Origin of the sequence: Tumebacillus lipolyticus, assembly GCF_042682745.1 — a bacterium.
GTDB lineage: Bacteria > Bacillota > Bacilli > Tumebacillales > Tumebacillaceae > Tumebacillus_A > Tumebacillus_A lipolyticus.
Window position 1 is genome coordinate 228,865 of record NZ_JBHUIO010000008.1, and the last position, 57,671, is coordinate 286,535.

Annotated in this window: 38 protein-coding genes, 12 tRNA genes and 1 CRISPR repeat array (1 of these 51 running past the window's edge); of the genes, 11 read left to right on the top strand and 39 right to left on the bottom strand. The window is 52.8% G+C overall.

Annotated features, from left to right (window positions below):
- Nucleotides 1–98: 98 nt before the first annotated feature.
- Nucleotides 99–428, bottom strand: coding sequence for a hypothetical protein (locus tag ACFSOY_RS13605; protein ID WP_386047491.1), 330 nt, complete (start codon nucleotides 426–428; stop codon nucleotides 99–101).
- Nucleotides 429–578: 150 nt separating this feature from the next.
- Between ACFSOY_RS13605 and ACFSOY_RS13610 the strand changes: the two genes are divergently transcribed.
- On the top strand, nucleotides 579–1,307 hold the full coding sequence (locus ACFSOY_RS13610) for a M48 family metallopeptidase (protein WP_386047493.1): 729 nt from the start codon (nucleotides 579–581) through the stop codon (nucleotides 1,305–1,307).
- A 33-nt stretch (nucleotides 1,308–1,340) separates the two neighbouring features.
- Here ACFSOY_RS13610 and ACFSOY_RS21260 read toward each other — a convergent pair whose 3' ends face one another.
- From ACFSOY_RS21260 to ACFSOY_RS13680, 15 genes are all read right to left on the bottom strand, one after another.
- Nucleotides 1,341–1,613 (bottom strand): DUF7669 domain-containing protein, encoded by a 273-nt coding sequence (locus ACFSOY_RS21260; protein ID WP_465336521.1) that lies wholly within the window; start codon nucleotides 1,611–1,613, stop codon nucleotides 1,341–1,343.
- 36 nt (nucleotides 1,614–1,649) lie between these two features.
- Complete coding sequence (locus ACFSOY_RS13615) at nucleotides 1,650–4,583, bottom strand: type I restriction endonuclease subunit R (protein WP_386047495.1); 2,934 nt, start codon at nucleotides 4,581–4,583, stop codon at nucleotides 1,650–1,652.
- Nucleotides 4,580–5,911, bottom strand: coding sequence for a restriction endonuclease subunit S (locus ACFSOY_RS13620; protein WP_386047497.1), 1,332 nt, complete (start codon nucleotides 5,909–5,911; stop codon nucleotides 4,580–4,582). Before ACFSOY_RS13620 ends, ACFSOY_RS13615 begins: the two co-directional genes overlap by 4 nt.
- Nucleotides 5,904–7,385 (bottom strand): class I SAM-dependent DNA methyltransferase, encoded by a 1,482-nt coding sequence (locus ACFSOY_RS13625; RefSeq protein ID WP_386047499.1) that lies wholly within the window; start codon nucleotides 7,383–7,385, stop codon nucleotides 5,904–5,906. The genes ACFSOY_RS13620 and ACFSOY_RS13625 overlap by 8 nt, the downstream gene beginning before the upstream one ends.
- Before the next feature lie 269 nt (nucleotides 7,386–7,654).
- Nucleotides 7,655–7,990, bottom strand: coding sequence for a hypothetical protein (locus tag ACFSOY_RS13630; RefSeq protein ID WP_386047500.1), 336 nt, complete (start codon nucleotides 7,988–7,990; stop codon nucleotides 7,655–7,657).
- A 33-nt stretch (nucleotides 7,991–8,023) separates the two neighbouring features.
- On the bottom strand, nucleotides 8,024–8,776 hold the full coding sequence (locus ACFSOY_RS13635) for a DUF6236 family protein (RefSeq protein ID WP_386047502.1): 753 nt from the start codon (nucleotides 8,774–8,776) through the stop codon (nucleotides 8,024–8,026).
- A 192-nt stretch (nucleotides 8,777–8,968) separates the two neighbouring features.
- Nucleotides 8,969–9,057: transfer RNA gene (locus tag ACFSOY_RS13640), tRNA-Ser, on the bottom strand.
- Between the two features lie 19 nt (nucleotides 9,058–9,076).
- A tRNA-Leu gene (locus ACFSOY_RS13645) sits at nucleotides 9,077–9,161 on the bottom strand.
- A gap of 32 nt (nucleotides 9,162–9,193) precedes the next feature.
- Nucleotides 9,194–9,268 (bottom strand) — tRNA-Gly (locus ACFSOY_RS13650).
- A gap of 82 nt (nucleotides 9,269–9,350) precedes the next feature.
- Nucleotides 9,351–9,426: transfer RNA gene (locus tag ACFSOY_RS13655), tRNA-Lys, on the bottom strand.
- A gap of 498 nt (nucleotides 9,427–9,924) precedes the next feature.
- A complete protein-coding gene (locus ACFSOY_RS13660) occupies nucleotides 9,925–10,584 on the bottom strand; it encodes a CoA transferase subunit B (RefSeq protein WP_386047504.1) in 660 nt (219 codons plus the stop codon).
- 30 nt (nucleotides 10,585–10,614) lie between these two features.
- A complete protein-coding gene (locus ACFSOY_RS13665) occupies nucleotides 10,615–11,307 on the bottom strand; it encodes a CoA transferase subunit A (RefSeq protein ID WP_386047645.1) in 693 nt (230 codons plus the stop codon).
- A 172-nt stretch (nucleotides 11,308–11,479) separates the two neighbouring features.
- Nucleotides 11,480–11,707 (bottom strand): spore germination protein GerPC, encoded by a 228-nt coding sequence (gene gerPC, locus ACFSOY_RS13670; RefSeq protein ID WP_386047647.1) that lies wholly within the window; start codon nucleotides 11,705–11,707, stop codon nucleotides 11,480–11,482.
- Nucleotides 11,708–11,848: 141 nt separating this feature from the next.
- Entirely contained in the window at nucleotides 11,849–12,073 is a 225-nt protein-coding gene (locus ACFSOY_RS13675) for a hypothetical protein (protein ID WP_386047506.1), read from the bottom strand.
- Nucleotides 12,074–12,079: 6 nt separating this feature from the next.
- Nucleotides 12,080–12,325, bottom strand: a complete 246-nt coding sequence (locus ACFSOY_RS13680) for a spore germination protein (protein WP_386047507.1) — start codon at nucleotides 12,323–12,325, stop codon at nucleotides 12,080–12,082.
- A gap of 87 nt (nucleotides 12,326–12,412) precedes the next feature.
- Between ACFSOY_RS13680 and ACFSOY_RS13685 the strand changes: the two genes are divergently transcribed.
- Nucleotides 12,413–12,910, top strand: a complete 498-nt coding sequence (locus ACFSOY_RS13685) for an Hsp20/alpha crystallin family protein (protein ID WP_386047509.1) — start codon at nucleotides 12,413–12,415, stop codon at nucleotides 12,908–12,910.
- Nucleotides 12,911–12,945: 35 nt separating this feature from the next.
- Here ACFSOY_RS13685 and ACFSOY_RS13690 read toward each other — a convergent pair whose 3' ends face one another.
- The 12 genes from ACFSOY_RS13690 to ACFSOY_RS13745 form a co-directional block, all read right to left on the bottom strand.
- Nucleotides 12,946–13,170, bottom strand: coding sequence for a hypothetical protein (locus tag ACFSOY_RS13690; RefSeq protein WP_386047511.1), 225 nt, complete (start codon nucleotides 13,168–13,170; stop codon nucleotides 12,946–12,948).
- A gap of 112 nt (nucleotides 13,171–13,282) precedes the next feature.
- A tRNA-Ile gene (locus ACFSOY_RS13695) sits at nucleotides 13,283–13,359 on the bottom strand.
- Nucleotides 13,360–13,367: 8 nt separating this feature from the next.
- Nucleotides 13,368–13,443, bottom strand: a tRNA-Phe gene (locus ACFSOY_RS13700).
- Nucleotides 13,444–13,462: 19 nt separating this feature from the next.
- Nucleotides 13,463–13,539: transfer RNA gene (locus tag ACFSOY_RS13705), tRNA-Glu, on the bottom strand.
- Nucleotides 13,540–13,544: 5 nt separating this feature from the next.
- A tRNA-Thr gene (locus ACFSOY_RS13710) sits at nucleotides 13,545–13,620 on the bottom strand.
- A 2-nt stretch (nucleotides 13,621–13,622) separates the two neighbouring features.
- Nucleotides 13,623–13,698, bottom strand: a tRNA-Ala gene (locus tag ACFSOY_RS13715).
- Nucleotides 13,699–13,704: 6 nt separating this feature from the next.
- Nucleotides 13,705–13,789: transfer RNA gene (locus ACFSOY_RS13720), tRNA-Leu, on the bottom strand.
- A 34-nt stretch (nucleotides 13,790–13,823) separates the two neighbouring features.
- Nucleotides 13,824–13,898: transfer RNA gene (locus tag ACFSOY_RS13725), tRNA-Gly, on the bottom strand.
- 39 nt (nucleotides 13,899–13,937) lie between these two features.
- Nucleotides 13,938–14,013, bottom strand: a tRNA-Lys gene (locus ACFSOY_RS13730).
- Between the two features lie 78 nt (nucleotides 14,014–14,091).
- The gene (locus tag ACFSOY_RS13735; protein WP_386047513.1) at nucleotides 14,092–14,913 is read right to left on the bottom strand and encodes an aminotransferase class IV; all 822 of its coding nucleotides are present in this window, start codon (nucleotides 14,911–14,913) and stop codon (nucleotides 14,092–14,094) included.
- The gene (pabA, locus tag ACFSOY_RS13740) at nucleotides 14,898–15,485 is read right to left on the bottom strand and encodes an aminodeoxychorismate/anthranilate synthase component II (RefSeq protein ID WP_386047514.1); all 588 of its coding nucleotides are present in this window, start codon (nucleotides 15,483–15,485) and stop codon (nucleotides 14,898–14,900) included. Before pabA ends, ACFSOY_RS13735 begins: the two co-directional genes overlap by 16 nt.
- Entirely contained in the window at nucleotides 15,482–16,891 is a 1,410-nt protein-coding gene (locus ACFSOY_RS13745) for an anthranilate synthase component I family protein (RefSeq protein ID WP_417852007.1), read from the bottom strand. The genes pabA and ACFSOY_RS13745 overlap by 4 nt, the downstream gene beginning before the upstream one ends.
- A 185-nt stretch (nucleotides 16,892–17,076) precedes the next feature.
- On the opposite strand from ACFSOY_RS13745, the gene ACFSOY_RS13750 reads away from it, so the two are divergent.
- A complete protein-coding gene (locus tag ACFSOY_RS13750) occupies nucleotides 17,077–18,465 on the top strand; it encodes an RsmF rRNA methyltransferase first C-terminal domain-containing protein (RefSeq protein ID WP_386047517.1) in 1,389 nt (462 codons plus the stop codon).
- A 126-nt stretch (nucleotides 18,466–18,591) separates the two neighbouring features.
- Here ACFSOY_RS13750 and ACFSOY_RS13755 read toward each other — a convergent pair whose 3' ends face one another.
- Nucleotides 18,592–21,099 carry a U32 family peptidase gene (locus ACFSOY_RS13755; RefSeq protein ID WP_386047518.1) on the bottom strand — a complete coding sequence of 836 codons (2,508 nt, stop codon included), beginning with the start codon at nucleotides 21,097–21,099 and terminating at the stop codon, nucleotides 18,592–18,594.
- A gap of 385 nt (nucleotides 21,100–21,484) precedes the next feature.
- Between ACFSOY_RS13755 and serS the strand changes: the two genes are divergently transcribed.
- Nucleotides 21,485–22,762, top strand: a complete 1,278-nt coding sequence (serS, locus tag ACFSOY_RS13760) for a serine--tRNA ligase (RefSeq protein WP_386047520.1) — start codon at nucleotides 21,485–21,487, stop codon at nucleotides 22,760–22,762.
- A gap of 206 nt (nucleotides 22,763–22,968) precedes the next feature.
- Here the strand turns inward: serS and ACFSOY_RS13765 are convergent, their stop codons facing one another.
- On the bottom strand, nucleotides 22,969–23,802 hold the full coding sequence (locus ACFSOY_RS13765) for a GDSL-type esterase/lipase family protein (protein ID WP_386047522.1): 834 nt from the start codon (nucleotides 23,800–23,802) through the stop codon (nucleotides 22,969–22,971).
- An 84-nt stretch (nucleotides 23,803–23,886) separates the two neighbouring features.
- Between ACFSOY_RS13765 and ACFSOY_RS13770 the strand changes: the two genes are divergently transcribed.
- On the top strand, nucleotides 23,887–24,816 hold the full coding sequence (locus tag ACFSOY_RS13770; RefSeq protein WP_386047523.1) for an ABC transporter ATP-binding protein: 930 nt from the start codon (nucleotides 23,887–23,889) through the stop codon (nucleotides 24,814–24,816).
- Nucleotides 24,800–25,801 carry an ABC transporter permease gene (locus ACFSOY_RS13775; RefSeq protein WP_386047525.1) on the top strand — a complete coding sequence of 334 codons (1,002 nt, stop codon included), beginning with the start codon at nucleotides 24,800–24,802 and terminating at the stop codon, nucleotides 25,799–25,801. The genes ACFSOY_RS13770 and ACFSOY_RS13775 overlap by 17 nt, the downstream gene beginning before the upstream one ends.
- Nucleotides 25,802–25,891: 90 nt before the next feature.
- Here ACFSOY_RS13775 and ACFSOY_RS13780 read toward each other — a convergent pair whose 3' ends face one another.
- Nucleotides 25,892–39,610 (bottom strand): amino acid adenylation domain-containing protein, encoded by a 13,719-nt coding sequence (locus ACFSOY_RS13780; protein ID WP_386047527.1) that lies wholly within the window; start codon nucleotides 39,608–39,610, stop codon nucleotides 25,892–25,894.
- Nucleotides 39,611–39,803: 193 nt separating this feature from the next.
- Nucleotides 39,804–40,640 carry an HAD-IIB family hydrolase gene (locus tag ACFSOY_RS13785; protein WP_386047528.1) on the bottom strand — a complete coding sequence of 279 codons (837 nt, stop codon included), beginning with the start codon at nucleotides 40,638–40,640 and terminating at the stop codon, nucleotides 39,804–39,806.
- A gap of 264 nt (nucleotides 40,641–40,904) precedes the next feature.
- Here ACFSOY_RS13785 and pckA point away from each other — a divergent pair, with 264 nt between their 5' ends.
- Nucleotides 40,905–42,488 (top strand): phosphoenolpyruvate carboxykinase (ATP), encoded by a 1,584-nt coding sequence (pckA, locus tag ACFSOY_RS13790; RefSeq protein ID WP_386047530.1) that lies wholly within the window; start codon nucleotides 40,905–40,907, stop codon nucleotides 42,486–42,488.
- 108 nt (nucleotides 42,489–42,596) lie between these two features.
- Here pckA and ACFSOY_RS13795 read toward each other — a convergent pair whose 3' ends face one another.
- From ACFSOY_RS13795 to ACFSOY_RS13805, 3 genes are all read right to left on the bottom strand, one after another.
- On the bottom strand, nucleotides 42,597–43,277 hold the full coding sequence (locus ACFSOY_RS13795) for an HAD family hydrolase (RefSeq protein WP_386047532.1): 681 nt from the start codon (nucleotides 43,275–43,277) through the stop codon (nucleotides 42,597–42,599).
- Between the two features lie 10 nt (nucleotides 43,278–43,287).
- Nucleotides 43,288–43,917 (bottom strand): O-methyltransferase, encoded by a 630-nt coding sequence (locus tag ACFSOY_RS13800; RefSeq protein WP_386047534.1) that lies wholly within the window; start codon nucleotides 43,915–43,917, stop codon nucleotides 43,288–43,290.
- A gap of 135 nt (nucleotides 43,918–44,052) precedes the next feature.
- Nucleotides 44,053–45,234: a glycosyltransferase family 2 protein gene (locus tag ACFSOY_RS13805; protein WP_386047535.1), complete on the bottom strand. Its 1,182-nt coding sequence runs from the start codon at nucleotides 45,232–45,234 to the stop codon at nucleotides 44,053–44,055.
- Nucleotides 45,235–45,365: 131 nt separating this feature from the next.
- Between ACFSOY_RS13805 and ACFSOY_RS13810 the strand changes: the two genes are divergently transcribed.
- On the top strand, nucleotides 45,366–45,626 hold the full coding sequence (locus ACFSOY_RS13810; protein WP_386047536.1) for a hypothetical protein: 261 nt from the start codon (nucleotides 45,366–45,368) through the stop codon (nucleotides 45,624–45,626).
- Between the two features lie 79 nt (nucleotides 45,627–45,705).
- On the opposite strand, the gene ACFSOY_RS13815 is transcribed toward ACFSOY_RS13810, so the two are convergent.
- The 3 genes from ACFSOY_RS13815 to ACFSOY_RS13825 form a co-directional block, all read right to left on the bottom strand.
- Nucleotides 45,706–46,989, bottom strand: coding sequence for a tetratricopeptide repeat protein (locus ACFSOY_RS13815; RefSeq protein ID WP_386047537.1), 1,284 nt, complete (start codon nucleotides 46,987–46,989; stop codon nucleotides 45,706–45,708).
- A gap of 220 nt (nucleotides 46,990–47,209) precedes the next feature.
- Nucleotides 47,210–47,338 carry a hypothetical protein gene (locus ACFSOY_RS13820; protein WP_386047539.1) on the bottom strand — a complete coding sequence of 43 codons (129 nt, stop codon included), beginning with the start codon at nucleotides 47,336–47,338 and terminating at the stop codon, nucleotides 47,210–47,212.
- Nucleotides 47,338–48,525 carry a hypothetical protein gene (locus ACFSOY_RS13825; RefSeq protein WP_386047541.1) on the bottom strand — a complete coding sequence of 396 codons (1,188 nt, stop codon included), beginning with the start codon at nucleotides 48,523–48,525 and terminating at the stop codon, nucleotides 47,338–47,340. The genes ACFSOY_RS13820 and ACFSOY_RS13825 overlap by 1 nt, the downstream gene beginning before the upstream one ends.
- Before the next feature lie 451 nt (nucleotides 48,526–48,976).
- Between ACFSOY_RS13825 and ACFSOY_RS13830 the strand changes: the two genes are divergently transcribed.
- The 3 genes from ACFSOY_RS13830 to ACFSOY_RS13840 all read left to right on the top strand — a co-directional run bounded on the left by ACFSOY_RS13830 (nucleotide 48,977) and on the right by ACFSOY_RS13840 (nucleotide 55,127).
- The gene (locus ACFSOY_RS13830) at nucleotides 48,977–49,597 is read left to right on the top strand and encodes a zinc metalloprotease (protein ID WP_386047543.1); all 621 of its coding nucleotides are present in this window, start codon (nucleotides 48,977–48,979) and stop codon (nucleotides 49,595–49,597) included.
- Between the two features lie 16 nt (nucleotides 49,598–49,613).
- A complete protein-coding gene (locus ACFSOY_RS13835) occupies nucleotides 49,614–50,222 on the top strand; it encodes a hypothetical protein (RefSeq protein WP_386047544.1) in 609 nt (202 codons plus the stop codon).
- Nucleotides 50,223–50,945: 723 nt separating this feature from the next.
- The gene (locus tag ACFSOY_RS13840) at nucleotides 50,946–55,127 is read left to right on the top strand and encodes a P-loop NTPase (protein ID WP_386047546.1); all 4,182 of its coding nucleotides are present in this window, start codon (nucleotides 50,946–50,948) and stop codon (nucleotides 55,125–55,127) included.
- A gap of 183 nt (nucleotides 55,128–55,310) precedes the next feature.
- Here ACFSOY_RS13840 and ACFSOY_RS13845 read toward each other — a convergent pair whose 3' ends face one another.
- The gene (locus tag ACFSOY_RS13845; RefSeq protein ID WP_386047548.1) at nucleotides 55,311–55,712 is read right to left on the bottom strand and encodes a hypothetical protein; all 402 of its coding nucleotides are present in this window, start codon (nucleotides 55,710–55,712) and stop codon (nucleotides 55,311–55,313) included.
- Between the two features lie 497 nt (nucleotides 55,713–56,209).
- Nucleotides 56,210–57,671: a CRISPR direct-repeat array (repeat unit 37 nt; unit sequence GTTTCAATCCTCATCCAGTCTTTAGACTGGATGCTAG); it runs 2,413 nt beyond the window's last position.

The following is a 57,671-nucleotide window of genomic DNA, read 5'->3' on the forward strand; positions in this document are numbered from 1 at the left end:
ATCCCCCGGTATTCGAAGTGGTGCACAGAAAGCAAACGCCACCCCTCGTCCACCACCGTTCCACTCCACACGCACTCCCGCAAGGCTCCAATCCATCGCTAGTCCCAAGGCATCATTTCATCTGTTGCTTTCTTCGCTCCTAATCCTGTATCGGTATTGGAAAAATCCAGAGGAACTTCTACCTTGAGTCCCCGAAACATGTCGTGCCCTACTGGAAGGAATTTTTCGACTTCCTTGACGAGACTAGTCGCACTGTATCGTCGTAGATAGTCGATCATGTGAAGGAAACCATCGTACTGAAATTCTTTAGCCATTTGATCTAAAACCTGATAATAGCGCCAAACAGCTGGCTTTAAAGTGTGCTCAAGATACTCATCGATTACTTCCTGGAGTTTCGAACTTTCGGAGACAGCCGGACCGGACAACAACAATTGTTCCTCTCGGAAAGAAATCTTACTGCCTTTCCACGGGATTGACCTTTTTCTTCTGGTGGAGAAAAACACTCAAAAGACCTGTAAAACTGATTCGACGGTTGGTATACTTAGTTTTGTGTATTACTTTGAAAGGGGCTGCCTGACATGCCGACGATAAAATACGGCACCACATCAATTGACTACCGCATCCGATACAGTCCTTCGAAGAAAGAAGTTACAATCTCGATCGACTGGATTACAGGCGTTTCTGTTGTTGTACCTGAAAACATCGATCAAGAACGCATCCAATCCGCTTTACAACGTAAAGCACCCTGGATTCTACGAAAACTCGTCGAATTGCGGGAGATAAAGTCGTTATCTACCCATCATGAGTTTATTAGCGGAGAAAAGTTTCCTTACTTGGGGAGACAATATCGTCTAAAGGTAATTGCAGCGGAGGATATTTCCGACGTATCTTTGGCATTCCAGAATGGTCGATTCATTGCGTCCGTTCCGAGATTATCAACTCCCGCTTGGCGTCAGGAGCGTTTGAGAGTTGCTTTTCGCGATTGGTACATTACTCACGGTTATAACAAAGTTCAGCAACGTATTAAACGATTTGCTCCACGCTTGGGTGTGAATCCTTCCAAAATCGTCATCAAGGAACAACAGGCGCGTTGGGGAAGCTGTACAAAAAATGGAACCATCAATATCAACTGGCGAATATTAATGGCTCCGATGCGAATTGTAGATTATGTGATTGTTCATGAACTGGGACATATGATTCACCCTGACCATTCTTCCGACTTTTGGACAGTCGTGGCATCAATTATGCCTGACTACGATCAACGGAAAGACTGGCTCAGAGTACATGGAGCGACGCTCGAATTGTAAGTCTACGTTCTATACCCTATTAAGAAGTCGATATCAATCTGTTTGTTTGACATTGAGTATTTTGTATACGCAACGATCAACCCTCTCATAGTCATTGTAAACTACACCGTGATGATTAGGAGAATTCACACAACAACGAGATGTGATATGAGTCCGTATTGTCGATTCTTTGTAATGGGTGCTTTTCTTCGCCAAATGCTTGATGACTTCCGGTATTGTAAAAAGGTTTCTTCCTTTTGCTGCCACGATGGATTGTACCGCGGTCAGTATTGCATCTCGATAGGTCGACTTTGGATCCAATGGCACTCACCCTTTCTACAAGTTCAAGACACCAAGGAGAAATCATGCTTTAAAATGTACCTTTGCTAAATTCATGACTTGTTGTGTGATCACTTCTAAACGATCGTTTGGACACTTTATTGCGCGCAGAATTCCCTTGACACGGCTCCGCATTTCACGTTGAACGTCCTCTTTTGTCGTCCAATCCCGAATCTTCTGTAGTCCTGAAACATCTTCCACGATGATTTGTGTGAGGTCTGTTAATTGCTCGTCCTTGTGGCTTTCGTTCGACAGTTTAGCTCGTAACAGGTCGAAGAAGGGGCGTTGCTCACGGGTAATTCCAGGCGTCGATTGGTCTGAATTGTACCCTTGAACATCCGCTCGAATTAACTCCTGTAGGTGTAAAACCAGTTGGACTGTTTCCAGTCGATGCTCTTTCCATTCCGAAATCAACTTTTCTAACTTTTCTTTGAGGGACATGTAATGAACAGGGTTTTCGTCCAATCTGATACGGATTTCGTGACGGATTGCATGTTCCATCTCTGACGCTTTCGCTTCGTCCGAAGACATTCCTTCAACATACTGACTGAATTTACTAGATAGGATGTCGATCGGATCGTGCAAAACGTCGATTGCATTGGCTCGAACATGTTCCTCAATCAATTCCTTTACCTTTGCCCCACACTCTGAAATATCCAATGCCTCGTCACGGAATCTCTGTTTTGCAGCTAGACGAACTTTTCCTAAAAACTTCAAATCGTCACGGTACGGATTTGCTAATGGACTAGGTAGCACCAAGTCCATGCTTTCTGTGAAACGTTTGAAAGCAAGGTCAAATTCTGTCCGAATGTCCTCCGGTTCTAATACTTTGATACAAGACTCCAGATTGTCACTGTTTACATGGTCAAAGAAACGCATCGCTGATCGATGACGACTTTGCAACCGTGGAAGTTCTGACTCGACGGGCATCATGACACCTCGAACATCTTTCTCGTGGAACACGTCTAACGCCTGTTTCAGAAACAATGAGACTCCGTAATAGTCAACGATCAAACCGTATGTTTTGCCGTCGCAAGTACGATTGCATCTTGCAATTGCCTGAAGCAGATTGTGTTCACGTAGCGGTCGATCCAAGTACATCACTTGCTCGATCGGAGCGTCAAATCCGGTCAATAGCATGTCACAGACGATGATAAACTTCAAATTATCATCACGATTCTTGAATCGCTCGATGTAGTTCTTTTGCTGATGTTCCGGCAAATGAAACTTCCTTAATTCTTCCGCGTCATTGTTGTTCCCCGAAATGATCACAACAGACTCTGGAGCATTCAACTTGTCTAACATCTTCTTGTACAAAATGGCCGTCTCACGATTAACCGCTACGATTTGAGCCTTAAAGCCATTTGGTGCTATATGCTTTTCGTAATGGTCAATGATGTCCATGCATATCGCTTCGATGCGCTTGGGGGCAGCCGTGATCGCTTCTGATGTCGCGTACTTCTGCTTGATTCGTTCACGATCTTCTTCTTCGTAATTGGCAAACATTCGATCGAAGATAGCATCCAGTGAACGTCCTTCGATTTGTAGATCAGGCATACGGCTCTCGTACAGAATTGGGACGGTCGCTCCGTCATCAACCGCTTGCTGAATCGTGTACGTGTCAATGTACGTTCCAAACGTACGTGTGGTGCTTTTGTCTTTCTTATCTATAGGAGTACCTGTAAAGCCAAGATAGCAAGCGTTGGGTAATGCTGTGCGCATGTTTGCCGCCAGACCTTTGTACTGTGTACGGTGACTTTCATCTACCAAGACAAAGATGTTATGATCCGTGCTTAGCACTTTGTCATCTTCCGAATCGGCCTCTTGGAACTTCTGAACGGTCGTCATGATGGTATTACCCGAACCTAGACGCAGGAGACGCCGCAGATCGGCAACCGTTTCAGCCCGGTTAGGATTCGGGAATCCGCAGCGTCTGAACGTAGCGGAAATCTGCAGATCCAGATCCTTGCGGTCAGTTACAACAACAATCGTAGGATTTCCCAACTCGGCCTGTCTTCGAAGTTTGACCGCCAAATAAAGCATTGTCAACGATTTCCCGCTTCCTTGGGTATGCCAAACAACACCGCCACGTTCTTCTGACAATTCAGCATTTATTACTCGATTGATCGCTTTGTTGACAGCACGAAACTGTTGGTAACGTGCCAACTTTTTGATTGTCCGCCCACCCTCAGGTTCATAGACGATGAAGTTCTGAATCAAATCCAGCAGTTGACGTTTAGTCAACATCCCTGCGATCAGAATGTCTTGAGGGTTCACTTCGTCACCTATATCCGAATCAGTCATAGGATACGGATCTTTCCATTCGCCGTAATGACGTAACTTCGCCCCGATGGTCGCATACTTCGATTGCTGTCCGCACGTACTGATTAGGATTTCGTTGTAGTAGAACAGACGATCTGCATCTGTTTGATATCGCTCCAACTGTTTGACACCTTGAGCGATTGGATTGGTGATGAACGGGCTTTTACACTCGATGACAACAAGCGGTAGTCCATTCACAAAGACGATCACATCAGGAATGATGCTGTCGGTCACTCCACTGACTTTGAATTGGTTGACGACAAGAAACTCGTTGTTGTCCACATTGTCAAAGTCAATCAAGCGGACGGTTTGATTTTTTTTGCCATGCCCTAAGTCTTGTTCAACAGAAATGTAATGGACAATTTCATGATGGATTGCTTCATTTGCTTCCATTAAACTGGAGGCTTCGATGTGAGTAATGTCACGGATGACTTTCCGTAGATTGTCATCGGAAATCCACGGGTTGATACTCTTAATAGCAACACTGAGACGTTGCTGTAAAACAACGTCTCGTAGCGTCCGACGTTCACCTTCGAAGTATGAACCGTGGATGTATGTGTAACCGTGTTTTTTCAGTTGGTCGATGATGCGATTTTCAACGAGCTGTTTTTCGTTCCAAACCTGCGTGGTCGTCATAGGGTCACCTCGGACGGTTCATCAACGTTGACACGGACTTTTCCCGTGAGAAGAACTTGCATTAAGGACTGTTTGGTTGTCTTCAATCCTTTAAGAGTTTTCCGCTCTATGTTCATCTTTGTGTCCAGTGTTGAGAAAATGAATGCTAAATGCTTTTGTTCCGTCAGTGAAGGTAATGGCACGGGAAAATCCTTCAATTGAGTAGAGTTAATTGATGCCAGATTCGTAGTTTGTTTCGCACACCCCATAAAATAGCGTTTTCCATAGGGACTTGCAGCCAAGTATGTGAAGTATTCAGGTAGCAGTATGCTAGCATCTGTTCTCACTCTGAACACATGATTTTGATGAATACAGTTAGGCACTTCGTTATGCCAAATATATCCACGTCCCAATTTATCAGCATCGCCACCTTCAGTAAGTAGCACGTCGCCGTCATAAAGCTTATACCGATGAAGTTCTTCACTTGTAACTTCAATGTACTTGATTTCGTCTAAATCCAAATAGCCGTCCTGAACATTTGCCACACGTAAATAAGGGACAGAAATAAGTTGCTGTCCATTGACCTTTCGCCCTTTTGTAACCCCAGACTTAATGTTCGCACATTCAGATAACTTTACAACATCCCACTCTGTCGGAATCTCGCCAATCTCAGTCTGCTTGAACATCGTGTGACCGATGCCTTTCTTCAACAACATCTGCATCAAGCCACGTTTGAGTATTTCCGTTTGCTTGATAATTGCTGTTGTCTTTTCAATGATATCGTCAACAGATTTGAGGATAGCCGCGATTTTACTTTGTTCAGCGAGTGGTGGAACTGCCAGAACCACATTTCCAAGGTTACTGCGACTAATACGCTGCCTTGTTGACCCTGATGTGTAAGATGACACTTCCTTTAATGTCCCTCGATAATTCAGTAGTTGAATTAAGAAGTCGATACTGTACTTCGATTCCTCAGGTCTAAAGATCGTAACATCCACAGCCGTGATTAGCCGCTCATTCGTATTTGGGACGATACACGCACGTCCGATTGGGTCGGCAAGTCGACAAATCAGAATGTCACCAGGATAGACTTCTTTACATCTAAGTTCATCGAATGTCTGTTCCGAGACAAATCTCTTCTTTTCTTTGTCTTTGAAACGACCCACATCGATATTTCCCGTTTGAATAAGTCGGATACCTTCGGACGCGATATAACGTGCCTCAATCCAATCCCCATCTATAAAGGAATTAACCTTATCTTTGTCAGCCATTTTAGCAAGAGGAACAACAGACCATCCAAATGGTAGATCGGCATTTTTATCAGCTGACTGTAATTGAACTTTACTCACCATAGCCCAACTCCTTCAGGTAGCCAGTCATCACCAGTTCCACCTGACGACGTTCTTCCTCAAGTCGTCGTAACTCTGCAATAGCGCCCTCAACGTCAATCTGTTCCTCAGCCTCTTTAGCATCAATGTATCTAGCAATATTCAAGTTGTAATCGTTATTGCGGATTTCATCCAAGTCAACGACACGACAGTATTTGTCTTGATTCTGCCACTTATCATACACAGCAACGATCTTCTTAATGTCCTCGTCACGTAAGAAGTTCTGGTTCTTTCCTTCTTGGTAGTCGTTCGCACCATCTAAAAAAAACACTTTGCCACGTTTGTCAGCATCCTTCTTACGGTTAAATATCAAGATACATGCTGGAATACTTGTCCCGTAGAACAGATTGGATGGCATCCCGACAACTGCCTCCAACAAGTCTTCTTCCAAAATTCCTTGCCGAATCGTACCCTCCGCACCGCCACGGAACAGAACACCATGTGGCATAATGACGCCAGCTCTGCCTTCGTGGTTCAATGTCGCAACCATGTGCTGAACAAACGCAAAGTCTCCCTTGTCCTTTGGTGGCAACCCGAAACGAAACCGTCCATAACCGTCTGATTCAACATTCTCACGTCCCCATCCCTTTAGACTAAATGGCGGATTCGCAATCACACGGTCGTATAACATCAATTCACCGTCTTGAAGCAACTTAGGATCACGAATAGTATCACCTTTAGCAATAAAGTGATCGCCCAGTCCATGTAACAGCAGATTCATCTTGCAGATCGCCCAAGTATTCAAGTTCTTTTCCTGACCGTGTAACGTCAAGCTTCTTGGGTCGCCACCAGTCTCCTTGATGTAATCGACAGACTGAATCAGCATACCGCCTGAACCAGCCGTTGGATCGCAGATCCGCATACCTTCTTGTGGCTTAATGAGCTTTACAATAAGTTCAACTACCTTCGATGGCGAATAGAACTCCCCACCTTTTTTGCCAGCGTCATCGGCAAACATCTTGATGAGATACTCGTAAGCACGACCCAACATATCAGGTTCGGGTAAATTGCTGTTCGACAAGTCGATGGCACTGAAATGCTGGATTAGCCGTAAAATAGTTTCGTCAGGCAGACGTTCCTTATCGTTAAAGTCGATTGACACTAATACACCTTGTAGTTTGGAATTCTCTTCTTCCAACAGTTCAAAAGCATGGTTGATTGCCGCTCCAATATCCTGTGAGATTGAGCGAATATGTGACCATCGTGCACGTTCAGGGACAAAGAATTGGTGTTCGTCGTGGTCATGCCAACCATAGTCATCCCCATACTGCACTTGAACTTGTTTGGCTTTCTCTACGAAAACGTCGTTAAGACGCTTCAAGAACAACATACCAAAGATATAGTTTTTATAGTCAGACGAATCGATACTTCCACGTAGTATATTTGCAGATTCCCAGAGATGGGATTCAAGTTGCTGCAACGTCAATTGTGACATTTTGAGACCTCCAAGTTGTAAACTACCGTTAGTACTATTTTACTACAAAAAGTCGGTATGTAGTGCGGTATTCCTCATCGCCGCTATGCATGAGAGGAAATGCATAAACACCCACTGGCAGTAACCAGTGGGTGTCAACAACAACTAACTTAATCTCAGGACTCGATGAAATCCTCCAATGAACTCTTTACTCAAAGTGCACCGCTCTTGTGACATTCTCAACAAGCAGGAACTGCATAGAATACCTCCTTCTATAAAAAATATTCTTTTCACTTAAATCCATTCCATCGATTCACATAAAATACATAAGAAAACGGGTTTTCTCGTATCTCACGCTTTCGCTCATTATATCCACGAATTAATACAGTCGCAACTGCAATCACACCGGCACCAGCAAGAAATCCAACTTTCATTTCATTGCTTGACTGGCTAAATGCTACAGCACCTCCTGATGTTAGCAGAGCTAGACCATCCATATTCCTTAGTTCTGTCATACTCTTTAATGATGTAAGAGTTGAGCTGATCCTGCTTTCTCCCAAAAGTCTTGTCAAATCATTGCATCCCATCTCCATGCTCTCTTTGTAATCAAATAAAATCTCATTCATTTCCTCTCGACTCTCTGCCTTTCTTAATTTCCCCTATACAGCATTCAACTCTTTCAGGAAATGAGCTAACTCATCTTTCCGATTCCTTTTGAAAGCAACAATATCACGAATCGAAACGTGGGGAGCTGGAGTTGGCAAACAGTTCCTTAAGGAGACCATAATTGCGGGTTTAGCAATATCATGATCTCCATTTATCGCATCGAACAATATTTTCTCATGAACTTGACTATGAGTTGCCGGGGTAAACCCTGCTTCCAAACCTATGTATTTCGCCATTAGTCCAACAAAAACAGTTGCAATATTTTCGTCAATTTCATGCCAACCGTCATTTTCTACTCCCGATAATTTGCTGATACTTTCTAACGCCTCCTTGACTTCGGGTAAAAGTTTTGACTCATGGATTAAATTCTTGACCGCTCTTCTCTCGATCCATTTAGCTTTTTCATTATGTAAAACAGTTCGGGAACCCTTAGTGGCCCGTTTAAATCCTCCATATCTTCTTTTCCATAAAGAATACTGAGGAGAAGTCAAAAACTCAAAGAATTCATGCTCAAAATTCTCCCTCAATCGAAAATCACCTCGATACAGGAAATCTTGAGGATTAAATGCCCTGAATTGCCCCTCATTTATCAAGTATTCGATATCCGGTTCATTACTCAAGCCTTTATAAAAGTAGTCACTGCCGAATGGAACAATTGAACCAATCTGTCTTGAATATAGTAAGGTGCGTTTCAACCACGCTCGATCAGGAATCGAAATAGTTGGATAATAAATGATATTTGGCATAGGTCTATCTCCTTAGTAAAATTTCTTTTCTTTGATTATAACATTTAAGAACATTCTCCCACATCAACGGCATTTTAAAAATTATTATATAGAATATCCATATCGACTACACACCCTTGCTAACTCGACAACAAAAAAGAGTCCATGCGGTCTATCCACATCTGTGGAAAAACCTCATGAACCCTTACAAATTGGCGGAGAGGACAGGATTCGAACCTGCGTGGGGTTGCCCCCTAACGGTTTTCAAGACCGCCCCGTTATGACCACTTCGGTACCTCTCCGCGTATGAAAAGATAAAAATGGTGCGGTCGAGAAGACTCGAACTTCCACGGGGAAACCCCACACGCCCCTCAAGCGTGCGCGTCTGCCATTCCGCCACGACCGCATGTCAAAGTGTTGCTGATCAAGTTGTAAAGATGGAGCGGAAGACGGGATTCGAACCCGCGACCCTCGCCTTGGCAAGGCGATGCTCTACCCCTGAGCCACTTCCGCGTACAGGATGTACCGCGTCCAACGTTGCGACAGGACGTCGCGTTCTTAGTTGGACTACCTTCATAAGGAAGATAAAAACAAGTGGTGAGCCATGAAGGACTCGAACCTTCGACCCACTGATTAAAAGTCAGTTGCTCTACCAACTGAGCTAATGGCTCCTGTCATGCTGCTATATATCATGGAAACTTTAACCGTGTCGTACAGCGCAGGAAGCGCATCGACAGAATGTAATATATCATTTCTCTTCGATGAATGCAATACTTTTCATCGAAATCGCTTCATGAAAATGATGGGTACAGCCTTAGAAGACCGGCCAATCCTCATGCCTGCGGAGAATAGCAAACAATAGCGTAGCAGACGTGTGGCCACTAATGCTCATGCCCTTCACCACCAAAATAGCACCAAAGCAGAGATGCATTTCATAACGAATGCACCAAACTGAGCGTGCCCACACCATGCCTAATGGAAATCTGCATAGCAATGCTTATAGAATACATACTCAGGATCGTTGTCACGAAAGCAACACCTGCTGAGAGAATCGATTGCTGAACTCGCATACCCCACTCAAAGCAAAAGAGCCTCGCTCACCACGAGGCTCTTCCAGCAAACCACAAGCCAAACCACAAACCGAACCACAATTCCAACCAACAACCAGCCTAGATCGTGATCTCCTTGACACCTTCTGCCGGGATGATCAAGGTCGGCTCCGTCTTGGACTGAATCTCTTCCACCGTATGGCCTGGCGCCACTTCGCGCAGGACGAGACCTTCCTCAGTCACATCGAGCACCGCCAGATCGGTGATGATGCGGTGCACCACGCCGCGGCCGGTCAGCGGAAGCTTGCACTCGTTCAGGATCTTCGCGTCACCATGCTTGTTGTTGTGCTCCATCGTGACGATCAGGCGCTTCGCGCCGTGCACGAGATCCATCGCGCCGCCCATGCCTTTGACCATCTTGCCCGGAATCATCCAGTTGGCCAGGTCGCCAGCTGCCGATACTTCCATCGCGCCGAGAATCGCGATGTCGATGTGACCGCCGCGGATCATCGCGAACGATTCTGCCGAGGAGAAAAACGCAGCGCCTGGGATCGCGGTCACCGTCTCCTTCCCCGCGTTGATCAGGTCCGCATCCACTTCTGCATCGGACGGGTATGGCCCGATGCCGAGCAGACCGTTTTCAGATTGCAGGACGACGTTTAAGCCCTCCGGAATATGGTTGGCCACCAAGGTCGGGATGCCGATGCCGAGGTTGACGTAGAAGCCATCTTGAATTTCTTGCGCTGCACGTTGAACGATTTGGTCACGAGTCAATGCCATTGTAAGCTCCCCTTTCTGCTCCGTTCCCGATTACCCTTGACGAGTGGTACGACGTTCGATGCGCTTCTCGAAATTGCCTTGGACGACGCGCTGAACGTAGACGCTCGGGGTGTGGATTTGATCCGGATCAAGCTCGCCGACTTCGACGATCTCCTCAACTTCTGCGATGGTGATCTTGCCTGCTGCTGCCATCATCGGGTTGAAGTTTTGGGTGGTCTTGCGGTAGATCAGGTTGCCCATCTTGTCCGCTTTCCACGCTTTGACGATCGCAAAGTCTGCTTTCAGCGGGTATTCGAGGATATATTCTTTGCCGTCGATCACGCGGGTCTCTTTGCCCTCTGCGATCGGCGTGCCGACTCCGGCCGGCGTGAAGAAGGCGCCGATGCCAGCACCGCCCGCACGGCAGCGCTCTGCCAGCGTCCCTTGCGGCACCAGTTCCACTTCCAGCTCGCCGGAGAGGAATTGGCGCTCAAACTCTTTATTCTCGCCCACATAGGACGCAACCATCTTTTTGATCTGCTTGTTTTGCAACAGAAGTCCCAGACCCCACTCGTCCACACCGCAGTTGTTGGAGATCACGGTGAGATCCTTTACGCCTTTGTCGCGCAAGGCGATGATCAGGTTCTCCGGAATGCCGCACAGGCCGAAACCGCCTGCCATGAGCGTCGCGCCGTCGTGAATATCTGCAATCGCTTCTTGTACACTGTCATAGACCTTGTTAATCACGGTAGTACCTCCTTATGTATGTCCCTGAATACTCAGAACTTTAGGGCTGGTAAGCGCTTTCGACACACCAAGTATGATTTCGCTATCAAGTATAATTCTTCCTTCCTCCCTATCATAGCTGAAATCGAGCCGAAATGCCAAAGAAACTGCCTGAAAAGTGCGGGCAGTTTCATCTCGGTGAACCTGGCATCTCAAAGGGCATGTTTTCTACTGCTTCCTCGTCGAGCGGCGCGATGATCCCGATGTTCATCGTGCCGCTCATCTCTTTGATGTGCAGGGACTGCACCTGATAGACCAGCTTCCTAATCTTCGTCACACCCTGTTGCTGGGCGATTAGGCGCCTCATCAGTAGGTTCTCCTCTTCCAGCGCTTCGATACGCCTTTGCAGTTGGCACATCGCCCCCCATACGTCCCACTCCACCCTGATCACCACGATTCTTTCGCTTCGGCGTCACAACCCAGTTTTTTCCGATGTTGATCATGCTGTCGCTGAGCTCACCAACCTTCAGCTCTTGTAAGTCAAAGCGCACTTTCATCTTCATCGCGAGCTCCACGCTTTTTTCTGCTGTACAAAATCGACCTGATCGCGATCGTCAACCTTCGATTGATAGAAAACCTGATTCGTGTTTCCCATCACCTCGCCCATGCCTTGGTTCATCCGTGACTTGGCCCTAAGCCCTGTCTTGATGCTCGGCCCAATGTTGACGAAGGAGCGATCGACGGTGTTGACTTTCACATTGCCCACATGAATCTCCACTGGCATCCTGCCTCACCTCACAAGGGATGGAAGTTTGGTGATCGAAGTGTCGCGGCTCGGTGCATCGATCCGATCGCGGTCATCGATCTTCGACTTCACGCGCTTCTGCTCGTTGCCATCTCCGATCAACTGACCATAGCCTTGGTTGTATTTGGAGTTGTTTTTCCAATCGTTCAACAGATTCTGTCCGACGTTCATCGCCGAAGCGTTTTCGATGTTGTTCACTTTGATGCTGAAGATGTTGATCGTAAAAGACATCGCAACCACCTCTTCGCTCTCATGTTGTTACGCTATGTGAGATGGGCGCATATGGTGAATGGAAGGCGCATCGAAGGAGGGAATGCGATGAAGAACTCCCGCTCTTTTGGCAAATGGGAATCGCACGCGCGGCAGTTCTTCGGGGATGATTTTTGGGAGGATATGCTTTCGGTATTTCCCGATGAAAATGCAGAACCTACAACATATGAGGAAGCAGCACCACCAGCGCCCGCACAGAGGGCAACCGCGCCTGCGGTGGCGATGTATCGAACGGAGCGCGAAGTGATCGTGCATGTCGAATTGCCAGGTCTCCACAACCTCGATGCGGTCGATCTCTATGTCGAAGGTAACCACTTGGTGGTGAGCGGTCAGATGCCGCGTCGCTTCCCTCCAGAACAAACTTTGGTATCAGAGCGATTTTTCGGGGAGTTCCAACGCGCCATTCCACTGCCCGACCGGGTCGAAGAAGACCAGATTCGCGCTCGGTATCACAACGGTCTGTTGGAGATCACCTTGCCGCTCATTCGCAAACGACCGAATGAATCGAAGAAGCGGATTCCGATTCAGCGCAACCCACCACCATAAAAAATCGCCGGGAGCGAATACCCGACGATTTTTTACTAAATTATGCTCGTTTTCATGACGGGCGCATCGAGCGCGTCGCTGTCCTGAATCATCGTCGCACCTGTAAACATTCCGTTGCCATCTCCGTTCGCTTCCCCTGCGCCATAGTTCTGTTTGGAAAGCCCATTCCAGTCGGCCACGAGCAGAGGGCCGATGTTGACATATCCTTTGTCAACGTTGTTGACTTTGAACGCCATGATGTTGATTCCACCGATCGGCACCTATCCTTCCCCCTCTCCGTTATCAACAACGTATGCCAAAACAAAAAAGCGGTGTCATGAGACACCGCTTTCAAACGCATTTCTTATAGGCTGAACCCTTGTACAGCATAGATGGTGGGCCCAAGAAGATTCGAACTTCCGACCTCACGATTATCAGTCGTGCGCTCTAGCCAACTGAGCTATGGGCCCAAAAAACATGGTGGCTCGGGACGGAATCGAACCGCCGACACGAGGATTTTCAGTCCTCTGCTCTACCGACTGAGCTACCGAGCCAAAATCTGTAGAAGAAACATGGTGACCCGTACGGGATTCGAACCCGTGAATGCCGCCTTGAAAGGGCGGTGAGTTAAGCCGCTTCTCCAACGGGCCAAACGTGGTGCCTTCAACCGGAATCGAACCGATGACCTCATCCTTACCATGGATGCGCTCTACCTACTGAGCTATGAAGGCGCTGGTGGAGATAAGCGGATTCGAACCGCTGACCCCCTGCTTGCAAGGCAGGTGCTCTACCAACTGAGCTATACCCCCAACATCTGGTGCGGTCGAGAAGACTCGAACTTCCACGGGGAAACCCCACACGCCCCTCAAGCGTGCGCGTCTGCCATTCCGCCACGACCGCATGTCGATCTGTGCTGCTGATCAAGTTGTAAAAATGGAGCGGAAGACGGGATTCGAACCCGCGACCCTCGCCTTGGCAAGGCGATGCTCTACCCCTGAGCCACTTCCGCACGTGAGACTGTCGACATCGCGTCGACCATCTCGACTGATGGTGAGCCATGAAGGACTTGAACCTTCGACCCACTGATTAAAAGTCAGTTGCTCTACCAACTGAGCTAATGGCTCGTGTTTCGCCAGTGTTGCGGCGGCGACAAGAGATAATATATCATGCTGAGTGGTAGAGTGCAAGAGGGTATTTTAAGATTATTTCTGGAAAAGCGATTTCCATCTGCTGATCAGCTCTCGCGTGATCGGCCCGACCTGCCTGTCACCGATCGGCGCTCCTTCGACAGAGGTCGCCGGGAGCACGCCGACCACCGACGAGGTGGTAAACGCTTCTGACGCATGCGCGATGTCGGCGAGCGTCAAGCGCCTCTCCCGCACCGGAAGCTGTCTCTTGACCCAATCCCGCGTGATGCCCGGCAGGATGCCAGCGTCGAGCGGCGGGGTGCACAGTTCGCCATCGATCACAAAAAAGAGGTTGCTGACCGCCCCTTCTGCGATCGCCCCATCGCTCGTCAATTGAATCCCTTCGGCAGCGCCGCGCAGCTCCAGCTCGCGATAGGCGAGCAAGCTGTTGAGGTAGTTGAGCGTCTTCGCCCGCACTGGCGTCTCCGGCGAGCTGCGCACCGTCTCCAGCACGATCAGGTCGCGCCCGCTGTCTGGCGGCAAGACCAGCTCCTTGACATAGATGACCAGCGTGGGGACGCTGCAGCTCTTTCCGCTCGGGCCGAGCGCTCCCACGCCGCGGGAGACTGTCAGCCGCACGTACGCTTCCTCCAGTTCGTTCGCCTGCACCGTCTCATGGATCGCCCGTTCCAGCTGTTCATCGCTCCAGGGAATCGGAATGCCCAGCCACTCTGCCGACTCGCGCAGCCGGCAGACGTGCTCCTGCCAAAACACCGGAGCGCCGCCTGCGGTGCGCATCGTTTCAAACAGCCCTGCCCCGTACAAAAAACCGTGATCCAAGACGGACAAGCTCGCCTGTTCCAGCGGCAGGACGCGATCGTTTAAATAGACGAACATGAGAGCCCCTGCCTTTCGAGGAAGTTGCGCAGCATCGCCTTGCCATGTTCGGTCAAGATCGCCTCCGGATGGAACTGAACCCCTTCGACAGCCAGCTCTTTGTGGCGAATCGCCATGATCTCCCCCGCATCTGTCCAAGCGGAGATCTCAAAACAGTCGGGCAACGTTTCGCGCTCGACGATCAGCGAGTGGTAGCGACAGACGTTGAGCGGAGAAGGCAATTGATGAAACATCGTCTCCCCGTCGTGCTCGATGCGCGACGTCTTACCGTGCATCAGGCGCTCCGCTCGCACGACGTTACCGCCGAACGCTTGGGCGATCGACTGATGGCCGAGGCAGACGCCGAGCAGCGGGATTTTTCCGGCAAAAGCGGTGATCACCTCAAGCGACACGCCCGCTTCATTCGGCGAGCAGGGCCCGGGTGAGATGACGATCACGCGCGGGTTGAGCTGTTCGATCTCCTGCACCGTCACCTCATCGTTGCGCTTTACGACCAACTCCTGTCCCATCTCGCCTAAGTATTGAACGAGGTTGTAGACGAAGGAATCATAGTTGTCGATCATCAGGATCACAGGCGTTCTCTCCCCTCGCTTGCAGCTTGTTCCGCATTTTCGATCGCCACCCACAGCGCTTTCGCTTTGCGCATCGATTCATGGTACTCGCGCTCCGGCACCGAGTCGATGACGATGCCCGCTCCCGCCTGCACATAGCCGACGCCATCTTGCACCTGCAAGGTGCGGATGACGATGTTCAGCTCCATATCCCCATCGAAGTCGATCCAGCCGATCGAGCCGGTGTACAGACCGCGGCGGGTCGGCTCCAACTCCTCTAAGATCTCCATCGTGCGAATCTTCGGCGCGCCGGTGATCGTGCCGCCGGGGAAGGTCGCGCGGATCACATCGAATGCGTCCCTGCCACCATGCAAGCGGCCGCGCACGTTGGACACGATATGGAAGACGTGCGAATACGCCTCGATCACCATCAGCTCGTTCACTTCGACCGAGCCAAACTGACAGACGCGACCGAGGTCGTTGCGCTCCAGATCGACCAGCATGATATGTTCGGCGATCTCTTTCTCATTGCTTTTTAGCTCTTCCACCGCGAGCCGATCCTGTTCCTCTTCGCCTGTGCGCGGGCGAGTTCCGGCGATCGGTCGGGCGTTCACTTCCCCTGCGAATAGGTTGACCAGCAGCTCCGGCGAGCAGGAGACCACCTGCAGCTCTGGAAAGTGCAGATAGCTCGCGTAAGGCGAGGGATTGATCTGGCGCAGGTGCTTGTAGATCTCATAGGGTGCTGCGCCGAGCGTGCGCCCTTGCCGCATTGACAGGTTCACCTGAAACACGTCGCCGCGCGAGATGTATTCTTGCACTGCGGTGACCGCCTGTTCGAACCCTGCTTTGGTGAAGGAATAGCTCCAGTCCTCCGCTGCAGAACGCGCAGGAAAGTCTGGCACTTGCGACGTGCCGTTTAACAGCTTGTGCTCCAACTCCGACAGCGCTGCTTCCGCTCGGGCCACTCCGTCCGCTCGGTGCAGATCGATATGGGCGATCAGGTGTACGACCTCGCGCCGATGGTCGATCACGCAGAGCTGGTCGACAAAAACAAAATACAGGTCTGGCGTCCCGAGGTCGTCTTGGCTAATCGTCGGCAAGCGCTCAATATAGCGCGCCGTGTCATAGGCGAGAAAGCCGACAGCCCCGCCGCGCAGCTTCGGCAGTCCGGGGAGGTGTGGCGCGCGAAACTCGCGCATCTTCTCCCGCAACAGATTGAGCGGGTCGCCGCTCCACGCTTCCCGCTGCTCACCCTGCACAAAGACAGCTTGGCCATCTTTGGCGGTGAGCACTGCGAACGGAGCGCCACCGACGAAAGAAAACTCGCCCATCTTGCCCGATTCTAACAAAAAGTGATGCGGGCCTTGCCAGCCCAAACGCTCATAGATCGCGGCGGGGTCGAGGTTCAGCCCCTGATAGGTGCGCATCACAGGATACAGGCGGTATCCCTGTTCCCGATAGGTTTGCAAAATAGTAGTATCCAAGCGTATGCTCCCCCTGATCATTCTCTACGCGAATTGTAGTATATGTTCCCCTTCACTTGCAATGAAAATTGCCTTTCTCCGTGGTAAGATATAGTCCTGAAAACATTCCTGGCCGGGAGCTGATATCCTTGACAACCGATCGGACACCCTATCCTGACGCCTTTTTATCTCGCATGCGAGATTTGTTGCAAGCGGAGTATCAACCGTTTTATGACACGTTTTCCCTTCCTTCCGCCCTCGGGCTGCGGGTCAACACGCTGAAGACGAGCCGCGAGCGCTTTTTGGAGCTCGCTCCCTTTCAACTGCAAGCGGTGCCGTGGGTCGAGGAAGGATTCTATTATGAAGCGTCAGATCGACCTGGCAAACATCCCTACCATGCGGCTGGCGTCTATTACATGCAAGAGCCTTCCGCGATGTCTGTCGCCGCTGTGCTCTCACCTGCGCCCGGCGATCGCGTGCTCGACCTCTGCGCCGCACCGGGCGGCAAATCGACCCATCTGGCCGCACAGCTAGGAGGCACTGGGCTGCTCATCGCCAATGAGCCCCATCCGCAACGGGCGAAGATCCTCTCCGAAAACATCGAGCGCTGCGGCGTGACCAACGCGCTGGTCACAAGCGAAATGCCCGACCGTCTGGCGGAGCGGTTTCCCGCCTTTTTTGACAAGATCTTGGTCGATGCCCCTTGCTCTGGGGAAGGGATGTTTCGCAAAGATCCGGACGCCTGCGGTGAGTGGAGCCCCGAGCATGTGACCGGCTGTGCGCTGCGCCAGCTCGACATTTTGCAGGCAGCCGCTGCGATGCTTCGCGCTGGCGGCACGCTCGCCTTTTCGACCTGCACGTTTGCGCCGGAAGAGAACGAAGGGCTGATCGAAACGTTTTTGCGGCAACATCCGGAATTTGAAATCATCGACATACACACGTTCGAACATTTCGCACCAGGACGGCCCGAGTGGACATCAGGCGGGCGACCCGAGCTGGCCAAGACGGCGCGCCTCTGGCCGCATCGCCTGCGCGGGGAGGGGCATTATGTCGCCCATCTGCGCAAGCGCGATGGTGAACCGGCTCCGCGGAAAAAGGAGAGCAAGAGCGTGCGGCTTCCAGCCGATGTGATCAGCAGTTACCGCCAGTTTGCCGAAGCGACGTTGCGCCGAGTGCCGGAGGGCGATTATCTGCTGTTTGGCGACCACCTCTACCTGATCCCGAGCGAGCTGCAACATCAGCTAAAAGGGCTCAAGGTGGTCCGTCCAGGCTGGCATCTGGGCACGCTGAAAAAAAATCGCTTTGAACCAAGCCATGCGCTCGCGCTCGGACTGCGTGCCGAAGAGATCCTGCACACCGTCTCGCTGGCTGCTGACAGCCAGGAGATCAGGCAGTATCTGCGCGGGGAGACGATCAGCATGGACTGCGCCAAAGGATGGGTCGTGCTGACGGTGGACAACTTCCCCTTAGGCTTTGGCAAACAGTCAGGCGGCACGATCAAGAACCACTATCCGAAAGGGTTGCGCTGGCTGTCCTGACCCGTGGCGTTCCCAACGCTAATCCTCACGAACCTGTGCTCTCTTTCCACGCGAAAGGAGGCTGCCGAGCATGATCGACAGCCTCCTTTTTCTTATCGCCAGCCTTTGGTCGCTTGCCTCAGGCAGTTATCCTCTTGTGATCCCCGTCTTGGTCAGCTGACCGCGCGTGACGCCGAGCTGGTTGGTCGCGTTGAGCGTCCGCCAGACGTGCGTGCCGGTCACTTCCCCTTCCAGCGCTTGGCGGTACAGCTTCAGCACCTCCTGCACGCGATCGCCGTCCTCTTCGAGAAACTCGACGCGATAGGTGTTCACCCCGTACTGCAAAAACTCCTTCAAAAACTCGGCGCCCGACTGATCGACCGCGTTGTAGACGGTGTTGCGGCAGCCTGTGTCGACGCGCACCGGATGCTCAAAATCGACGCGGTCGCGCAGCGACACGCGATGCTGCTCACAGACCTGTCCGCAGTTGGTATAATCGGTGCCTTCTGACAGGAAGGTCGCGTAGACGCAATGCTCGGTGTGGAACATCGGCATGTGCTGGTGGATGACCACTTCGACTTTGCTCGCATCAGACTGGGAGAGCAGGTCGACCATCTGCTCGGTGTTCAGATCGTAGGAGGCGGTGATGCGGCTGATGCCCCGTTCGAGGAACAGGCGAGCCGCTTTGTGGTTGGCGATGTTCAAGGAGAAGTCGCCGATCAGCTCGATGCCCTCCGGCCGCTCCTGCTCATAGAAGTAGAGCGCCCCCGTGTTGCGGATGAGAATCCCGTCCGGCTTCGCTTTGATGATGTTCAGCAAGATCCCCCGCTCGCCAGGCATCAGGATGCGCGGTGTGGCCAGCGCGATCTTCTTGCCAGCCGCGCGCGCCACTTCGACCGCTTTCGGATAGTCGCGGACAAACTCAAAATCTGCGTAGATGTAGTCCACATCTGTCTTCCCCGCCGCTTCGATCTGCTCAAGCGAGCGGCAGAGCGCGATCAGATTGGCGGTGTCGCCCGTCGCCGGATCGACCGCCACCGTGTCTTCATAGACGTCGAGGTCGCGCTTTTGATAGGTGCGCGGCTCGATGCGCAGCTTGAGCAGCTCTTCGGCCGCCACCCGTCTCATCCGGTTCAATTCGGACATCGGGACGATCAGATCGCCGTCGAGGTCGAGATGCAGATCTCCCAGATAGTACACCGTTCCGCCGAGACGACCCAGCTGGTCGCGCAACACCTCTTCGTTCAGCGGGCGCTTCATCGCTGTCTCCACCGCTTTTTCAGAGGCGACAGTCACCGTTTTTCCCGTGTTCACATCTGTCCAGATGCTCACCAGCGGCTCGCCGAGACGGCCGTGTACGGAGACATCGACCGGGAACGTGCGATACGGCTTCTCCGTCTCAAACGTTTTGCGCAAGCGGCGATCCAGCTCCGGATCGGAAGTGCGCCACACCTTATCGCCCACCTGAACCCGATGCAGATCGACATCGTTTCGGCCCATCACGATCTCGTACAGACCGCCTTCGACCTTGCCTTCGATCTTCTGCCCTTTGATGCGAATGTCATAGACGCGTCCGCCCTCTTCATCCTGCGTCGGATCGCCTGCGTCAAACACGATTCCATCCCCGCGCTTGAGCGGTGCTTGCAGATCGATCAGCAGCGCATCGCGGTACACTTTTTTCACCTGCCCGAGATAGACGCCGCGCTTCTTGGGGAAGGTGCCGTCGACCAGCTGCTTGTGGTTGGTGCCCGACAAAAAGCCGTGCGTAAAACCGCGCGAAAAGCTCTGCTCCAGCTCCTGAATGTCGATCACGTTCGGATCGTACTGCTCCCCAGCAAAATAGGCGTCGATCGCTTTGCGGTATTTGGCGACCACATTGGCCACATATTCGGCCGACTTCAGCCGCCCTTCGATCTTGAACGAGGTCACTCCCGCCTCGATCAGCTGCGGCACCAGTTCGAGCGCCGCCAGATCTTTTGGCGACAGCAGATAGGCGATGTTGCCCATCTCTTTCTGCTCGTTCTCCACGATCATGTCGTACGGCAAGCGACAGGCTTGGGCGCACTCGCCGCGGTTGGCAGAGCGCCCGCCCCACATCTCCGACGTGAGGCATTGGCCGGAGTAGGAGACGCACAGCGCGCCGTGGACGAACACTTCCAACTCCTTCTCCGTCTCCGCAGAGATCTTCTCGATGTGCTTGAGCGAGTTCTCCCGGCCGAGCACGACGCGCTCCAGATCATACGGCTTGACAAAATCGACCGCCTCCGCGGAGGTGATCGTCATCTGTGTCGAGCCGTGGATGGGGAAATCGGGCGAGATCTCCCGGATCAGCTTGACCAGGCCGAGGTCTTGGACGATCACTGCGTCCACGCCAGCATCGATGCAGGCATCGATCAGCTCTTTCGCCTCTTCCATCTCGTTTTCGAAGACGAGAATGTTAAACGTCAAGAAGCCCTTCACGCCATACATATGTAAAAACTCCATGATCGCCGGCAGTTCGTCCATCAGGAAGTTGTGCGCTCGAGCGCGCGCGTTAAACTTCTCCACGCCGAAGTAGACAGCGTTTGCCCCGTTGGCCACCGCCGCCCGCATCGCTTCCCAATTCCCCGCAGGCGCAAGCAGTTCGATATCTTCACGACTCAGGTCTTTTTTCATCTATTTCATCCTTCCTGTTGCTAGCTCTCTTCATAGCGTATCTATTGTACATGTTTTCCCGAAATGGCGAAACAATCGCTGGGAAAAAGAATAACCGTTGTCATTTCATAGCATCCTACCGTATAATAGAAAAAATCAAGTTCAGAGCGGAATTATACCGGTGAAGAGCATCCAACTCGGAGGTGTCTGTGACCGGGGTCGATCTCGTGTGGATCGTCCCTCTAAGCGGACCGGGTACTGCCCGTTACAGCAGTGCGAGAGGATCAGATTTTCGCTCGGCCTGAGGGCCGATCGAGTCTGATCAAATTGGGTGGCACCGCGAGACAGCGCTCCTCGTCCCAACAGGATGAGGGCGCTTTTTATATTGGGAAAAGGAGTGAGGATCATGTTAGACATTCGTTTGATTCGCGAAGAGGCGGAGCGAGTTCAGCAGATCGCGCAGCAAAAGGGCATCGAGATCTCGATCGCCGACCTGCTGGCGTTCGACAAGGAGCGCCGCACCATCCTGCAGGATCTGGAGCAGTACCGCATGCAGCGCAACCAGCTGTCGCAGTCGATGCCGCAACTGGCCAAGCAGGGCAAGAAAGAGGAGATGGAGCAGACGAAAGAGGAAGTGCGCCGCATCAACGTGCACATCTCGTCGCTTGAAAACTCGCTCGGCGAGGTGGAAGCCAACCTGCGCAACCTGATGCTGCGCGTGCCGAACATCATCTCGCCCGACACGCCGATCGGAGAGTCGGATGCGGACAACGTGGAGCTGCGCCGCGTGGGCGAGGTTCCGACGTTTGAAGCGCCTCCGCTCGACCATGTGACCCTGGGCGAGAAGTACGACCTGTTCGACATCCCGCGCGGCGTCAAAGTGGCGGGCACCCGCAACTACTTCTTAAAAGGAATTGGTGCCTACCTGCATCGGGCGGTGCAATCGCTCGCCCTCGACCTGCTGACCAAGCGCGGGTTTACCGCGATGGACGTGCCGCTGATGGTGCGTGAAGAGATGTTCACCAACACCGGCTTCTTCCCGCTCGGCTTGGATCAGACCTACGCGCTGGAGGATCAAAAATATCTGGTCGGCACTTCGGAAGTGCCGCTGATCTCCTACTTCAGCGGCGAGGTGATCGATGTGGAACAACCGGTGCGCCTGGCTGGCGTTTCCAACTGTTTCCGCAGCGAAGCAGGTTCGGCAGGTCGCGACGTGCGCGGGCTGTACCGCGTGCATCAGTTCGCCAAGGTGGAACAGGTCGTCCTCTGCAAAAACGATCCGGAGCTGTCGGAGCAGATGCTGCAGGAGATCTTGAAAAATGCGGAAGACCTGTTGCATTTGCTGGAGCTTCCCTACCGCGTCGTCGCCGTCTGCACAGGGGACATCGGGCAGGGCGTGTACAAAAAGTATGACATCGAGACGTGGATGCCGAGCCGCGAAAGCTACGGGGAGACGCAATCGGCGTCCAACCTGCTCGAATTCCAAGCGCGTCGCTCGAACATCCGCTACCGGGATGAGAACGGACAGCTGCACTATTGCCACACCTTGAACAACACGGCGGTGGCGACGCCGCGCATCCTGATCCCGCTGCTTGAGAACCATCAGCGCCCGGACGGCACGATCTACATTCCGCAGGCGCTGCGCCCCTACATGAACGGCGTGGAAGAGATCAAACCGCAGTAAGTCACCCACGAACGAGCAAGACCGCCAGAGATCAGCTGGCGGTCTTTTTTTATGATCTGCGCGCTGGATCGCCTCAATAACCAAGCCGCGCTCGATGTATTTTTTCCAGTATCGAACAATGCTCATGCCTCGCTCCAGAAAACGCCGATCTCTTCTAACACAGCCCCGCAACAAAAGAAGCATCCCCGCACAGCCGGGGATGCTCATCATTTGCTTTTCGGCAAGCTATTGAAAATTCGCTCCGCCATCCTGTCATATCCCTCATTGTTCGGATGAAAATGATCGAACGACAGCAGCGAATCGTTGTTCCACTGGAACAGATCGAACATCGGCACCACTTTGACCTGCTGGAAGGATTGCGCGAGCTGACGCAGGTTGTCGTTCCACCCGAGCAGCAGCTGCTCCGACGCTCCCTGATCCTCAAACAGCCCTTCAAACGGATTGTATAGACCGAGGATGATGATCGGCGCCTTCTGGTTGCTCTTGCGAATGGTGGTCAACACCTGCTCCACATTTTTCGTATACTCTTTTTGCGTGGCGAGGATGGCAGCCTCGTCGATGCTCTTCAGGTTGATAATTTTATCCACTCCACCGATCGAGTGGGTGATGTCATTGCCTCCGATCGAGACCATGATCAGCTTTGCATCGTGAAAATACTGCTGGACGCCTGGGTTTTGCACCGACTTCGCAAGCTCCGCAGACTCAAGCCCGCTGATGCCGAGGTTTTGGACTTGGACCTGCTGACCGGACGCCTCAAGGCGGGACTTCAGATTGCCCACATATCCTTTGCCCGACGTATCGCCTACCCCTTTGGTCAGCGAGTCGCCGATCGCGACGATCAGGTTGGAGTCCGCTCCTTTTGCGTCTGTCGCCACGGTCGGTTGTACATCTTGACCAGCGGGCGCTTCCGCAGCTGGGAGCGACGAGGTCACATCGCCAGTCTGGGTCAGGGCGAGGAAAAACCCTCCACCGAGCACCACCACGCTGGCAAGAGCGAGCGTCAACACGCTGCCCCAGAGAAAAGAACGTTTTTTCTTCATCTTATGATAGGGCACCTCCTTTCTTTAGTGTATCATAGAAGAAGCACCTTTTCGCAACTTTTCACAAGCTAGGAGGATCTGCTCTTGAACGATAAACAACGTCCAGTCGCCCTGTCTGTGCGCAACTTGCAAAAGACGATCAGGCGGCGCACGATCGTAAAAAACATCACGTTTGACGTGTTTGCAGGAGAGGTGTTCGGCTTTCTCGGCCCGAACGGAGCGGGCAAGACGACGACCATCCGCATGATCGTCGGCCTGATCAAGCCGACTGCCGGCCACGTGCTGATCGGCGGCCATGATGTGCAAAAGGATTTTCTGGAGGCGATGCGCTGTGTCGGCTGCATCGTCGAGAACCCTGAACTGTATAAGTATATGACCGGCTGGCAAAACTTGGAGCACTTCGCCCGCATGCTCGACCTGCCCGATGAGCGAATCGACGAGGTCGTGCGACTGGTGCGCATGGAAGGTCGCATCCATGACAAAGTCAAGACGTATTCGCTCGGCATGCGCCAGCGCTTAGGGATCGCCCAAGCGCTGCTCGCCCGCCCGAAGCTTCTGATCTTGGACGAGCCGACCAACGGGCTCGACCCGGCGGGGATTCGCGAATTGCGCGAGTTTATCCGCCATCTCGCACAGGCGGAAGGCCTGGCGGTGTTCGTCTCCTCCCACATGCTGGCTGAGGTGCAGATGATGTGCGATCGGGTGGCGATCCTCTCCAACGGGGAGATCGTCAAGGTGGCGACGGTGGAGGAGATCGTGCACACCGGCACCAACCGCGTCGAGTGGACGGTCGATTCGCGCGACCTCGCCATGCGCCTGCTCGCCGAAGAGGTCGGCGCCGATCGGGTCGAGCCGCTGGGCGACAACAAGCTCGTCGCCCTGTTGACCCCTGAGCAGACAGCAGCGTGCAACCAGCTGTTGATCGAAGCGAACGTCAAGCTGTACGGCGTGCAGGTGCAAGGTCAGTTAGAAGAGCTGTTCCTGCAGATCACGGGAGGTGATTCGATTGCGTAACCTCTATCTGCTGACGCGCAACGAGACGCTGAAAGTGTTGCGCAAGAAGCGCTTTCTCGTCGTCCTGCTGATCCTCGCCGTGCTGATTCCCCTGTTCGCCTATGGGCAGTACACCCAGCAGGAGCGGGTCAAGGCGCAAAGCGGCGTCACCGACTGGCGGGCGGAGCTCGGACAGGAGATCGTCGAGACGGAGCGACGTCTCGCCTCACCCACGATGCAGGACGATCGGAGAAAAACGCTGGAGATGCGCCTTGAGCAAAACAAATACTACCTTGAGCGCAACATCAATCCGTCCGAGCCTGGCGCCACCTCTTTCACGCGAATTTTCATGCAGTTTGGCATCTCGCTGTTCCTGCCGCTGCTCGTCGTCGTCGTGGCGACAGATATCGTCTCGTCGGAGCTACAGGATGGGACGATCAAGCTGCTGCTGACTCGACCGGTCAAGCGCTGGAAGATTCTGCTGAGCAAATTTTTGACCTTGATGATCTTCACGACGCTTACGGTCGTCGTGATGGGGGTGATCTCCTTCCTCGTCTCCGGGCTCTTCTTCGGCTACGCGGGATGGGATGCGCCGATGTTTACCGGCTTCACCATCGTCAACGGCACGTTCGATACGAGCGCTGTGCAGATGATCCCGCACTGGCACCTGCTGTTGATGAACTATGGGCTCGGCTGGATCGCCGCGATCGCGGTGGCGACGCTCTCCTTTATGGTATCCGTTCTGGTGCGGGGCACTGCGACCGGGATGGGCGTGATGCTCGCCCTGTTGATCGGTGGGAGCATCATGGGGCAGATGGCCAGCGATTTCCCGCTGACCAAATATGTGTTCACCACGCATCTGCGCCTGACCGACTATATTAACGGCGTGCCTGTCGCCGTCGAAGGGCTGACGCTCAACTATTCGCTGGCGGCGCTGGCGATCTGGTCGGCTGCGGCGCTGGCGCTCTCCTTCCTGTCGTTTACCAAGCGCGATGTGCTGGCATAAGTTTGGCCGGACATCTGTTTAGAAAGCAGCAATCAAATGAAAGGGCGAGGCTTCTCTTGGGAAGCCTCGCCCTTTTTGTATGGAAAGCTGTTACTGTCCTGCCAGGCAGGCTCTCTTTTCGAACGGATAGGTGGGCAGCGGAATGCGGCGTCGCCTTTCCTCCGCATACTGCGCCGTCCAATCGACCGTCTCGCCCAGCAGCCACTTTTGAACATCAAGATCGTCGATCTCCTGTTGCGGTGCCTGCAGTCGCTCGATCGCCTCCTCGCGGGTGGCGCATCGAACGGCGAAGCGGTGTTCAAACTCCGCTCGTCCAAGCTGGAGCGTATAGGCCACATCTGCCAGCTCGATTTCTGGAGCAACCGTCAGATGGTCGGCGAGGCGCTGCGCCATCTTCTGCAGAGCGCTCGGCGTTTTGGCCGACAGGATCAGCAGATGGCTGTTCCGCTCTGAAGATTCCGACTGCTGTACGGGCGCTTCTTCGAGGATCAGGTGGGCGTTGGTGCCGCCCATCGCAAACGAGTTGATGCCCGCACGCCTCGGCACGCCGTCAGCCGTCTTCCACTCCCGCGCTGCTGCGCTCACATAGAGCGGGCTGTTCGCAAAGTCGATCTGCGGGTTGGGCTGCTCAAAATGCAGCGTCGGCGGCAACGTTTTCGCCTTGAGCGCCATCACCGTCTGGATGACGTTGGCGACGCCAGCCGAGACCGCCGTATGCCCGATGTTCGGCTTGATCGAGTGCAGGGCGACCGTGTTCGGCGTCCACCCTTCCGCTGCGTACGCTTGCGTCAGCGCGGTCGCTTCGATCGCATCGCCGAGCGGCGTCCCCATCCCGTGCGCGGTGATCGCCGTCACCGTGCTCGGTTCGATGCCCGCCTGCTCGATCGCCTCGGTCACCACTCGCTCGATCCCCTCCATGCTCAGCGCCATGTAGCCGACCTTCTCCGCGCCATCGTTGTTGATCGCCGTCCCACGGAAGACCGCGTGGATCGTGTCGCCATCGTTTTGCGCGTCCTCCAGCCTTTTCAGCAGGAGCGTGCCGACCGCTTCGCCGGTGAAAGCGCCCGCCGTGGTCGCATCGAACGGTTTGCAGTTGCGGCCATCCACCGAGTATGGCCCGCCTTCAAACGCTAAGTACCCTTGTTTCTGCGGCACTTTCACGTTGGTCCCTCCGGCGAGCGCCATGTCGCATTCCCCGGCGAGCAGGCTCTTGCAGGCCAGATGGATCGCCACCGCCGAACCGGTGCAGGCTGTCTGCACCGAGAGGCTCGGGCCTCGCAAGTTGAGCAGGTAGGAGATGCGCGTCGTCAGGAAGTTCGAATCGTTGCCCCAGGAGACGTGCAGGATGTTGTCCGGGTTTTCCAGCACGCTCGGGTTGGCGAACACCAGCTGGCTGTACGTGTTTTCCCCGCTCGCCGCATAGAGGGCGATCCGCTCGTCTCCGCGACGTGGATTGTAGCCGGCGCTCTCCAGCGCTTCCCACGCGCATTCGAGCAGCAGGCGCTGCTGCGGATCGGTCAGCTCTGCCTGCGCTTGGCTCATGCCGAAAAATTCCGGATCAAACTCCTCTGGGCGGTCGAGCATCGCACCTGCCATCACCATGCCAGGGATGTCCAGCGCCGGCTTCGCTTCGGGGAAGAACTGCACCGACTCGACGCCGCCCACGATGTTTTGCCAGAACTGCTCCACATCGTTCGCATCGGGGAAGCGTCCCGACATCCCGATGATCGCGACTGCCGACGAGTCGGAGGCGGCGAGGCGTGGCTTCGATCGCTTGGCCACAGCGGGACGAGACTCCGCATCGTGGCCGAGATAGCTCATCAGCGAGCGGATGGTCGAGTGCTTAAACATCGTCACCAGCGGGAAGGTGCGCCCGACTGCCGCTTGGATTTTTTGATGCGCGGTCGTCAGCAGCAACGAGTGCCCGCCGAGGTCGAAGAAATTATCGTCCAGCCCGACCCGTTCGACTTGTAACACTTCGCGCCAGATGCTGACCAGCTCATGCTCAAGACCTGCTTGCGGTACCGAAAGCCCCGCCTCTGCGACGATCTGCACATCTTCCGGCTTTGGCAGCGCTTGGCGATCGACCTTGCCGTTTGGCGTCAGCAGGAACGACTCGACCACGACGATCGCCGACGGCACCAGGTAGGCGGGCAGCTTGTCTTTCAGCCAGACGCGCAGGCGAGCGGACGTTGCGCTTTCGGCACCTGTGGTGACCACATAGGCGACCAACCGCTTGTCGCCCGGTCGATCCTCGCGCACCATCACCAGCGCATCCTGCACATCCGCATGATGGAGCAACACTTCCTTCACCTCGCCCGGCTCAATCCGGAACCCGCGAATCTTGACTTGGAAGTCGACCCTGCCGATAAACTCGATGTTGCCATCCGCCAAGTAGCGCACCCGGTCGCCCGTCTTGTACAGCCGAGCGCTCCGATCGCTGGTGAACGGATGGGGAATGAATCGCTCCTCCGTCAGCTCCGGTCGGTTCAGATAGCCGAGCGCCAACCCGTCTCCCCCGATGTACAGCTCGCCCGGCACGCCGATCGGCACCGGCTGCAAGTTGCGATCCAAAACGTACAGTTCGGTGTTGGCGAGCGGTCGCCCGATCGGAATCGACACCGCTCCTTCTGGCACCGCTTCGATCAGGTGCCACACGGCGAACGTCGTGCTCTCCGTCGGGCCGTATCCGTTGAGCAGTCGCTCTGGCCCACCGCTGCGCAACACCTCTTTCACCCATTTCGGATCGAGCGCATCGCCTCCGACGATCAGATCGCGCATCGTGCCAAAGGCGTCAGGTACGCTCTGCGCCATCTGGTTGAACAGCGCGACCGTCAAGAACATCGAGGTGATGCCCTGCTCGCGAATCGCGGTGGCAAACTCTTGCGGTTGCAACACCACCTCTTTCGGCAGGATGACCAGACTGCCGCCGTTGAGCAGCGCTCCCCAGATTTCGTAGGTCGCCGCGTCAAACGCGGAGTTGGCGACCTGTCCGATCCGATCGGTCTGCTCAAACTGAGCGAAGTTGGTGTTCTTGACCAAGCGGTTGACAGCTCGATGAGGGATGCTGACCCCTTTCGGTCGGCCGGTCGAGCCTGACGTATAGATCACATAGACGAGCTGTTCCGGTCCGGTCTGACAGGACAGATCGTCTCCGTCCTCCTGCTCGATCCACGCCCAGTCGCGATCCAAGCAGATCATCTCCGCCGAGGTCGGGGGAAGATCTGCCAACAGTTTTTCCTGGGTCAACACGATCGACAATTCCGCGTCTTCGATCATCATCGCCAGGCGCTGCTGCGGATACTCCGGATCGAGCGGCACATAGGCGCCTCCCGCCTTGAGAATCCCCAGCATCCCCACGATCAGATCGAACGACCGCTCGACGCTGATGCCTACTCCGCGATCTGGGCCGACCCCTTTGCTGCGCAGACGGCGCGCCAGTCGATTCGCACGCTCGTTCAGCTCCTGATAGGTCAGCTGCTCTGCGCCGAAGAAGACGGCCGGTCGATCTGGCGTTCGCTTCACTTGCGCTTCGAACAGCTCGTGCACGCAGCTGTCTTTCGGATAGTCTGACTCCACCTTGCTCCATTCGGACAGCAGCGTCTGCCGCTCCTCCGCCCCGAGCATCGACAGCCTGTGGATCGGTCTGTCCGAATCCTCGGCGATCGCAAGCAGGAGCATCTGCCAATGCTCGATCATCCGCGCCACCGTCTCCCGATCGTACAGGTCGGTGTTGTACTCGACCATGCCGCCGATTCGCTCCCCGCTCTCTTGCATCGAGAAGGTGAGGTCAAACTTGGACGTCTGGCCCGTGTACGGCTCTTGCTGCATCGTGAGCCCCGGCAGGTGCCACGTTTGATCTGGAATGTTTTGCAGGATCATCACCGCTTGGAAGAGCGGGCTTCTGCTCGGGTCGCGCTCCACCTTGAGCAGATCGACCAACTGTTCAAATGGCACCTCCTGATGCGCATACGCATCGAGGGTCGTTTTGCGTACCCGCCCGATCAGCTCGCGGAACGTCACGTCGCCCGACAGGTCGGTGCGCAGCGGCAGCATGTTGACGAAAAAGCCGATCAGCCCTTCCAGCTCCGCTCGGTTGCGCCCCGCGATCGGCGAGCCGACGACGATATCCTCCTGGCCGGTATAGCGGTACAACAGCGTATTGAAAGCTGCCAGCAGCGTCATGAACAGGGTGGCTCCCGCTTCGCGGCTCAGCTTGACCAATTGTGCGGTCACGTTCTCCGACAACTCAAACGGTAAGACTGCCCCGCGATAGCTGAGCACAGGTGGCCGCGGGCGGTCTGTCTGCAGATCGAGAATCGGCAATTCCCCGCCCAACTGCTCTTGCCAATAGCTGTGCAGTCGATCGATCACCTCGCCCTGCAGTCTGTTCCGCTGCCAGATCGCAAAGTCTGTATACTGGATCGGCAAAGGATCGAGGTGGCAGGCAGCTCCTGTCACTTCCGCTTCATACAAGGCGGACAGCTCGCGGGTCAACACGCTAAACGACCAGCCGTCTGAGATGATGTGATGTTTGTTCAGCAGCAGCAGGTGCTCCTCCTCCGCCAGTCTGATCAGCAAAACGGTAAACAGCGGGCCTGCAGTCAGGTCGAAACGGCGATTCGCCTCCTCCTGCAACAGCCGCTCGACGTCCGCCTGGCGCTCCATGTCCTGCATGTAGGAGAGGTCGATCACCTGCATCCGCTGCGATCCAGTCGCCAAGACGATCTGTCTTGGCTGATCTCCATCTGCGGCAAACGCGGTGCGCAACGATTCATGGCGATCCAGCAGCTGATCGAGGCTCCGCTTTAAGGCGGATAGATCCAACCTGCCTTGTAAGCGCAACAGGTGCGGCATATTGTACATCGGGCTGTCGGGGTCGAGCTGGTGCATAAACCACAGCCTTTGCTGGGCGAATGACATCGGCAAGATGACCCCGCGCTCCTGTCTGCCGATCTGCTCCTCCAAGCGCTCCGATCGATCAGGTTCGAGCAGCTGGGACATCTCGGCGATCGTCGGCCGATCGAAGCAGGCGCTGAGCGGCAGTTCGATCGCAAACGCATGGCGCATGCGCGAGATCAGCTGTGTGGCCAACAGCGAATGGCCGCCCAGTTCAAAGAAGTTGTCATGAATGCCGACCGGATCGACGCGCAGCAGATCTGACCAGATCGCAGCCAGCTGAAGCTCCTGAGCGGTCTGCGGTGCGGTAAATTCGCTACCCAGCCGCTCGTGCGCTGGCTCTGGCAGCGCGCGCCGGTCAACCTTTCCGTTTGCGGTCAGCGGGAATGCTCGCAGCGCGACGATCGCAGAGGGCACCATGTAGGGTGGGAGCTGCGCTTTCAAGTAGACTCGCAGCTGTTGATTCACCGCTTCAGGCTCCTCGTCTGCAACCACATAGGCGACCAGACGCTTATCGCCTGGCACATCTTCACGCGCTAAGACGATCGCATCGCGAACCAGCTCGTGGCGCAGCAGCACCTCTTCGATCTCCCCCAGCTCGATGCGGAAACCGCGAATCTTCACCTGATAATCGATCCGGCCGATAAACTCAATGCTGCCGTCCGCCAGGAAGCGAACCGAATCGCCCGTCCGGTACAGGCGAGCTTGCGGATCGGAGGAGAACGGGTGCGGGACAAATTTCTCCGCCGTCAGCTCCGGACGATTGTAGTAACCGCGCGCCAGCCCGTCGCCGCCGAGGTACAGTTCGCCTGGCACCCCGATCGGCACCGGCTGCTGATGACTGTCGAGCACATAGGCGGTCGTGTTGGCGATCGGCTTGCCGATCGGAACTGTCAGCGCGCCGGCTGGCACCTCCTCGATCAAATGCCAAGTGGCATACGTCGTGCTCTCCGTCGGCCCGTACATGTGCAGCAGCCGCTCCGGCCCGCCCTGTTCGAGCAACGACCTCACGCGCTTCGGATCGCACGCTTCCCCTCCGAACAGCACCGCCCGCCGCTCGCCGAGCATCTCCGGCACTTCATCGACCAGCTGGTTGAACAGCGCGGTCGTGACAAACAGAATGTTGAGCTGCTGTCGATCGACCTCCGCTGTCAGCTTGGCCGGGTTCAGCAAAATCTCCTTGGTCAACATCACCATCCGCGCCCCGTGAAGCAATGCGCCCCAGATCTCAAAGATCGCCGCATCGAAAGCGGAGTTGGCTCCTTGGCTGATCCGATCCTCCGGCGTGATCGTCAAATAATCGTTGTTCAGCACCAAGCGGGCGATCGCCCGCTGCGTGATGCAGACCCCTTTCGGTCGACCGGTCGAGCCGGACGTGTAGATCACATAGGCAAGATGGTCACCAGTGGTCAGACAAGGTGGATTTTCTCGTTCCGCACCCGCCTCCTGCATCTCCTGTTCGATCTGATCCAACAGCAGCAGTTCAGCAGTCGACGGCGGCAGTAGCGGCGCCATCTTCCGATCGGACACGATCACCGCAAGCTCCGCATCCTCGATCATCAGCGCCAGCCGTTCTGTCGGGTAGTCCGGATCGAGCGGAACGTACACGCCGCCCGCTTTGAGAATGCCGAGCAGCCCGACCAGCATTTCGAAGGAGCGCTCGATGCACAGGCCGACCAGCGATTCTGTCATCACCCCAGCCTTGCGCAATCGATGCGCCACGATGTTCGCTCGCTCGTTCAGCTCCCGATAGGTGATCGACCGATCGTCGCACATCGCCGCGATCGCATCTGGAGCGCATGCTGCTTGCTGTTCGAACAGCTGTTGCAAAGAGAGGTCGCGCGGATAATCCCGCTGCGTCTCGTTCCATTCACCGATCATCTGCCGCTCCGCTTCCGGTGCCAGCAGCGGGTAGGCGTGGAGCGGTCTGGTCGGATCGTCACAGACCGCCTCCAACAGTGTCTGCCACGACATGATCATGCGCAGGATCGTTTCCGCTTCGAACAGATCGGTACAATATTCGACCGTCCCCGTAAGCTGATCTTCCTGATGCGTCAGCGAAAAGCTGAGATCGAACTTGGATGTCCCTCCCTCAAAAGGCTGCAATTCTAAGCTCAGCCCAGGCAGGTTCCACGTGTTCTCCTCCATGTTTTGCAGCATCATCACCGCTTGGAACAACGGCGTGCGGCTCGGGTCTCGCTCCGCCTGCACCAGCTCCACCAGCTGTTCGAACGGCATGTCCTGATAGGTGAAAGCGCTCAAGGTCACCTCGCGCACGCGCTCGACCAGCTCGTGAAAATCGCCTGCGCCCGCCAGATCGGTGCGAATCGGCAACATGTTGACAAAAAAGCCGATCAATCCTTCGATCTCCACGCGGTTGCGCCCGGCGATCGGCGTGCCGACGACGATGTCCTCCTGACCGGAGTAGCGGGAGAGCAGCAGATTGAACGCGGAGAGCAGTGTCATGAACAATGTCGCATTTGCTCGCTTGCTCTGCTCGATCAGCTTTTGCGTCAACTCGGCAGACAGCGCAAACGGCACGTACGCACCGCGGTGGCTAAACTTCGCCGGGCGCAGTCTGTCGGTCGGCAGGTTGAGAACGGGCAGTTCACCCCCGAGTGCCGCTTGCCAATAGTCTGCCTGCTGCTTCCGAACTTCCCCTTGCAACCAATCGCGTTGCCAGACGGAAAAGTCTGCATACTGCACCTGCAACTCTGGCAGCTGTGCCGCCTCACCGCCCGCATGCTGTCCGTACAATTTTGACAGCTCGTCCGCAAAGATGCTGATCGACCATCCATCGGAGACGATGTGGTGCATGTTCAACAGCATCCAATGCTCGCGCTCCGTCAAGCGCGCCACATCGACTCGCCACAGCGGCCCTTTTTCTAAATCGAACGGTGTGCGCGCCAACTCCCTCAGCAAACGATCCGCTCGATCTGCACGCTGCTGATCTGGTTGAGCGCTCAGGTCATGCAGGGTCAGCGAGACAGGCATCTGCTCGTGGAACACCTGCACCGGATGATCCTCCACGGTGGCAAACGTTGTGCGCAGCGCTTCATGGCGGCGCACGATCTCCGCCAGACTGCGCTCAAGTGCAGGCAGATCGAGATCGCCCCTCATTCTGAGCAGATAGGGCATGCTGTACATCGGGCTGTTCGGATCGTATTGGGCCATGAACCACAGCCGCTGTTGGGCAAAGGACAGCGGGAACTGCTGGTTGCGGGCGATCGGTACGATCTTGTCGCCGACGACCTCTTCTGTCGCCTTGCGGATCTCATGACACATCTCCTCCACAGTCGGCGCTTCAAAACAGATTTTCAGCGGAAGTTCGACTCCGAAAGTTCGGCGGATATGCGAGATCAGTCGGGTCGCCAACAGCGAGTGTCCGCCCAGATCAAAGAAATTGTCGTGCACGCCGATCTGCTCGACACCCAGCAGCTCCGACCAGATCGTCGCCAACACTCGCTCCTCGTCGGTGCGCGGCTCAACATGCATCTCTTCAGCGCCCCGATTCAGCTCCGGCACCGGTAAAGCGCGACGATCCACTTTGCCATTCGGCGTCAAGGGCAGGCTGTCCAGCATGACAATCGCGGACGGCACCATATAGGCGGGGAGCGTTTGCTTCAGATAATCGCTCAGCTCCTCGCTCGATAGATCTGCCGCTTCGACGGGCACTGCGTAAACGGTCAAGCGCTTTTCGCCCGCCACATCTTCACGCGCCATCGCCAGCGCATCGCGCACCAGCTCGTGCCGCTTCAACACATCCTCGATCTCTCCCAACTCGATGCGGAACCCGCGAATCTTCACTTGGAAGTCGATGCGGCCGAGATACTCGATGTTTCCATCGGGCAGATAGCGCACCGCATCGCCCGTCTTGTACAGCCGCGCTTGCGGGTCTGGTGAGAACGGATGCGGCACAAACTTTTCTGCCGTCAGCTCAGGCCGGTTCAGGTAGCCTTTCGCCAACCCGTCGCCGCCGATGTACAGCTCCCCTGGCACGCCGATCGGCACGGGCTGCATCTGGCGGTCGAGCACATAGAGGGTCGTGTTCGACAGCGGCTTGCCGATCGGGATCGAAACGAGATCCTCCGGCACCGCTTCAATTTGGAACCAAGCGGCAAACGTCGTGCTCTCGGTGGGCCCATACGCATTTAACAGCCGCTGTGGCGCTGCCTTTTCCAGCAGTGCTCGCATCCGCTTCGGATCGCACGCCTCCCCGCCGACCAGCACATCGCGCATACCCTGAAACATCTCCGGCACCTCGTCGACCAGCTGGTTGAACAGCGAGGTGGTCACAAACATCGTGTCGATCTCCTGCTCCCTCACCGCTTGCAGCAGTTGCGGCGGGTTGAGCAGCGTATCTTTTGACAGGATCACCACTCGCGCTCCGTTCAGCAACGCGCCCCAGATCTCGAACGTCGCCGCATCAAACGAAGCGTTCGACACCTGCGCCACCTTGTCCGTCGCCGTAAATTGCACATAGTTGGTATCGCGCACCAAGCGGACGATCGCGCGGTGCGGAATGCCCGCCCCCTTCGGGCGACCGGTCGAGCCGGACGTGTAGATCACATAGGCGAGATGGTCGGCTGTCGACTGGCAGGGGATGTTTTCCCTGTTGGCAACCTGTTCTGCCCTGACCTCATCGAGCAGGAGCCACTCCGCTTTCGCCTGCGGAAGCTGTGCGGACAGCTCACTCGTGGTGATCACCACCGCCAACTCCGCATCTTCGATCATCAAGGCCAGCCGCTCTGCCGGATACTCCGGATCGAGCGGCACGTACGCCCCACCCGCTTTCAGGATGCCGACCATCCCGATCAGCATGTCGAAAGATCGCTCGACGCTCAGGCCGACCAGACTTTCTGCCTGTACGCCCAGCTCCCGCAAGCGATAGGCGACCCGATTCGCCTGCTCGTTCAGCTCTCGATAGGTCAGCGATCTCCCTTCCCACACGGCGGCGATCGCTTCCGGCGTGCGCTGTACCTGCTGTTCGAACAGCTGATGCACACACAGCTCCCGCGGATAGCCTGACTCCGTTTCGTTCCACGCTCCCAGCAGTTGCTGCTCTTCTTGCGCAGTCATCAGCGGATAGGCGTGAAGCGGTTTTGCCGAATCTTCGCAGATCGCTTCCAAGAGGAGTTGCCATGAGCCGATCATCCGCTGGATCGTCTGCGCCGCAAACAGGTCGGAGTTGTACTCGACAAACCCGTCCAATTTTCCATCTATCTCCTCCAAGGAGAACATCAGGTCAAACTTGGCCGTCCGATGTTCGACCGCCTCTGCTCGCATCTGCAAGCCGGGCAGCTGCCAGCTCTGCTCCGGCAGATTTTGCAGGATCAACACCGCTTGAAACAGCGGCGTTCGGCTCAGGTCGCGCTCTTGTTGCGCCAGCTCGACCATGCGCTCAAACGGGATGTCCTGATGCGCATAGGCGCCGAGCGTCACCTCGCGCACCTGTTCCAACAGCGCAGGGAAGTCGCTCACCTCGCTCAAATCGATCCGTAGCGGCAACATGTTGACGAAAAAGCCGATCAGTCCTTCCAAGTCGGTCCGGTTGCGCCCGGCGATCGGCGTGCCGACGATCAGCTCCTGCTGACCGGAGTAACGGGCGAGCAGCGTGTTGTATGCAGCCAACAGCGTCATATACAGCGAAGTGCCCATCCGCTTGCTCAGCGCTTGCAGCTTGGCGGTCAGCTCTGCGGACAGACCGTACCGCTCGGTCGCTCCCCGGTAGCGGAACACAGCGGGGCGCGGATGGTCGGTCGGCAGCGCGAGCACCGGAAGTTCGCCCGCCAGCCGCTCCTGCCAATAAGCGAGCTGTTGCTCATCCTGCGCCGCAGTCGAATGCTCCTGTTGCCAGATCGCATAGTCTGCATACTGTATCGGAAGCGCCGGATAGTCGAGCGGCGAGCCGTTCGCAAGGTGGCTGTACCCGATCGACAGCTCGCGCGCGAGCACGCCCATCGACCAGCCGTCCGCCGAGATGTGGTGCATCAGCAAAAGCAACAGGTGTTCCTCTGCTGCCAGCTGGATCAGCGCTGCGGAGAAGACAGGCCCTGCGACCAGATCGATCGGACGCGCCCCGAGCTCCGCCACCAAGGCGGCCGCCTGCGCCTCCCGCTCGCTCTCCGACACCTCGCGCAGATCGAACTCGTCGATGCGCACCGCCTCTGCTGGGCGCACGCGCTGCACAGGATCGGAACCACCAGCTGCAAACGTGGTGCGCAACACCTCATGGCGAGCGACAAGTTGATCCAAGCTGAACGCAAGCGCCCGCTTGTCCAACAGCCCGCTTAACCGCAGCAGATAGGGCAGGTTGTACATCGGATTCTCGCCATGCATCTCGTGCATAAACCAGAGCCGTTTTTGCGCAAACGACAGCGGGATCGTCTCCCCGCGGCTGACGGCGATCTGCTCGTTCGCCGCTACCTTCATCTGCGCACCGAGCAGCGCAGCCATCTCAGAAAGCACCGGAAACTCAAAACAATGCGCATAGGTCAGCTCGACCCCCAGCTCCTGGCGCACGCGGGAGATCAACTGGGTCGCCAACAGCGAGTGCCCACCCAGCTCCAAGAAATTATCTGATGCTCCGACGCGCTCACGATGCAATACGTCCGACCAGATCGCAGCCAACGCCCGCTCCGCCTCGGTGCGCGGTGCGATGTATGCCTCCTCCACTTCGATCGCGCTCCAATCGGGCACGGGCAACGACTTGCGATCCACTTTGCCATTTGGCGTCAGCGGCAGGCTGTCCAGCATGACGAACGCGGACGGCACCATATAAGCTGGGAGCTGTTTCTTCAGATAATCGCGCATCTCTCCAAACGAAATGTCAGTCCCTTCGATCGGCACGAGGTAGCCGGTCAACCGCTTTTCCCCCGGCACGTCCTCGCGGGCCAACACCAACACATCGCGCAGGTAGGGGTTACGTTTGATCACCTCTTCGATCTCGCCCAACTCGATGCGGAACCCGCGAATCTTCACTTGGAAGTCGATGCGCCCGATAAACTCAAGATTACCGTCTGCCAGATAGCGCACCGCATCGCCCGTCTTGTACAGGCGAGCTTGCGGGTCTGACGAAAACGGATGCGGCACAAACTTTTCTGCCGTCAGATCCGCTCGGTTCAGATAGCCTCTCGCCAACCCGTCGCCGCCGATATACAGCTCGCCCGGCACGCCGATCGGCACTGGGCGCATGCGACGGTCGAGCACGTAGAGGGTGGTGTTGGCGATCGGCTTGCCGATCGGAATCGCAGTCGCCTCCTCTGCCAGCTCTTCGATCAGATGGCAGGTGGCGATCGTCGTGCTCTCCGTCGGACCATAGGCGTTCAACAGCCGCTCAGGGCCACCTTTTTTCAACAGTGTGCGCACCCGATTCGGGTCGCCCGCCTCCCCGCCGAACAGCACGTTGCGCATCCCCTGAAACATCTCAGGCACCGCATCGACCAATTGGTTGAACAGCGCCGTCGTCACCAGCATCGTGCTCACTTCATATCGCTTGATAGCAGCAGCTAACCGCGGGGGATCGAGCAACGTCTCCTTGGACAGGATGACCGCTCGCGCACCGTTTAGCAACGCGCCCCAGATTTCGAACGTCGCCGCATCAAACGCAGAGTTGGACACCTGCGCCACCCGATCTTCCACTGTAAAATTCAAATAATCTGTATGCTTCACCAAGCGGCTGATCGCTCGATGCAAAATGCCGACGCCTTTGGGACGACCGGTCGAACCGGACGTGTAGATCACGCAGGCGAGATGATCGGATGCGGTATGGCAGGGCAGGTTTTTCAGCCGATCAGGATCTCCCGCCTCCATCGCGCTCGACACAATCTCCTCAAGCAGCAGCAAGTGCGCTTCCGTCGCTGGCAGTCGCTCGGCCAACTGACGTGTGGTGAGCACCGCCTTCAGGCTCGCATCTTCGATCATCAGCGCGAGCCGATCGGTCGGGTACTCCGGATCGAGCGCTACATAGCCGCCGCCCGTTTTCAGGATGCCGAGCATCGCGATCAGCATGGCAAATGAGCGCTCCACGCATAAGCCGACCAGCGAATCGGCTTCCACACCCAACTCCCGCAGGCGATGTGCCACGAGGTTCGCACGTTCGTTCAGCTCTCGGTAGGTCAGCACCTGCTCCTCCCAAACGGCTGCGATCGCATCGGGTCGCCGAGCCACTTGCTCCTCGAACAGCTGGTGCAGGCAGACGTCATTCCGATAGTCGATCTGCGTATCTGTCCAAGCGTCGATCAGCCGCTGCTCTTCCAGTGTGAGCAGCGACAGGTCGGCCACTTTCTGCTCCGGCTGCTCAAGGATCGCGCGGAGAAGATTTTGAAAATGGTTCGCCATCCGCTCGATCGCATCGGGTGCAAACTGCGTTCGCTCATACACAAACTCCAACTGGTACTGCTGGCCTGCCCGCACGATCAGCGCGAGCGGCAGTCGCAGGTCCCCCAGCTCTTCATTGAGGAACAGGCCGATTTCAAACAGCGGCTCCCCCTCCGCGATCTGACACCACTCGCGAATCTCCTCCAGCGTTGCGGTCAGCTGATCTCGCACCGCCTCGCGCTCCGCATGCAGCTGTTGCATCCACTGCGCGGCACCGGTTTCCTCCTCGATTTTGATCCGCACAGGAAGGGGCACCCCCGAAGTGCCAAACGTGCTGCCAAACAGGACATCTTCCTCTCCGCTGTACCTGCTGAGCAACAACGCCCAAACATTTTCAAACAGCGATTCCCAAGTCACATGATGGGTTCCATTTAAGAAATAAAACTTTTCTGATATTTCAGTCGACAGTGATGCTACAAATGTTCCGTGTCCCACTTCCTGTCGCAACTCACTCTGCAAACGCAGTGTGGTCGGCTCTTTGCCCGCTTCCAGGCAGGATTTCCAATGATCCCCTCGCACTACAATTCCCATAACCCGCCTACACCTTCCTAAGAAATTTAGATAAATCGTCCTGCAAAATGAGAGCTTTACTAAAAGATAGATTATACCAATATAGTATGATTAACTCTTTACAGGCTCTATTATTAAAATATACCACAAGTTTTTTCCATAAAAAACACAAAGTAGCGATAAAAAAATCCGACTCCACACGGAGCCGGATCGATCATCCTGCAAATTCAGTTTTTGGCTGTTGCAACACATGGTGGAAGATCGCCTCGGCGACCTCCGCATCTGGGTCTTGCGTCAAGCGGGCAGTCCCATCGGCTAGTACCCAGTCGGCAGCTTCCTTGACCGCGTCGTCCGCCCAGCTCATCGCCACCCCGATCCCAGCCCAAGCGATCATCCCCAGATCGTTTTTGCTGTCGCCGAGCGCCATCACCTGCTCGCGCGGCACATCGAATGCGGCGCAGAGGTCGGCGAGCGCATCTTGCTTCGTGCTCCGCGGGTGGAGGATGTTCAGCTCTGGAATGCCATCCGCATAGACGTGATGGCGGCAGCGATACCCGTCTCCCTCCGAACCAAAGCGTTCGAGGATCAGCTTCGCCTCCCGCTCCCCTTTTACAAAGATCTGAAAGGGCGCTTCGACCAGCTTCTGCACCAGATTCTCCACATGTATTTCGATCGTCTTGTTCTTCCCGTTGGATGGATCGTAGTCAAAATTGTTCCACACCTCGCTCCCGACGTAGACGCGAAGGGCGATCTGCTGCTCATCGGCAAAGGTGACGACATCTCGCGCAAACGACAAGGGGAGGTAGCTCCTTCGGATCACTGCACCCGTCTGTCCATCGACGGTGCTTGCGCCAGACGAGAGGATGATCGGGGTGGAAAGCCCCATGCGATCATAAAATCGCTTGGCACCTGCCCAGCCGCGGGCGGTGGCGATGACCACCTTCACGCCGCTTTTAATCGCTAGGCGGATCGCCGTCAGATTTTCGTCAGGAATATGTAAGTCGGGTGCGATCAGCGTGTCATCCAGATCGATTGCGATCAAAGAGATCATCTCGGCGTCCTCCTCATTGTTTTTTCCTTCTTTATTGGATACACTACATTAATTGGATGCACTACAGTCGGACATAAACCTGCCAAATTTTCTCGAAAAAAAGGATTCCCGTCCAAAATCCATTGTGTTATACTGAAGGCAAATAGTATAACCTAATTGCTCATAATCAAGTGACCAATTGTCAGATTGTGTTGCACCAATTCACACGTTTGACTACTATTATAATATCAGCTACTCCCAAAGGAAAGGATCTGAACTTTTCCCATGACAACGAACATGATGACCGCTGAGCTTCAAAAGATTTTGGACAACACGACCGTTCATCGCAATCTTTCTGTGCCATCTCTTGTGGAAACCGCTGTGAAATACGGCGAGGGTCTCGTTACTTCCACTGGCGCTCTCAGCGTGACCACCGGCAAATACACGGGACGTTCCCCGAAAGACAAATTTATCGTAGAAGACGCGCTCTCCAAGGACCACGTGCATTGGGGCCCGGTCAACCAACCGTTCTCCCAAGAAAAGTTCGATGCTCTCTACGCGAAAGTCCTTTCTCATTTGAAGACAAAAGACGAGCTGTTCATCTTTGACGGCTTCGCAGGTGCAGATGAGACCTACCGCCTGCCGATTCGGATCATCAACGAATACTCCTGGCAGAACCTGTTCGTGCACACGCTGTTCATCCGCCCGACCGCAGCAGAGCTCGAAACGCATGATCCGCAATTCACGGTGATCGGAGTTCCGAGCTTCCTGGCCGATCCTGCTGTTGACGGCACCAGCTCGGAAACGTTCATCCTCGTCTCCTTTGAGAAGCGCGTCGTGCTGATCGGCGGCACTCACTATGCGGGCGAGATGAAAAAGTCGATCTTCTCCGTCATGAACTTCCTGTTGCCACAAAAAGGCGTCATGCCGATGCACTGCTCGGCAAACGTCGGTCAATCTGGCGATGTCGCGCTGTTCTTCGGTCTCTCCGGCACCGGGAAAACCACCCTTTCTGCCGACCCGAACCGCAACCTGATCGGCGATGATGAGCACGGCTGGTCTGATGATGGCGTGTTCAACTTCGAAGGCGGTTGCTATGCGAAATGCATCCGTCTGACCGCAGCGAACGAACCGGAGATCTGGAACGCGATCAAGTTTGGCGCCGTGCTTGAAAATGTGGTCGTCGATCAGGCTTCTCGCGTCGCCGATTATGACAGCGACCAACTGACCGAAAACACCCGCGCTGCCTACCCGATCGATTCGATCCCGGGCGCCGTTCTGCCGAGCGTCGGCGGTCACCCGAACGTGATCGTCTTCCTGACCGCAGATGCGTTTGGCGTCTTGCCTCCGATCGCCAAGCTGACCAAAGAGCAGGCGATGTACTACTTCCTGTCCGGCTACACGTCCAAGCTGGCAGGCACCGAGCGCGGAGTCACCGAGCCGGAAGCGACATTCTCCACCTGCTTCGGCGCACCGTTCCTGCCGCTTGCTCCAACCGTCTACGCTGAGCTGCTCGGCGAGAAGATCACCAAGCACGATGCGAAGGTCTACCTGGTCAACACCGGCTGGACGGGTGGCGGCTACGGAGAAGGCTCCCGCATGAAGCTGTCCTACACCCGCGCGATGGTCACCGCGGCGATCGAAGGACGCCTCGATACTGCCAACTACGAGATCGACCCGATCTTCGGACTTGCGCTTCCGACCGAGGTGGACGGCGTTCCGGCCGAAGTCCTCAACCCGCGCAACACGTGGGAAAACAAAGAAGCGTATGACGTACAAGCGAAAGATCTCGCTTCTCGCTTCATCAACAACTTCGAGAAGTTCGGAACCGTTTCTGACGAGATCAAATCGGCTGCACCGAAAGCGTAACAGCCGCTCTGAAAACCCTGCGATCGATGCAGGGTTTTCTTTTTTTTCTTCCGAAAAAAACACGCCCACTTCCATCGGCTGATGGACTGGGCGTGTTTTGATATCGTTTTATTCACACAGCGCGAAAAAGCGCTCCTCATCGGTCAGATCCGCAAGCAACAGATCAGGCTTGGCAGCTTCTAGCATCTCGTAGGAGTTGCCGCCTGTTGCGACCGCGATCACTTTCGCCCCGATCTTGCGCGCCGCTTCGATGTCGCGCACCGTGTCCCCGATGATGATGACCCGCTCGGGCGCAAAATCGACCGCGTAGTGTTTGCGGGCGCGCTCCACACCGTCTTGCAACACCTGATAGCGCTCGACCAGTCCATAGCAGAACCCGCCGACCGGAAAATAGCTGTTCAGGTCGAAAAGGTCCAGTTTGATCCGCGCACCAAGCTCCAGATTGCCCGTGCCCAGCGCGTTGTAGAGCGAGTCGGTTCGCCTGGCACGCTCCAGCATGTTGCGCACGTTCGGCATCAGGATCGACTGGCCATCGCCGACTTCCTCCTTGAGGTGCGCATAGTACAAGCTCAGATATTCCTCAAGGCGGGAACGATCCACACCTTGCTCGGCAAACACCTCGTGGATAAAATGCAAGTCGAGACCGCCCGCCATCTGAATGTGGTCAAACGCGTCTCTGCACCCCGCATCGCCCATCATCTGTTCAAACGCGCGGTTCATCGCCCTCCGCCCCGCCCCTTTGTTGCGAAGCAGCGTTCCGTCGATGTCCCACATCAACAATGTTTCCATCTAGTTCTCCTCACTTGACGCGCGAGACGGACAGCCCATCGCCGATCGGCAGCAGCATCGATTCGACGCGATCATCAGACGCGATCTTCTCGTTAAACGCCCGCAGCATCTGCGTGGACTCTTCCTGATTCTCCTGATCGTACACTCGACCGCCCCAGAGCACATTGTCCGCGAGGATCAATGCACCTGGGTTGGCCAGCTTTAGCGCCCATTCGAAATAGTTGACATAGTTTCCTTTATCCGCGTCGATGAAGAACAGGTCGAACTTCTCACCTTCCGCTTCCAGCTGTTGCAAGCTGACCAACGCCTCGCCGACTCGGTAGATCACTCGCCCGCCAAAGCCTGCGCCAATCAGATTCTGATGAGCCAACTGCGCATACTCCACTTCCAGTTCGAGCGATGTCAGCTTGCCATCCTCCGACATGCCGCGTGCCAGACAGATGCCGCTGTACCCGCCGAGCGCCCCGATCTCCAAGACCGATTGCGCACCTGACATCTTCACGAGCATCGTCAGGTAGGTGCCAACTTCTGGCGACACGGAGATCGTCGGCATCTCGCGATCGATGATCGACTGCCGCACCGCTTGTAAAACCTCATCTTCCGCACCGAACAAACGCTGAATATACTCATTTGCTGACATTCAAATCCCTCGCCTTCTTCAGGATCTGCAACTCTTGAATACTTCCTTTTCCTCATTCGTTTTCCTGCCCTGGCTGTACAAACTGTCGATGAGTAGCTCGGTGAGCAGATTTTTTCCTTGTGACAGCCATTTGGCTCAGATGATCCCTTTCGCCTGCTTCATCTTCTTCAGCTCCTGCAGCGAATAAAACGTACCGCGCCAGACGATACCACCCTGCCGCAGCGTCACATAGGTCGAGCGGACGATGATGTAGACGAACAGCAGCGCAGTGAGCGGAAGCGCCACCACCTCCACGCCCGAATACGGGCTCACAGTCGTCGTATAGCGCAGATAGACGGCGATCATCATCAATACCGAGAGCCCGTAGAGCAGGCCACTCCACCCGAGCATCATCCAGCCGAAGAACGGCAGGCAAAATGCCAACAGCTGTCCGAGCACCCCGACCACGACCAACAGCACCGAATAGTTCAGCCCGGCAAACGTGTTTTTCTCCAACCCCTGAATCGCGTCCCGCAGCGTCGGATACCACTCGACGGTCAGCAGTCTCGTCCCGGTTGCCAAGCGCTGCCGCAGCCCGGCCTGCTTGATCATCGTGCCGAGCTGCAAGTCATCATCGGGGCGCATTTTCAGTGCCTCGTGCGTGCCGATCTGCTCATACGCTTGCCGCCTGAGCAGATTGAACGCTCCGATGCCAAACCCAACCTTATTCTGTGTATCTATATTCGGCAACCACGGCCGAATCACCAAACAGAGCGAGAACAAAAAATAATGGACAAACGCCCGCAGCCAAAAGCTGTGCGCTTCCATCGTCGGGATCATCGTCACATGGTCGGCCTGCTCATGCAAGGCGAACTGCATCGCCGCTTGCAGCGAGTTGGGCGCGAAGCGCACATCCGCATCGGTGAACAGCAAATACTCGCCGCGCGCTTGCAGGTACCCTTGGTACAGCGCATGATTTTTGCCGAGCCATCCGGTCGGCAGCTCCTGAATCTGGATCAGCTCAAACCGAAGATCCGGTCGCGCGGTTCTGGCTCGCTCCTTGACCCGTGCGATGATCTCGCCCGTTCGATCCTCCGAGCGGTCGTTGACGACGATCAGCTCATAGTTTTGATAGTCCAATCGGAGCAGGCTGTCCAAAGTTCGCTCGATCGACGCCTCTTCATCCTTTCCGGCCACGATGATCGAAACGAGCGGTTGCTCCCCTTCGACCGTGCCGGAGATCAACTCTGGAATCATCCTCAGCCCGCGCAGGTTTGTCACGAACATCGCGACCCAATAGAGAAACACCAACACTGCGATTCCCTGTAATACAACCATCTGACACTTCCCTTTCGTTTCCGCATGGTCGCCAAGATTTGCTATCAGTATAGCATGAATGGGAAACGGCTCGCTTTTTAGTGACGGATATCTGAGCACGGTGCATCTGATGTCGTTCGAGGAAAGCGGTCATGTTGGTTTTTTTGATCTTTTTGACTGGATGGATCGCATATCCATCAGTGTTGCGCATAAGTTTTGGTTTTGGTTGGAGAACGGAAGGAGCTTCCTCTCCAGTGCAGAGGATCATTTTCTCAAAAGGAGCTGGTGTTCATATGGTGACTTTCGACTTTGTTTTTGGCGTGATCGCGTTTTTTTTGGTCGACTTTTTGCTGTCTTTGCTGGTCACTGGTCAATCAATCCACATCGTTGAGCAAGCTTCAGCAAAAGTCTGATCGATTATCAGATCGTCTGAAAGAGCTCGAAGCGAAAGTTGACGAGCTGTTGGCAAGGAAGTGATTCCAACTTCCCACCTCACAGCACGATCCCTTTTTGTACAAGCTTTTGCTTCATGAATTGTTGAAAGGTCGTGATCTGTTCGAACGCTTCTTTGTATTTCTCTTTGCTGATCATCTGCTTGCACAGCTGATTGTTCACTTCTTCAAACTCTGCAACTCTGCCATGCTGCACAAAAATCTTGATCGCATTGCGCAGATGTTTCTCCGCTTTTTCGTCATCGCTGCGCTCCTGATAAACGTTGGCAAGAACGCGATGAACAGTGCCCATCGCTGGATGAAGATTTGGGAGAGATATCCTTGCACGCTCTGCGTATGCCCACGCTTCTTCAAGTTCACCATGTGCGGAAGAGATCATGGCGATGTCCGCATAGACAGCACCCGCTTTTTCTTTGTTTGACGTTGTTTCATATTGCGCAGCGATCTGTAACAAATCATCGACAGACTTCTTCCAGTTCTCCCGTTTACTCGTTAGCTTGACCAGACGGTGCTGCACATCCTGTTCCTGTTGGACGTTCGTAACTTCCTCGAAAATCAAAGCTGCTCGTCCTGCGTACTCTTCCGCTTTTTCCAGACACTGCGCTTTTTGATACGTTTCTGCTAGCTTTAGGTACGACAAACCGCGTTCTTCAATCTTCCCTCGACCCAACCCCAACGCTTCCTCATAGAACGTTGCCGCTTCTGCCACCTTGCCCATCTCTTCGTGAATGCTCCCCAAGAGAGTTAGCACTTTTGAGTGGAGGATTGGGTCGGGCTCCTTCACTTTTTCCAGCTCTTCGTAAGCTCGTTTGGCGTGGAACAACGCGAGAGCCGGCTCTTCCTTCTTTTGATAGGCCGTTCCCAAGAGATGAAGTGCGATTGTCAGCGTTTCATGATCTTGCTTCCGATTCGCCCACTCGTACACGCCCTTCAAAAGGGTGATCGCTGCTTCAGCATCCCCAAGCTCTACATGGCAGGTAGCAAGTTCAAGATGAATTTCACTGCTTTTCATCCGCGGATAGGCGCTGTCGATAAGTTCCTGTAGCAGCGGGATTGCAGTTCTGAATTCCTTTGCCCGAACCAACCCGATCGCCATTCGCAGTTGGCTTTTATACTCAAGATCAAGATTGACATCCGAGAGCAGTTGCTCGATCGGAACGGACAACCGACTGGCGATTGCGACCAGAATTTTGTGCGAGGGCTTGGCTCTGTCACTTTCGATCTGACTGATCATCGAGGGCGTACAGAGACCGCTTGCAAGATCAATTTGCGTAAGCCCTTTCGTTAAGCGCTGTTCTCGAATTCTTTGTCCAAGTGAAGACAAACTCCGACACCTCCATTAATACTCCCCTTATACCAACATGCTATCAGTTGTTTTAAATTACGCGATACATTTTTACCAAACACCGTGAGCAACTTATAAACCACGAAATTATCTGATAATTATTGGGTTACAAAGAAAAACACCTCCAAGTATGGAGGTGCACGGAAGGAAAAGCTGTTGTGAAATCGGTTAAGAGGATAGATTTTACACAAAAATTCTGTTATTTAAAGATCACAATTGATGCTGGTTCAGGATGAGATATTTCTGCGTTCTGGCTGACGTTTGTGTTTCCAAAAGCAATTATCGCCAGAGCAACAAGTAGTAAACCTGTCAGAAATCTTTTTTTCATCAGTAGTCCTCCTCTTCGTAGAACTCGGTCGGGGAACTCGCATAGGTTCTCCCCTTTTTATAATACTTCAACGCATTTTCAGCGTCATCTCTCTTGGTGTAAAAATCCATCAAGCATTTACACGCCAACGAACGGACATTTAAACTCAATTCAGAATCATTGCTAATCCGATCCGCAAACGATGGATCATCTGTAAGAAGCGTTTTCATGATTTGCAACTTGCCCCAATAGTCAGGATATTCCCGAGATACAGACTCATATTTTTCCACAACTTTTAAGGCAGTATCGTACTCCTGTATTTTCACAAGCGACTTCACGTATTCCTTTACCACTACAACCAGAATGTCTTCATACTGAACAACTTTTTTAATCGCGTCAGACAATGATCTTGAAGAAGCGCTGTAGTTCCCCAATCGGTACTCAAAGTGCGCTACATTGATTAAAGCATGACCAATCTGTTTATCGTTCTCAGTCTGCTCGAAGTGTTCTAGCGCAAGATAAGAGTGCTTCCTAGCAGATTCACAATCGCCGCGCTCCATTTGCACTAACATTCGAGTATGTTGGGCTAAGCCCAACTTATCATGATCTTCAGCAAACATTTCCTCAACAGCACAGAGAAAATCACCTATGTTGCTGTATTCTTTTCGAATGGCGTATGTCAACATCAAGTTTGCTGACACAACTTTCAGCAATCTCTTGTCATCAAATTCCTGATGAATTTTTTTGGCATATTCCAATGCTTTTAACCAAGTTGTATGCGCATCGTCGTATTGACGTTGTAGATACATAACCCTTGCAAGATTGTGCAGCGCAAACCCACGTTCTGTCGACCCCACAGCCTTTTCGACTAGTTCGCTGGAAACCACAAGGGCTTGTTGCAACATGGTTTTTGTTCGCTCGTTTCCGTTCAGCAGACTGTCTAGTCCCATATGTTGCTTATAAGAATCCTCCTGTAAAATCCGTCCAGCTGTTAACTTCAAGTCCTTCGCGATCTTTTCTAATTCAAACGTATATATCTCCCGCCTAGCCTTTAACATGTCTCTGAACGTCTGCTCACTGAATCCTATCCTCCTCGACATAGCCGCAGTCGAGTAATACCCACCTTTCTCCTTTTTGATCTCTTCGATCCTTCGTCCTAAAGGAATCTTGTCAACCACTGTATATTTTGATGCAACAAGAGAACTCATGTGAATGCCCCCAATTATCAAAAATATATGCTCTCTATTTAGAATATTATCACAGTGTATCTTTATTAATTATATCAATGCGCATACCACTTGTATACATTTCGCTGGAAATTTCTAAATGAAAGATGGGTTCCTCTTCACATCTATTTATTGCTTTTTTATTGTTTCTCTCAGATGCGCAATTGGTCGAAGGGAAGATGAGGATTTGAATTAATGAACGATGAACTTCTGCGAGCATGGAGGGGCTGTAAGGAAGGGATGGCAGCAATAGGGGGAAAGAGTGCCCAACTTCAATTGTGACGAAAGGTGTATTAGGTGGATTCCATATAATGCAAAAACAAATACGTATAGTACAGCTATACAGAATTTTCGCTTCCATAAACTAGTAGACTATCTATTTTATATGTGATATTGTAAAACAAAAATTATAAATGAAAGGATTTGTTGATTGATGACAAGCAGACGCATGAAAAGTACAGTTGCTTTTGTGGTGGCGATTTCCTCTGTTGGAATTCTCGATGTTGCACATGCCACGTATTATGGTCGTGACGCTTTCTTCTCAGGAAATGGTTTACCTGACGCAGCTATAGCAGCTTTGGTTTATTATGAAGACAGCAACGTATCCAATCTGGGATATTCTAACATTACGTTATCAGCTAGAACGGAGTTTGATAACGTAACAGATGCTGTGATCAATTTCCGAAGGGCAGCTTCGTCCGAAATAAATTCTGCAAAGTTGCGATTCTTTGCTGTTACTGGAGGTACGAAAGATTATTATTGGTTTGGTAAGACATTTAATTATGATATTAATGGGTATGAGCTGAGCGAGAGTGCTGCTGTAACTGCCGCTTGGAGCAAAGTGGACTTGAAGCTAAACGACGAAAAAATGAATTTGTTTGGGTTTACACAAAATCAGCGTACTCGAATTGCTGTCCATGAATTAGGCCATGTGTTGAGCATGGTGCATCAGCCTTCTGGTTATAGCCACCAATCATCTGTGATGCAAGAGAATCAAGTGGAATATTGGCACCTTTCCCCAGTAGACATTGCAAATCTTCAGTACATGTACTAGAGAGGAGGAAAATGGAATGAAAAAAAGTCTTTTCTTGTTCGTAGCTGCTGTGATCTTAGCTGGTGGTTTTGGAGTGTATGCAATGATGAAAGAGGATAAGTATGCGAACATTGAGGTTGGAATTTCCAACGCATCATTCAACCATCATGCTACCGTCGAAGAGTTGGAAGAAGAATCTGAACTCGTAGTGGTGGGGAAATTTACAGGCAAGAGAGAGACATTAGAGATGTTCGATTCTCAAGGTATTTTTGTATCCAACCTCACCAAGTCAACTGTTAAGGTTGAAAAAGTGCTGAAAGGTGACGTTCAAATCAAGAAGAACATTTCCGTGTTTGAGGACTGCTACCTTGCAAATGACCGTTATATCGGAACTGAAGGCTATAAATGGATGAATGAGGATGGGAGATATTTGTTGTTTTTGATTCCTGGGTCATCCAAAGATTCTTACGTAATTGTTGGGATTTACGAAGGGAAGTTTGATTTGAATCTAAGTACCAGAGGAACCAAACACAAAACCGCGAACGATGCTTTCCGTGATCCAGACGTTGAGTTCTTGAAAACCAATTTCGAACTCGAAGAATTCTACCAACTGAAGGAACAAGCACTCAAGAAGTACAATTTGTAGTCCATTCAGTTCACTAAAGAAAAAGAAGAGGGAGTTGACGAGAACATTTGTCAGCTTCCTTTATTTTTTGCGATCTGTGCAATAGACTTTCATAATCTTGCAGCTTTCAAGTTGCATGGAAGAGCACCTCCATCGGTGAGCGGAGGTGCTCTTCCAAAAGCTCGATCACAATTGTGGTAGCGATCAAGAGTTGCGAATTGAATGACCTGTAAGTTCACGGCTGAAATTGGAATCGAGTTTCAATCCTCATCCAACGCGGAGGCAGGATGCTAAGAACACTCTCATTCTATTCGGGCAATCCGGCAACATGTTTCGATCTTCATGTTATATCCGTGGTTAGAGGCTAGCCGATTTTTGACATATCGACTTCCCTTGATCAAGTTTCAATCCTCATCCGGTACAATGGTTCGATGCTAGTGGGAGGTCGGCCAATTTGTTTCGATCCTCATCAAGTACATCTCTCAACGAGCGGCAAGAGCTTGCCTCTTAGGTACCAATAGCGTTTCCACTAATAATAGCTATTCTCTCCCATCTAATCTCCTCCACAATCAATGAAAAACTATATCCATTATTGACACTATTGGGTTATGCGAGTGCCAATTTCTGATTGATGAAATATATTTTTCCGCATTAATAGAATATTTATTTCAATTACTTTCGTTTGTATAATTTATTTTCGTATGAGATAATCTCTAATAAGAGATTTACAGAAAGGGTGGTCTTATGTCAACAGATGCAACTCCCGCATATCGAGGCTATCGTCTGCAAGCCCTGTATACCCTATATCGCATATTGAATTGTCCGAAGGAATCAAAATTAGTCTATCATCCAGAAGGGAATGAAGATTTATTCGTTTATGACGAGTCCCTGAGCAATCAAGAAGTCGTACAAATAAAAGCCTACAGTGCCCCCCTTAGACTTTCCGATTTCGCGCCTAGCAAGCGGCTGTCCTTCTTTAACCGGATTACTCCGCAGCTCATTGCCAACCCCGATCTAAAAGTTAAGATATTCAGTTTTGGAGATTTTGGACCTGAGCTGCTCGGCGCCCTCACGAACAACATGAAACTCCGTAACACCATAGCGAAAAAAATAAGCAAACATAAATTTGTAACTGAAGAGAATGCCCGTTTCATGCTTTCCAAGGTTAAACCAGAGCAAAGAGAAGAGCGCGCGATTCTCGAAGATGTTTTTAATAAACTCGGGCAAGCAATGACCGGTGTTGACCCGGAACGAGCGTTTGAATTGCTTAACTTCTGGCTGTATCTTTGTGCGGAGCATAAGAAATCGATAACTCGAGAAGACGTAATAGAGAAGATTAACAGCGTGGGTCGGTTTCTTTCAGAGCGGGCTGCTCAATATCAAGAATGGAATACTGTCATTGTTCCGATTGAAGACATCGACATTGACGAACGATGGCAAGCAGAGCTATCAAATGAGTTCTATCAAGGGGTCTCGACACGCTACGAGCACATCTTAGCCAATCTTGATATCGCTCGATCTGAGAAATTAAAACAGATATCAGAAAAGCTCGATCTAAAACGCGTAGTAATCATTCACGGTGCTTCCGGACAAGGCAAGACAACTCTAGCCTATCGCTTCATAAAAGATTATTTGCCTAAAGAGTGGCGTTTTCGCGTCCAGAACGTTGAGAATAAAAAACATGCTCTAAGTCTCGCTACGGCTCTTACAGGTCATGCAAACGCAATGGGTATTCCACTAATTGTTTATTTGGATGTATCACCGAGTGATAACGAGTGGGTCGAACTGGTCAAACAACTGTCGGCACATCCCCATATTCGTGTACTAGTGACGGTAAGGGAGGAAGATTGGAAAAGAGCTAGCGTGACTGGGTACGAGTTTTCATTTTCAGAAATTGAACTCGTTCTTTCTAAAGACGAGGCTCAAGGTCTTTACGATTCGTTCGTGGAGAAAAAAGGAGAATCCCCGTTTCTAAACTATGAGGAAGCATGGCAGCGTTTTGGCGGAGAAGGTCCATTATTGGAGTTTGTTTACTTGATTACTCAAGGGACAACACTTCGTGAACGCCTCGAAAAACAAATCATGTTTCTAGTAAAGGAAGCCGAGAATGGTGATATTAGTTCCTCTACTCTCCAATTGCTGCTTCTAGTGGCCGTTGCTTCCGCATATGAGTCGCGCATTGAGGTGCGACCGCTTATCAAGCATCTCGGGATTTCGATTCCAGGAGCAGTATTCCGTCGTCTCGAACAAGAATATTTGATCCGTATTTCAAATCAATCCACGCTCGTCCAAGGCCTGCATCCAATCCGTTCAGAAATCTTAGTAGAGCTGTTAAGCACAGTTCTGTTTGAATCATGGCTTGAGACCGTTCAGTCATGCTTCCCATTGATTTTTGAAGAGGATGTAGAGGGCTTCTTAATGCGGTCCTTCTCTCGAAGGCAAGAAGAGACTGAGAAGTTATTGGAGACTCTCTCTACCTACTCTCCTCAAAGCTGGGCGGCCTATGCAGGTGTAACTCGAGCTCTGATCTGGCTTGGACTCGCTCGATACATAGAAGAGAACGAATCATTATTAAATGACGCCTTCGCAAGAGTAGGAAGTGGTTTTACTCTAGTCATAGACATCGACGTAACCAATATTCTTGAAGGGTATTCTGAATCATTTTTGAACTACTTTAAAGATCACATACCTGAAAGCGGGTTCGATGAACTACGTGATCTAAGGGCACGCCAGACGGATAAGGATCGAGTATTCCGATTTGCAAAAGATTGGTTAATTACTCGCACCTCACTTCCTACAGCGCCGAAGAAAGAAGAAGACTGGATTGGAGTTGCTTACTGTGGTTTCTGGCTTGGGAGATTCCAGGAGACATGCCAAATAACGAACATCTTTACATTAGAATTATTCGACCAAGCACTTAGTGTGTTATCCACCGAGACCCTATCTAACTTCATGTATGGTGTACACACAGCCCGACCAGAGGTCTTCATAAAATGGTTTGACCTGAAACGTAACCTATTAGTCGAAAAATACTGTGAAGAGACACTCACATTCCGTCTGCAAGATGACAAAGTTACAATTACACCACACTTTGTAATTAATGCTGAGTCATCACCTAAAAATAAACTGGCGACTGGATATGCGGACTTCAATAAGGAAGATCATATACATAATGAAACAATGTCGAGACTTCATTTACTTCGACGGATGTTTCCTCACCGTGAACAGTACGCTTCTAAAGGATACGGGCATCGATGGGTTAACCTATCTACTGAGTACAATTTTGATCCAACTGAGAAAAACATCCGGCATGATCGATTTGGGAATGAATGGATGACGAACATAAACGCCACCTTCCGCAGGCTCATCGAAAAGAAATTCCGTACGCAAACGTGGCAAGAATATGCCGACCAAGTCATTGCCTTTCGAAAGTCTATCGCTTCCCAATGCAGAGAATTAGAGGACGCACTTCAAGAATACTATAAGAAAAGAGAACCTAACGCCTTACTTGATCGATTGGACATAAACAAACTCGACGAGGTGAGAACCTCCTTTAGCCATACCCCCTCCTTCCCGTTAGTAGCAGTCGACGAATGGGGGCTCGCAGGAGAAGTTCCTGCCAACTCCGACAACAATCAATTTGGATACAGCTTGAAGCAAAAAATGCTTGCAAACGAAAAGTATATCCCCTATCGAAAGTATTTTGCAGATTATTCCGGAGCATTTTCCAATTTTTTCAGTCAATGTCATCATGTCCTCGCTGTTAATTCCGCGATTGGTCAAGGTAAGAACAAAGACCAAGTTCGGCGTTTTGCTTTGCAAAACGGAATACGTACTGATCTGGATCACATATCCATGGCTAACTTAGCAGCTGCTTGTAAAGTTCTCTTCAGCTTGCAAAGGGAGTTCAGAATGCATTTTGAGCATCTTGTGGACGAACAGACTCTGCAAAGTCTTGAACACCAAGAAAAGCGAATACTGACTCGATTCGCTCCCATTTGGTATTTCTTTGCTTTTCAACCGGAACAAACGGAAAAGAACGCTTCCCAAGTGTTTGCTTCCGTCTTTGAACGCACGAAAAGTAATTTCATCAAACAGCTAAGCAAAGAACTTCGTTTTAACTCCGACATCACCCGAAAACTATCTGTCCTTGTAAAAGAAGTCTCTTTCAAAGGTGAAAACGCGGTCTGTATAGCAGTTGACCATCAGGACGTCCCTATCGATCAAGATATGCTCAGACCTGTGTACATTACGATTTGTAACGTTCTATCTCAATCAAGTGATAAACGAATACAACAGTTCGTACTGGACATGCATTGGTCTTACATTGTCGTAGTACCTTTGTTGGAAGGCAAGAAAATAAACAATGCCGTTTGGGAAATCAATCTGCTGTCACATCTCTTAGATACAGATCGTACACCAAGTTGGTGGAATCTCTTCCCCATCGAGGTTTCAGAGGAATGGTTGGCAACTCTCAAACTTCATATGTGGCACCACCCTCGTCTTGACATTGTCTATGATATGACGAAGGAGATCGTCAATGTCATGAGCCATTTAAATCATCTTTATGATGTCATGTCTATGTCTAAAATAGATGAAGAAAGAGAGGGTGCATACCGCCGGTATATAGAGAGTGTGGTACATCTTATTGAGCAATCAAATAAGAAAGTCCTCTCATCCATATTGAGAGTATCCAAAGTTCTAACGGAACGCAATGGTCTACTCGTTTCAAATCAGTCAAGAGCCGTACTTGAACTCACAAACTCTTTGATAGATACCTTGCAATACACGGAAGACATCCCTGTAGAGCAGCACACGCTTGAAATTTGGCTTGAATCCATCGAACAAGCCTTCGAGCTGGCAGGTCTGTTGTCGATGCACTGGACCCTTTATGTGATGCAAGAAGAGCAAAAAACCCATCTATAGATGCCTGCTTTCAGATCATCGCGAAACCCACGTAAAAAACGAGGGTTTCTTTTTTATTGCATTCACATATTGTGTTACTACCACCTTATGCTGACTGAAAATTGACCGAGCCTAATGTCCTTAATGGTGAAGGATAAAATGGCCGAGTGCTCATAGCGAATCATGAAATGGAAAACGGGAGAATCAAGTCAATTCTCCTGCGGTCACCCGTATTACCAAGTGGTCGTCAATGATCTGGTACTTGTTCAACGCGCCAAAAATCAAACTATGTATTATCGCATTATTCACCAAGCGGACTGCACCTCTTGAATAACGGTAGATTTCATCGACCTCACCGTCCGAGAAATTATCTCGACTGACGCTGGCATATTCCAAATGACGATCCATGTACGCCCCAACTTGTGCGCGGTCGTAGTGTACCAGTTTGCATTGCAGATCAATCCTTCGCCGAAACGGCATGAACATCTGTAATTGAAGGCGATCCCACAGTTCATTTTGTCCGACAAGGATCAGTGCCATCGGGCTATGGGCATCCATTTTGAAGTTGAGCAAAAACCTTACTTCTTCGAACATTTCTTTGTCCAATAAATGCGCTCCATCGACACAAGCAATGAACTCCTCGCATCAGTTTAATCTCCCAATGCTGTTGCCGCTTGCTGTCTCATCAATAATACTTCGCTTCACCCCTCAATTGTTCGAGCAATCCCTTGTAAAAATGGCGAGGCCTTAGCTTCGAATCGGATAGATTCAGCAATTTATTTATATCTCGATGTTTCCATTTCATCTGCGAGCCGGGATGCATTTGCTTATCTTCTTTATTTCAATCCTCACCCAACACGAAGGTTAGATGTTTGGATCTTCCGAATGTATGTCCCAGTGTTTCAGTAGAGTTTCAACCCTCATCTAGTCCTTAGACTAGATGCTAGTTCACGGTTTGAGCAATCGCGACTCCGAGAGCGGCGATTCAATCCTCATTCAATCCTCATTCAATCCTCATTCAATCCTCATTCAATCCTCATTCAATCCTCATTCAATCCTCATTCAATCCTCATTCAATCCTCATTCAATCCTCATTCAATCCTCATTCAATCCTCATCCAATCCTTTGACTGGATGCTAGTCTGGCGGGAAACGGCGGACGTCTTGAGAGATCGTTTCAATCCGCATCCAGTCTTTAGACTGGATGTTACCGAATAGATAAAGAATCCTCAAAGATCCTGACAAGTTTCAATCCGCATCCAGTCCTTAGACTGGATGCTACAAGGTTCAGTCCGGTTGTCTCTCCTAATGTTACGTTTCAATCCTCATCCAGTACTTAGACTGGATGCTAGGTCTGCGGGTCGAGCGATCTGGATCGGGTGCCTTTCTGTTTCAATCCTCATCCAGTACTTAGACTGGATGCTAGAGGACAACGCGGCATCACCACCACGTAAGACACTTTGCGTTTCAATCCTCATCCAGTACTTAGACTGGATGCTAGTCGGGTGATCCGGATCAGCGGCGCGCATGAACAAGTTTCAATCCTCATCCAGTACTTAGACTGGATGCTAGACAAGCATCCGCTCGGCGGCGCGCCGGGCAAGAAGGTTTCAATCCTCATCCAGTACTTAGACTGGATGCTAGTGTAGCTGCTTACCCGATACACCGGGACGAGACCGTTTCAATCCTCATCCAGTCTTTAGACTGGATGCTAGCTCCAACTTGCTGTATCTTTTTGTTTCACGCGCTGTTTCAATCCTCATCCAGTCTTTAGACTGGATGCTAGACCTCAGACGCGTTTTACTTGCACCGCTTGTAAAACGTTTCAATCCTCATCCAGTCTTTAGACTGGATGCTAGATGCAGACCGCGGCCGTTCACCGCATGCATCGAGAGTTTCAATCCTCATCCAGTCTTTAGACTGGATGCTAGACGAGTCCAAGGGCTTGTACTGCGAGCAGGCGGCGGTTTCAATCCTCATCCAGTCTTTAGACTGGATGCTAGAGGGCGCCGTCGGTGAGCGAGCCGCTCAGGAAGAAGTTTCAATCCTCATCCAGTCTTTAGACTGGATGCTAGGCTAGAGTTTCACAATGCGTTTCGACGCTCGTCTCGGGATGTTTCAATCCTCATCCAGTCTTTAGACTGGATGCTAGAGGGTAACACTGTGCGGCTCCACACGCTTCAAGTACGTTTCAATCCTCATCCAGTCTTTAGACTGGATGCTAGAAACCGCAAGCTGGCGGGGGAAAGTAACACGTTACAGGTTTCAATCCTCATCCAGTCTTTAGACTGGATGCTAGTCGATCTGCCTCCTCTTTCTTACTAAGGCTGTAGGTTTCAATCCTCATCCAGTCTTTAGACTGGATGCTAGCTTTTGCAATGCTCGAGCATCGCTAATCTTCATTGTTTCAATCCTCATCCAGTCTTTAGACTGGATGCTAGAGACGATTGCCTGCAACATCGCTGAGGATGACAAGTCGTTTCAATCCTCATCCAGTCTTTAGACTGGATGCTAGTATCCGACGATGGAGTTTGAGTTTTCTTGGGCTGATGTTTCAATCCTCATC

Bases quoted from the DNA above. Each gene is read 5' to 3' on its own strand.
- ACFSOY_RS13735 (WP_386047513.1), bottom strand. From the start codon at position 14,913: ATGTTCGTCTATTTAAACGATCGCGTCCTGCCGCTGGAACAGGCGAGC.
- ACFSOY_RS13840 (WP_386047546.1), top strand. From the start codon at position 50,946: ATGTCAACAGATGCAACTCCCGCATATCGAGGCTATCGTCTGCAAGCC.
- ACFSOY_RS13830 (WP_386047543.1), top strand. From the start codon at position 48,977: ATGACAAGCAGACGCATGAAAAGTACAGTTGCTTTTGTGGTGGCGATT.
- ACFSOY_RS13785 (WP_386047528.1), bottom strand. From the start codon at position 40,640: ATGATCTCTTTGATCGCAATCGATCTGGATGACACGCTGATCGCACCC.
- ACFSOY_RS13810 (WP_386047536.1), top strand. From the start codon at position 45,366: ATGTTGGTTTTTTTGATCTTTTTGACTGGATGGATCGCATATCCATCA.
- gerPC (WP_386047647.1), bottom strand. From the start codon at position 11,707: ATGTGCCAACTGCAAAGGCGTATCGAAGCGCTGGAAGAGGAGAACCTA.
- ACFSOY_RS13615 (WP_386047495.1), bottom strand. From the start codon at position 4,583: ATGACGACCACGCAGGTTTGGAACGAAAAACAGCTCGTTGAAAATCGC.
- ACFSOY_RS13805 (WP_386047535.1), bottom strand. From the start codon at position 45,234: ATGGTTGTATTACAGGGAATCGCAGTGTTGGTGTTTCTCTATTGGGTC.
- ACFSOY_RS13630 (WP_386047500.1), bottom strand. From the start codon at position 7,990: ATGAATGAGATTTTATTTGATTACAAAGAGAGCATGGAGATGGGATGC.
- ACFSOY_RS13835 (WP_386047544.1), top strand. From the start codon at position 49,614: ATGAAAAAAAGTCTTTTCTTGTTCGTAGCTGCTGTGATCTTAGCTGGT.
- ACFSOY_RS13825 (WP_386047541.1), bottom strand. From the start codon at position 48,525: ATGAGTTCTCTTGTTGCATCAAAATATACAGTGGTTGACAAGATTCCT.
- ACFSOY_RS13660 (WP_386047504.1), bottom strand. From the start codon at position 10,584: ATGGCATTGACTCGTGACCAAATCGTTCAACGTGCAGCGCAAGAAATT.
- ACFSOY_RS13675 (WP_386047506.1), bottom strand. From the start codon at position 12,073: ATGCCAGTGGAGATTCATGTGGGCAATGTGAAAGTCAACACCGTCGAT.
- ACFSOY_RS13800 (WP_386047534.1), bottom strand. From the start codon at position 43,917: ATGTCAGCAAATGAGTATATTCAGCGTTTGTTCGGTGCGGAAGATGAG.
- pckA (WP_386047530.1), top strand. From the start codon at position 40,905: ATGACAACGAACATGATGACCGCTGAGCTTCAAAAGATTTTGGACAAC.
- ACFSOY_RS13755 (WP_386047518.1), bottom strand. From the start codon at position 21,099: ATGAAAAAAGACCTGAGTCGTGAAGATATCGAACTGCTTGCGCCTGCG.
- ACFSOY_RS13820 (WP_386047539.1), bottom strand. From the start codon at position 47,338: ATGAAAAAAAGATTTCTGACAGGTTTACTACTTGTTGCTCTGGCGATA.
- ACFSOY_RS13680 (WP_386047507.1), bottom strand. From the start codon at position 12,325: ATGTCTTTTACGATCAACATCTTCAGCATCAAAGTGAACAACATCGAA.
- ACFSOY_RS13610 (WP_386047493.1), top strand. From the start codon at position 579: ATGCCGACGATAAAATACGGCACCACATCAATTGACTACCGCATCCGA.
- ACFSOY_RS13795 (WP_386047532.1), bottom strand. From the start codon at position 43,277: ATGGAAACATTGTTGATGTGGGACATCGACGGAACGCTGCTTCGCAAC.
- ACFSOY_RS13765 (WP_386047522.1), bottom strand. From the start codon at position 23,802: ATGAAGAAAAAACGTTCTTTTCTCTGGGGCAGCGTGTTGACGCTCGCT.
- ACFSOY_RS13780 (WP_386047527.1), bottom strand. From the start codon at position 39,610: ATGGGAATTGTAGTGCGAGGGGATCATTGGAAATCCTGCCTGGAAGCG.
- ACFSOY_RS13745 (WP_417852007.1), bottom strand. From the start codon at position 16,891: ATGCGCACCTATCAGGGGCTGAACCTCGACCCCGCCGCGATCTATGAG.
- ACFSOY_RS13625 (WP_386047499.1), bottom strand. From the start codon at position 7,385: ATGTCACAATTGACGTTGCAGCAACTTGAATCCCATCTCTGGGAATCT.
- ACFSOY_RS13635 (WP_386047502.1), bottom strand. From the start codon at position 8,776: ATGCCAAATATCATTTATTATCCAACTATTTCGATTCCTGATCGAGCG.
- serS (WP_386047520.1), top strand. From the start codon at position 21,485: ATGTTAGACATTCGTTTGATTCGCGAAGAGGCGGAGCGAGTTCAGCAG.
- ACFSOY_RS13685 (WP_386047509.1), top strand. From the start codon at position 12,413: ATGAAGAACTCCCGCTCTTTTGGCAAATGGGAATCGCACGCGCGGCAG.